Raw genomic sequence first — 54,249 nt, forward strand, 5'->3', positions numbered from 1 at the left:
TCGCTCGGCGCAAAGACCGCGGCGGCCTCGGCTTCGATGCGCTGCAGCGCCGGGACGTCACCGTGCCCGGCCAGCCGCACCGTGACGGCGAGCCGAGCCGCGGGAGGCGGGGGGTCCAGAGCGTCCGGCGTCATGCCGTGTCTCGCCGCGGCCTACAGCGAGTCGCCGCGCCGCGCCACCACCTCCCACAAGGCCTTCTGGCGCACGTACTTGCGCGTCGTCTGGTGCTCCATCGCCAGCAGCTGCCAGCCGCTGGCGAACAGCTCGGCGGTGGCACGTTCGTCGAAGAAGCGCTTGGGCTGGCCGTCGACGAGGTAGTAGTCCGGCTCGATCGCGGGGTGGCCCGTGGCGCCGAAGTGCTTGTCTTCGACGGAGTTCAGCCGGCACAGCAAGAGCCCGCCCGGCTGCAGGGTGTCGCGAACACGGCGCACCAGGTCCAGCGTCTCGGCCCAGGGGAAGTAGTGCAGCGAGAGACTCGCGATCACCGCGCCGGCTTCGCCGGTGCCCGGCGGGAAGGGCGCGCGGACGTCCTGGCAGCTCACCTGCGCGCCCGGAACGCGCGCCCGCGTGGCGGTGGCGGAAGCGGCCGACAGGTCGAACGCGACGACCGCGAAACCCGCTTCGGCCAGCGTGGCGGTGTCGGCGCCGGTGCCGCAGCCGATCTCCAGCACGGGCCGGGTGCCGGCGCAGTCCTTCAGCAGCGGCAGCCAGCGGGAGAGCCAGGGGTCGTGGAGCATGGTTTCGTGGGCCGGGCGCGGCGCCGTGACGGTGTGCCGGGCGGCATTGTCGACGTGACGGCGGCGTTGCCGCTGATGGCCGACATCCGGTGCGAGCGTTTCGCCCTCGACCCGCGGCTGCGCGGCCAGTGAATCGCCTCGCCTGCGCGCGAGCGACCGCCAAGCCGTCACCCGCCATGTCAAGCTTCGCCCTCGATGAAGACGTTCCTGGACCACGACGTGGCCGAGACGACGGAGACTTCCATCACGTCGTGACGCGCGCAGAGCCAGACAGACCCAATGGACAAACAGCAAGCAGACGCGATCGCGCAAGCCATCCTCCAGCCCGGCCTCGATGAGCGGGAGAAGATGCGTCAGAAGCGGGAAGCCCGGCAACGCAGCCTGGCCGACCGGCGCCTGGTCGCCTGGGTGACGATGCCCGGCTTCGCCATCGGCGCGCTGGTCGCCTACTGGACGGGGCACCGTTTCGCGGAGGGCGTCGTCTGGGGCGGGTTCGCAGGCAGCCTCGTCGGCTGGATGCTGGTCTGGTGGCGCCGCCGCCGTTCGGCGTCCTGAGTTCTGTTTCGGGTGGGCGTCGCGTCGTGGCACGCCACTCTGTTGCCGCCGCGACCGAAGTCGATGTCGCGGGGCCCCTGCGGCATCATCGGCCCATGCCCGCCCCCAGCTTCCGCCCCCCGCAGCTCCTGCTCCCGCGCGCCGATCTGGACCTCCAGCGCTGGAGCGTCATCGCCTGCGACCAGTACACCAGCGACCCCGGCTACTGGCAGCAGGTCGAGCAGGCCGTCGGTGACGCGCCCTCGGCTTTGCGCCTGATCTACCCCGAGGTCTTTCTCGCCAGCGCCGACAAGCCCGAGCGCATCGCCGCCATCCAGACGGCGATGCGGCGCTACGCCGCCAGCGGCCTGCTGCGCCCGCATGCCGGCACGGTGCTGGTGGAACGCACGCTGGCCGACGGCCGCGTGCGCCGCGGGCTGATGCTGGAGCTGGACCTGGAGCAGTACGACTACACGCCGGGCTCGGCCAGCGCGATCCGGCCGACCGAAGGCACGATCGTCGAGCGCATCGCGCCGCGGCTGGAGGTGCGCCGCGACGCCGAGCTGGAGCTGCCGCACATCCTCGTGCTGATCGACGACCCGGCGCGCACCGTCATCGAGCCGCTGGCCGCCGAGCGTGACCGTCTGGCGCCGCTGTACGACACGGCGCTGATGCTGGGCGGCGGCCGGGTCGCCGGCTTCGCGCCCGACGCCGCGCTGCAGGCCCAGGCGCTGGCTGCGCTGCAGGCGCTGGGCGACGCCGACGCCTTCGCGGCGCGCCACGGCCTGCCGGCGGGCACGGCGCCCATGCTGTTCGCGGTCGGCGACGGCAACCACTCGCTGGCCACCGCCAAGGCGAACTGGGCGCGCCTGAAGTCCACCGCCGGCCCCGAGCACCCGGCGCGCTGGGCGCTGGTGGAAGTGGAGAACATCCACGACCCGGCGATGGAGTTCGCGCCCATCCACCGCCTGCTGATCGGCGTGACGGCCGACCTGCGCGCCGCACTGGCGGCGCACTTCGGCACCCGCGTGCAGATCGTCGAGCAGCCCGACGCCGCGGCGATGCGTGCCGCGCTCGCTGCCCAGCCGCGCTCGCTGCACGCCGCCGGCCTGCTGCAGCCGGGCGGGCGCCACGCGCTCGTCGTCGTGCAGGGCGCGCCGGCGGCGCAGCTGGACGTCGCCAGCTTCCAGGGCTTCGTCGACGCGCTGCTGGCGCAGGGCGGAGCGCAGGAGGTCGACTACGTGCACGGCGACGAGGCGCTGGCGCGGCTGGCCGCCCAGCCCGGCCACGCCGGCCTGCACCTGGCGACGCTGGGCAAGAGCGAGCTGATCGCGCGCGTGGCGCAGCACGGGCCGCTGCCGCGCAAGAGCTTCTCGATGGGCGAGGCCGACGAAAAACGCTTCTATCTCGAGGCGCGCCGTATCCGGCCGTAGCGCCGCCCGGCGCTCAGCCGGCGCGGCGCCGCAGCAGGTAGATGTCCATGATCCAGCCGTGGCGCGCGCGCGCTTCGGCGCGTGCGGCCAGGATCTTCGGCGCCGCCTCGGCCAGCGGCCCGGCGACGGTGATCTGCTCGGGCATGCCGACGTAGGCGCCCCACCAGATCTCGACGCCCTGCGGGTCCAGCGCCTCGAAGGCGCCGCCGGCGTCGAGCATGACGACGACGGTGTCGACACCCGGCGGCCAGCCGTCTTCGCGCAGCCGGCGCCCGGTGGTGACGACGAAGGGCGCGCCGATCTCGTTGAGCGGGATCGCGTGCGCCGCGGTCAGCGCGTGCACCGAGGTGATGCCCGGCACCACCGTCACCTGCGGCGGCGGCTGCAGCCGCGCGGCGATGCGCAGCGTGCTGTCGTACAGCGAGGGGTCGCCCCAGACCAGCAGCGCGACGCGGCGTGCGCCGGGGTGCGCGGCGATCGTCTGCATCCAGACCTCGGCGATGGCGTCGTGCCAGTCGTCGACGCGGCGGCGGTAGTCGGCGGTGGCCGCATCGCGCACCGGCAGGTCGAACTCGGCGACGACGGTCCGGGCGTCGCGCAGCACCTCGGCGCAGATCGTGCGCCGCAGCTCGGCCAGGTCGGCCTTGTCCTCGCCTTTGCGCGGGATCAGCACCAGGTCGGCCGCGGCCAGCGTGCGCATGGCCTGCAGCGTCAGGTGTTCGGGGTTGCCGGTGCCGATGCCCACCAGCGCCAGTTCGATCATCGTCGTCGGTCCTCGTGCCGCCGCCCGCGGCGGCGCGCGCGAGTGTACGGCGCGCGCGGCGCGTGTCAGCCGGCCGCCGGCGGCTCGACCGGGTCCGGCGCGGCCGACTCGGGGTTGGCCGGGTAGCGCCGCGTCTGCGGCAGCCCGCGCCAGTGCACCGGGCGCTCCAGCCACTTCTGGATGAAGCCCCAGGACTGGCGGTAGCCGTCGTGCGGCAGCGTGCAGGCCGAGCAGTCCTTGCGTTTGACGCCGTTGGCGCTGACGAAGACCTGGTAGTTGCCCGGGCACTCCAGCGCGCTCAGCGGGCAGTAGCAGAACAGGCAGTTGAACTCGCGTTTGACGCCCGGGTGGCAGGGATAGAACGGGCAGTCGCTGTTCGTGAAGCCCTTGTAGGCCTCGTTCGTCGTCGTGTCCTTGGGTTCCATGGTGTCTCCTGGTCGGCTGGCGGGGGCCTTCCGGCCCCTCGGCGGGCTGCGGCGTCGCACGCTCGGCCCGGGCGGGGCAGGGCGAGCGTGCTGGGGGCGGGCGTCCGGGCCTGGGCGGGCGGACGGGTGTGCCGGGTGGTCGCGCGGCGCCGCTTCCCCGCGGTGTCGCGCCTCACGGCGCGCCGCTCGCGCGGCACGCCACCTCGTTGGCCGGTATCCGGGCTGGCGGACATCGTTCGCGACGCCTTCCCGGCCCACGCCGTGCAGGACGACGTGGTGCCAGTGGCCCTGTCGCGAGCCGGAACGCCAGGAGCCGTTCCGTCCGCTTACCGTTGCGGGGGCAGCTCGGGTTGGGCGTCCGCCCTGCCGGCGTCGGCCTCCCCGATTCCCGTTGAACCGTCTCGGCCGAACGCCTTGACGAGCACCAACGAAGGCCATCATAGCGTCGGCCTCAGGCCGACGCGTAAGGCTCGCGCGGGCGCATGTCTTCCTCGATGCGCAGGGCCCGGCCCAGCGCCGGGTAGGCGCGCTGGGCGCAGTCGTGGCGCTCGCAGACCTTGCAGCCCGGGCCGATCGGCAGCGCCGCGTCCGCGCGGTCCAGCGCCAGCCCGCGGCCGTAGACCAGCCGGCCGGCGTGGCGCAGGTCGCAGCCCAGCGCGACGGCGAACCGCCGTCCGGGCCGGCCCCAGCCGCCGTCGTGCTGCGTCACGCAGCGCGCGATCCACAGGTAGCGCCGGCCGTCGGGCATCTGCGCCAGCTGCGTGAGCACCTGGTCGGGCTGGGCGAAGGCCTCGTAGACCGTCCACAGCGGGCAGGTGCCGCCGGTGCGCGAGAAATGGAAGTCGGTCGCCGACTGGCGCTTGGAGATGTTGCCGGCGCGGTCCACGCGCACGAAGAAGAAGGGCACGCCGGGCGCGCCGGGCCGCTGCAGCGTCGACAGGCGGTGGCAGGCGGTCTCGAAGCTGACGCCGAAGCGCCGCGCCAGCAGCTCGATGTCGTAGCCCAGCGCCTCGGCCGCGCCGAGAAAGGCGCCGTAGGGCAGCAGCAGCGCGCCGGCGAAGTAGCTCGCCAGGCCGATGCGTGCCAGCGCCCGCGCCTCGTCGGAGGGCAGCGCCGGGTCGGCGACGAGCGCGGCCATCGGCGCGCCGGCCTCCAGCCGCGCCAGCTGCACCGCCATCTGGAAGCAGCGCTGCCCCGGCGCCAGGTCGGCGTGCAGCTGCAGCGTGCGGCTGGCCGGGTCGTAGCGGCGCAGCCCGCTGTCGGCGGCGCCGACCTGCACGCGCACGCCGTGCCGGCGCTCCAGCCGCTGCTGCAGCGCCGGCGCCAGGTCGGCGGCCGAGGGCGAGGCCGCGCCGAGTTCGGCGTGCAGCGCCTCGGCCAGCGCATCGAGCTCGGCGACGTGGTTGTGGCGGGCGTAGAAGAAGTCGCGCACGGCCTCGTGCGGCTGCGCCGGGCCGACACGCGCCAGCAGCTCGCGGTCGCCCACCTGGCCGGCCAGCGCCTCCAGCCGTTGGCGCGTGTCGTGCGCGTGGCGGTGCAGCTCGATCACGCGGCGCGCCAGCCCCGGCATCTGCCGCGCCAGCGCCTGCAGCTCGGCCTGGGCCACCGGCTCGGCGCCGCCGCTGCCGGCCACGGCCTCCTGCAGCTGCGCGAGCAGGCGCGCCTCGTCGTCCTCGCTGAACCACTGCAGGTCCACGCCCAGCGTGGCCTGCAGCTTCAGCAGCACCGGCACCGACAGCGGCCGCTGGTCGTGCTCGATCTGGTTCAGGTAGCTCGGCGACAGGCCCAGGCGCTGGGCCAGCGCCGCCTGCGTCAGGCCGCTGCGTTCGCGCAGCGTGCGCAGGCGCACGCCCATGAAGGTCTTGCGCATGGTTCGGGTGCTTCGCAATCTTCGCAAGATGGCGAAGACGGCTTTGCATTCATTCGCTATTTCAAGCGTTGCCGGAGGTGTGGAGCATAGCGAACATTGCGAACATTCCAGCCCCCCCGGGCGCCGACGCAAGCCGTCGAACACCAGGAGACACGATGAGCGACAACAGCTCCCCCGCGCCGACGATCAAGCCGAAGAAGTCGGTCGCGCTGTCCGGCGTGACCGCCGGCAACACCGCGCTGTGCACCGTCGGCCGCAGCGGCAACGACCTGCAGTACCGCGGCTACGACATCCTGGACATCGCCGAGGTCTGCGAGTTCGAGGAGATCGTCCACCTGCTGGTGCACGGCAAGCTGCCGACCGCGGCCGAGCTGCGCGCCTACAAGACGCGGCTGCGTGCGCTGCGCGGCCTGCCGGCCAGCGTGCGCGAGGCGCTGGAGCGCCTGCCCGCCAGCGCGCACCCGATGGACGTGCTGCGCACCGGGGTCTCGGCGCTGGGCTGCATCCTGCCCGAGAAGGACGACCACAACCTGCCCGGCGCGCGCGACATCGCCGACCGCCTGCTGGCCTCGCTGGGCTCGATGCTGCTGTACTGGCATCACTGGAGCGCGCAGGGCCGGCGCATCGTCGTCGAGACCGACGACGACTCGATCGGCGGCCACTTCCTGCACCTGCTGCACGGCGAGAAGCCGCAGGACAGCTGGGTGCGGGCGATGCACACCTCGCTGAACCTCTACGCCGAGCACGAGTTCAACGCCAGCACCTTCGCCGCGCGGGTCATCGCCGGCACCGGCAGCGACGTCTACTCGGCCGTCGCCGGCGCGATCGGGGCGCTGCGCGGGCCCAAGCACGGCGGCGCCAACGAGGTCGCCTTCGAGATCCAGAAGCGCTACGACGGCCCCGCCGAGGCCGAGGCCGACATCCGCCGCCGCGTCGAGGCGCGCGAGGTCGTGATCGGCTTCGGCCACCCGGTCTACACGATCGCCGACCCGCGCAACGAGGTCATCAAGGGTGTCGCGCGCCGCCTGTCCTACGAGGCCGGCTCGCACAAGATGTTCGACATCGCCGAGCGCATCGAGCGCGTGATGTGGGACGCCAAGCGCATGTTCCCCAACCTCGACTGGTTCAGCGCCGTCAGCTACCACATGATGGGCGTGCCGACGGCGATGTTCACGCCGCTGTTCGTCATCGCGCGCAGCAGCGGCTGGGCGGCGCACGTCATCGAGCAGCGCCAGGACAACAAGATCATCCGCCCCAGCGCCCACTACACCGGCCCCGGGCCCCAGGCCTTCGTGCCGCTGGCCGAGCGCCACTGAGCGGGGTGATGCAAGAGGACATGACTTCCGCCTTCCGCAAGCCGCTGCCCGGCACGACGCTGGACTACATCGACGCCCGCGCCGCCGTCGAGGCCCTGGTGCCCGGCGCCTGGGACACGCTGCCCTACACCGTGCGCGTGCACGCCGAGAACATCGTGCGCCGCGCCGAGCCGGCGATCGTCGGCGAGTGCCTGCGCCAGCTCGCCGAAGGCCGGCGCGACCGCGACTTCCCCTGGTACCCGGCGCGCGTGGTCTGCCACGACATCCTCGGCCAGACGGCATTCGTCGACCTGGCCGGGCTGCGCGAGGCCGTCGCCGCACGCGGCGGCGACCCGGCGCTGATCAACCCGGTGGTGCCGGTGCAACTGGTCGTCGACCATTCGCTGGCCGTCGAGTGCGGCGGTGACGACCCCGACGCGCTGCGCCGCAACCGCGAGATCGAGGACCGCCGCAACGAGGACCGCTTCGACTTCATCGAGTGGTGCCGGCAGGCCTTCGACCAGGTCGACGTGATCCCGGCGGGCAACGGCATCATGCACCAGCTCAACCTGGAGGCGATGTCGCCGGTGGTCCAGGTGCAAGGCGGCCTGGCCTTCGCCGACACCTGCGTCGGCACCGACTCGCACACGCCGCACGTCGACGCGCTGGGCGTCATCGGCGTCGGCGTCGGCGGGCTCGAAGCCGAGAACGTGATGCTCGGCCGCGCCTCGTGGATGCGGCTGCCCGAGATCGTCGGCGTGCGCCTGAGCGGCCGCCGCCGCCCGGGCATCACCGCCACCGACATCGTGCTGACGCTGACCGAGTTCCTGCGCCGCGAGAAGGTCGTCGGCGCCTACCTCGAGTTCCACGGCGAAGGCGCCGCGGCGCTGTCGGTCGGCGACCGCGCGACGATCGCCAACATGGCGCCCGAGTACGGCGCGACCGCGGCGATCTTCCCGATCGACGCCCAGACGCTGGCCTATCTGCGCCTGACCGGGCGCGAGCCGGCGCAGGTGGCGCGGGTCGAGGCCTACGCACGCGCCGCCGGGCTCTGGGCCCAGACGCTGGCGGCGGTGCATTACGAGCGCACGCTGAACTTCGACCTGGGCAGCGTCGAGCGCACGCTGGCCGGGCCCAGCCAGCCGCACCGGCGGCTGCCGCTGGCGGCGCTGAAGGCGCGCGGCATCGCCACCGGCCTGGACGCGGCGCGTGCCGACGAGGCTCAGGGGCGGCTGCCCGACGGCGCCGTCGTCATCGCCGCGATCACCAGCTGCACCAACACCAGCAACCCGCGCAACCTCGTCGCCGCCGGGCTGCTGGCGCGCAACGCGCGCCGGCTGGGGCTGGGGCGCAAGCCCTGGGTCAAGACTTCGCTGGCGCCGGGCTCGCGTGTCGCCGAGCTCTACCTGCGCGAGGCCGGGCTGCTGGCCGAGCTGCAGGCGCTGGGTTTCGGCATCGTCGGATTTGCCTGCACCACCTGCAACGGCATGTCGGGTGCGCTGGAGCCGGCGATCCGGCGCGAGATCGCCGAGCGCGACCTGTTCACCACCGCGGTGCTGTCGGGCAACCGCAACTTCGACGGCCGCATCCACCCGCAGGTGCGCCAGGCCTTCCTGGCCAGCCCGCCGCTGGTCGTCGCCTACGCGATCGCCGGCACCATCCGCTTCGACATCGAACACGACGTGCTCGGCGTCGTCGACGGCCGCGAGATCCGGCTGCAGGACCTCTGGCCCGACGACGAGGAGATCGACGCCCTGGTCGCACGCGCGGTGCGGCCCGAGCAGTTCGTGCAGGTCTACCGGCCGATGTTCGGCGCGCGCGAGCGGGCGAAGGTCGCCCCGCTGTACGCCTGGCGGCCGCGGTCGACCTACATCCGCCGCCCGCCGTACTGGGACGGCGCGCTGGCCGGCGAACGCAGGCTGGCGCGGCTGCGTGCACTGGCCGTGCTGCCCGACAACGTCACCACCGACCACCTGTCGCCGTCCAACGCGATCACGCCCGATTCGGCGGCCGGCGAGTACCTGGCACGCATGGGCCTGCCCGACGAAGACTTCAACTCCTACGCCACGCACCGCGGCGACCACCTGACGGCGCAGCGCGCCACCTTCGCCAACCCGACGCTGGCCAACGAGATGGTGCGCGCCGCCGACGGCAGCGTGCGCCGCGGCTCGCTGGCGCGGCTGGAGCCCGAAGGCCGCGTGATGCGCATGTGGGAGACCATCGAGACCTACCAGCAACGCCGCCAGCCGCTGATCGTCGTCGCCGGGGCCGACTACGGCCAGGGCAGCTCGCGCGACTGGGCCGCCAAGGGCGTGCGCCTGGCCGGTGTCGAGGTCGTGCTGGCCGAAGGTTTCGAGCGCATCCACCGCAGCAACCTCGTCGGCATGGGCGTGCTGCCGCTGGCCTTCGAGCCCGGCGACACGCGGCTGACGCTGGGCCTGGACGGCAGCGAGCTCTACACCGTGCTCGGCGAGCCGGCCCCGGGCGCGCGGCTCGAACTGCTGATCGAGCGCCGCGACGGCCGCAGCGAGCGGCTGGCGGTGCGCTGCCGCCTCGACTCCGACGAGGAGGCCTCGATCTACCGCGCCGGCGGCGTGCTGCAGCGCTTCGCGCAAGACTTCCTGGAGACCCAACGATGACGACCGCGGCACAGCTGCGAATTCCAGCCACCGTGATGCGCGGCGGCAGCAGCAAAGGCGTGTTCTTCCGCCTCGAAGACCTGCCCGAGGCCGCGCAGCGGCCCGGCGCCGCACGCGACCGGCTGCTGCAGCGTGTGATCGGCAGCCCCGACGCCTACGGCACGCAGATCGACGGCCTGGGCGGTGCCACGTCCAGCACCAGCAAGTGCGTGATCCTGGCGCCGTCGACGCGCCCCGGGCACGACGCCGACTACCTCTACGGCCAGGTCGCGATCGAGCGTGATCTCGTCGACTGGTCGGGCAACTGCGGCAACCTGTCGGCCGCGGCCGGCGCCTTCGCCGTGCACGCCGGCTACGTCGCGCCAGAGCGGGTGCCGCCCGACGGCGTCTGCAGCGTGCGCCTGTGGCAGGCCAACATCGGCAAGACCATCCTGGTGCAGGTGCCGGTGGCCGGCGGCCAGGTCCGCGAGAGCGGCGACTTCGTGCTCGACGGCGTCGCCTTCCCGGCGGCCGAGATCGTGCTCGAGTTCCTGGACCCGGCTGCCGACGACGGCGCGATGTTCCCGACCGGAAACCTCGTCGACGAACTCGAGGTGCCCGGCGTCGGCCGGCTGCAGGCGACGCTGATCAGCGCCGGCATCCCGACCGTCTTCGTCGAGGCGCAGGCCGTAGCTTGCAACGGCACCGAACTGCGCGAGGCGATCAACGCCGACCCGGCGGCGCTGGCGCGTTTCGAGGCCATCCGCGTCGCCGGCGCGCTGCGCATGGGGCTGATCGACTCGCCCGAGGACGCGCTGCTGCGCCAGCACACGCCCAAGATCGTCTTCGTCGCGCCGCCGGCCGACTACACGACGTCCAGCGGGCGCCGCGTGCAGGCCGCCGAGATCGACCTGCTGGCGCGTGCGCTGTCGATGGGCCGGCTGCACCACGCGATGATGGGCACCGCCGCGGTGGCCATCGCCACCGCCGCCGCGGTGCCAGGCACGCTGGTCAGCCGCGCCACCGGCGGCGGCCCGCGCGAGCGCCTGTGTTTCGGTCACCCGGCGGGTCTGCTGCGTGTCGGCGCGCAGGTGCGCGCCGAGGCCGGCCGCTGGCTCGTCACGCGCGCGGTGATGAGCCGCAGCGCCCGCATCCTGATGGAAGGCTGGGTCCGCGTGCCCGCCGACAGCTTCTGAGGTCCACCATGTCCACCCGCAGCCGCCTTCGGGCGCTGGCCGAGGCCCGCCGCGGCGTGCTCGTCCCCGGCGCCTTCAACGCCTTGTCCGCCCGCATCGTCGCCGACCTCGGTTTCGAGGCCGTCTACGTCACCGGGGCCGGCGTCACCAACATGTGGTTCGGCCTGCCCGACCAGGGCTTCATGGGCCTGGCCGAGATCGCCGAGCACACCGCACGCATCCGCGACGCCGTGGAACTGCCGCTGATCGTCGACGCCGACACCGGCTTCGGCAACGCGCTGAACGTGCGCCACGCGGTGCGCACGCTCGAGCGTGCCGGAGCCGATTGCATCCAGCTCGAAGACCAGGTGGCGCCCAAACGCTGCGGCCACTTCGCCGGCAAGGAGGTGATCCCGCTGGACGAGGCGCTCGGCAAGATCAAGGCCGCCGTCGACGCGCGCCGCGACCCCGAGCTGCTGATCCTGGCGCGCACCGACGCCGCCGCGACCCAGGGTTTCGAGGCCGCGGTCGAACGGGCGCAGGCGTTTGCCGAAGCCGGCGCCGACCTGCTGTTCGTCGAGGCGGTGACCCGGGCCGACGAGGTGCGTGCGCTGCCGCAGCGCCTGGCCCGGCCGCAGCTGATGAACATGGTGATCGGCGGGCGCACGCCGATCTTCGGCGCCGACGAGCTGGCCGGGCTGGGCTACGGCCTGGTGCTCTACGCCAACGCGGCGCTGCAGGGCGCGGTGCATGGCATGCAGCGTGCGCTGACGGCGCTGCGCGATGCGGGCGAGCTGCACGAGGCGAGCGGCCTGGTGACGCCGTTCGCCGAGCGCCAGCGCCTGGTCGGCAAGCCCGAGTGGGACGCGCTGGAGCGGCGTTATGTCTGAGGCCGTTCCCCCGCTGGACGACACCCGGGCCGACGTGCCGCGCCTGCCCCGGGCGGCGCTCTGCGACGCCATCGCCGAGAGCCTGCGCGCGCGTGTGCTGGCGCTGGAGTGGGCGCCCGGCGAGGCGCTGGACGAACTCGCGATCGCCCGCGACTACGGCGTCAGCCGCACGCCGGTGCGCGAGGCGATGAAGGTGCTGCAGCACGAAGGTCTGCTGCAGGCCTGGGTGCGCCGTGGCGTCGCCGTGGCGGTCGTCGAGCCGCAGGAGCTCCAGGAGGCGGCCGAACTGCGCCGGCTGCTGCTGGCGCACGCCGCGGCGCGCGGGGCGTCGGCCGGTTCGCCGCTGCTGCAGCGCATGCTGAGCCTGGCCGAGCAGCGGCTGCGCCTGGGGCAGGCTGGCCTGCCGCCGGCGGCGCCTGGCGCGCTGCCGCCGTAGCGACGGCCGGCAGCCGGGCGATCAGCCGATCAGCCGCCCGCCGCCGCCCGCGACTGATCGACGAAACCGCGCAGGTAGCCGATGTCGGCATCGGCCTCGCGCACGCCGAGGTGGATCTGCTTGTGCACGCCCTGGTCGCCCAGGCGCAGCGCCACCAGCGGCAGCTGCGGCGCCGCCTCGGGCAGCAGCCAGCGCGGCAGCGCCGTCACGCCGCGGCCGCTGGCCACCATCTGCAGCAGGATGTCGGTGGTCTCGATCGTCTTGTGCTGGCGCGGCGCGACGCCGGCCGGCGTGAGGAAACGCGTGAACACGTCCAGGCGCTCGGGCGCGACGGGGTAGGTGATCAGCACCTCCTGCGCCAGGTCGCCGGGCTGCACCTGGCGCGCGCCGGCCAGGCGGTGGCCGCGCTGCACGACCAGCACCTGTTCGTAGTCGAACACCGGCTCGAAACGCAGCCCGGGCTTGTACAGCGGGTCGGGCGTCACCAGCACGTCGATCTCGTAGCCGAAGAGCGCGCCGATGCCGCCGAACTGGAACTTCTGCTTGACGTCGACATCGACCTCCGGCCACGCCGCCAGGTAGGGCTCGACGACCTTCAGCAGCCACTGGTAGCAGGGGTGGCACTCCATGCCGATGCGCAGCGTGCCGCGTTCGCCGCGTGCGATGCGGCCCAGCTGCGCCTCGGCCTGCTCCAGCTGCGGCAGCACGCGCCGCGCCAGCGCCAGCACCTGCTGGCCGGCCGGTGTCAGGCGCAGGCTGCGGTGTTCGCGCCGCCAGATGTCGGTGCCCAGCTGCTGTTCGAGCTTGCGCATGCTGTGGCTGAGCGCCGACTGCGTCAGGCACAGCCGCTCGGCGGCGGCCGTCAGCGAGCCCTGGCGCTCGACCTCCAGCACGACGGCGAGGTGGATGCGCTCGATCATGATCGGTGAATGTTGCTCATGGATCGGTGAGGAATGACCATTTTACGTAATGGATGGCGCTGCCTAGGATGCGCCCGCTCCATCACGACCTCCCGACTTCCATGACCACGCTGCACAACCTCGGTTTCCCCCGCATCGGCGCCCGGCGCGAGCTCAAGTTCGCGCTCGAGGCCTACTGGAAGGGCGACTCCTCGCCCGAGACCCTGCAGGCGCTGGGCGCCGAACTGCGCCAGCGCCACTGGGCGCAGCAGGCCGGCCTGGACCTGGTGCCGGTGGGCGACTTCTCGTTCTACGACCAGGTGCTGGACACGAGCTTCATGCTCGGCAACGTGCCCGAGCGCGCACGCGGACACGGCGGCGATGCGCTGGACGTCTACTTCCGCGTCGCGCGCGGGCGTTCGGCACCGGCGGCCGAAGCCGGCTGCTGCGCCGGCGGTGTCGCTGCCGGCGAGATGACCAAGTGGTTCGACACCAACTACCACTACATCGTGCCCGAGTTCCACGCCGGCACGCGCTTCGTGCTCGACGCCTCGCGGCTGCTGGCCCAGCTCGCCGAGGCCCGCGCCCAGGGCGTGGCCGCCAAGCCGGTGCTGCTGGGGCCGGTCAGCTACCTCGCGCTGGGCAAGTCCAAGGACGGCTCGGACCGGCTGGCGCTGCTGCCGGCGCTGCTGCCCGTCTACGCCGAGCTGCTGCGCCGCCTGGCCGCCGAGGGCGTGGACTGGGTGCAGATCGACGAGCCGGTGCTGGCCACCGACCTGGACGCGCCGTGGCGAGACGCTTTGCGCACGGCTTACGCGGCCTTCGCCGACGGCGGCGTGCGCCTGCTGCTGGCCAGCTACTTCGGCCCGCTGCAGGACAACGCCGAGCTCGCGCTGGGCCTGCCGGTGGCCGGGCTGCACGTCGACGCCGTCGCCGCGCGCGACGAGGCCGAGGCCCTGGCGGCGCGTCTGCCCGCCGGCCGCGTGCTGTCGCTGGGCGTGATCAGCGGCCGCAACATCTGGAAGACCGACCTGACGGCGCTGCTGGACTGGCTGGAGCCGCTGGCGGCGCGGCTGGGCGAGCGGCTGTGGCTGGCGCCGTCGTGCTCGCTGCTGCACGTGCCGGTGGACCTGTCGATCGAAGACGGGCTGGACGCCGAGCTGAAATCCTGGCTCGCCTTCGCGCTGCAGAAGCTCGACGAACTGCGGCTGCTGGGCCGCGCGCTGCGCGAAGGCCGCGCCGCCGTGCATGCGGAGCTGCAGGCCAACCGCGACGCGCTGGCCACGCGCCGCGCCTCGGCACGCGTGCACCGGCCCGAGGTGCGCGCGGCCGTGGCCACGATCGACGCCGGGATGGGCCGCCGCCGCAGCGTGTATCCGGTGCGGGCCGAGCATCAGGCCGAGTGGCTGCAGCTGCCGCCGTACCCGACGACAACCATCGGCTCGTTCCCGCAGACCGCCGAGATCCGCCGCGTGCGCGCCGAGTTCAAGGCCGGGCGGCTGGAGCAGGGCGCCTACCGCGACGCGATGCGCGCCGAGATCGCGCACGCCGTGCAGGTGCAGGAGGCGCTGGGCCTGGACGTGCTGGTGCACGGCGAGGCCGAACGCAACGACATGGTCGAGTACTTCGGCGAGCAGCTCGAGGGTTATGCCTTCAGCCGCTTCGGCTGGGTGCAGAGCTACGGCTCGCGCTGCGTCAAGCCGCCGATCCTGTTCGGCGACATCGCCCGGCCGCAGCCGATGACGGTGGACTGGAGCCGCTACGCCCAGTCGCTGACGGCCAGGCCGATGAAGGGCATGCTGACCGGCCCGGTGACGATCCTGAACTGGTCCTTCGTGCGCGACGACCAGCCGCGTGCCGACACCTGCCGCCAGCTGGCGCTGGCGATGCGTGCCGAGGTGCTGGACCTGGAGCGCGCCGGCGTGCGCGTGATCCAGATCGACGAGGCCGCGCTGCGCGAGGGCCTGCCGCTGCGGCGTTCGGCCTGGCCGGCGTACCTGGACTGGGCGGTGGAGTGTTTCCGCATCACCGCCAACGGCGTGCGCGACGAGACGCAGATCCACACCCACATGTGCTACTCGGAGTTCAACGACATCATCGCGGCGATCGCGGCGATGGACGCCGACGTCATCACGATCGAGACCTCGCGTTCGGACATGGAGCTGCTCGACGCCTTCGAGCACTTCCATTACCCCAACGAGATCGGCCCCGGCGTCTACGACATCCACTCGCCCAACATCCCGAGCTGCGAGCACATCGTCGCGCTGATGGAGAAGGCGGCGCGGCGCATCCCGCCGCAGCGGCTCTGGGTCAACCCCGACTGCGGGCTGAAGACGCGCCAGTGGGCCGAGGTGATCCCGGCGCTGGAGCAGATGGTGGCGGCGGCCAGGCGGCTGCGCGAGCGTCAAGGCCGGCCGGCCGCAGCCGCCTGAGTGAGCCCAGGGCCCGGCGCCTCTGCGATCATCGGCCGTCTCGACCGCCTTCCTGCCGCCCCACGATGCAGACCCCGCCGGGGCCGACTGAACCCCTGCACATCGCGCCACTCGCCGCCGCCGACGTGCCCGCCGTGCGCGCCCTGCTCGTCGCCGGCCTGACCGAACGCTGGGGCGGCTACGAGCCGCGCTTCAACCCCGACATCGAGGCCCTGGGCCGCGCCTTCGACGGCCGGCTGACGCTGGTCGCGCGCCAGGGCGCGGTCATCGTCGCCACCGGGGCGCTGCGCCCGGCCGGCGCCGGGCGCTTCGAGATCGTGCGCATGTCGGTCGCACGCGGGCAGCGCCGCCGCGGCGTCGGCGCGCGCGTGCTGGCGGCACTGGTGGACGCGGCGCGCGAGCGCGGCGCCCGCGAGCTGGTGCTCGAAACCACGCTCGGCTGGCAATCGGCCATCGACTTCTACGAGCGGCACGGCTTCCGGCGCACGCACGTGCAAGGCGAGGACCTGTGGTTCGTGCGGCCGCTGGCGGCCGGCTGAGCGGCTTCAGCCGGGCTGGAAACCGCGCGCCGCGACGCAGCGGTTGCGGCCCTGGCCCTTGGCTTCGTACAGCGCCAGGTCGGCCTGCTGCAGCGCGGCGCTGACCGGCACCGCGCTGCCGTCGGCCCAGGCGCAGCCGGCGCTCACCGTCACCTCGCCGATGCCGCCGAAGTCGTGATGCTGGATCGTCTCGCGGATCTTCTCGGCCACGCGCATCGTGTCGGCGCGTTCGCCCAGCTCGGGCAGCAGCACCGCGAACTCCTCGCCGCCCAGGCGCGCGGCCAGGTCGGTCTCGCGGATCGAGCTTTCCAGCAGCCGCGCGATCTGCTGCAGCACGCGGTCGCCGGTGGCGTGGCCGAAGCGGTCGTTGACGTTCTTGAAGTGGTCGATGTCCAGCAGCAGCAGGCCGAAGCCGCTGCCCGAGCGCCGGCTGCGCGCCTGCTCCTCGGCGGCGCGCTGCTCGAACGCACGCCGGTTGGCCAGGCCGGTGAGCGCGTCCTGCGCGGCCAGCCGGGCGAGCTCGTCGTTGGCACGCGAGAGCTGGCGCGTGCGTTCGGCCACCGTCTCCTCCAGGTGGGCGTTGGCCTGTTCCAGCCGCGCCTCGCGGTCGAGCAGGGTCTCGGTCATCACGCGCACCGCGTCGGACAGCGCGGTGATCTCCGGCGAACCGCCGTCGCGCGGGAAGGCCGCCGCGCCGCCGCGCCCTTCGCGCACCGCCTTCACCGCGGTCACCAGGCGCTCCAGCGGCCGGCTGATGCGCGCGGCCAGCACGTAGGCCAGCGCGGCGACGATCAGCGAGGCCGCCAGCCCGATCATGAACAGCCGGTCGCGCAGCTGCAGCACCGGCGCGGTGGCGGCAGCCGAGGGCTGGCGCAGCACGACGCTCCAGCCCAGGTCGGAGTGCTGGGTGGCCGGAACGCGTGCACGGGCCACCAGGAAGGTGCTGCCGCCCGGGTCGGCCTGCATGCCGAAGCGGTCCAGCCCCGGAGCGCCGGGCAGCGGCGTGCCGGGTGGGCGCAGCGGATACAGCACCGAGCCGTCGCGCCCGAGGATCAGGACCTCGGTCTGCGCGGCCGTCGGATCCTCGTGCACGGCGCGGCGCAGCGCGGCGGCGATCCAGTCCCAGTGCACGTGGGCGGCCAGCACGCCGCGCACCTCGCCGGCCGGGCCGATCACCGGCGTGGCCAGGTCGATGAAACGCGGCGGCTCGCCGCCGGGCGCGCGCTCGCCCATCAGCTCGGCCAGCAGCGCGGCCTCGTGCACGTCGCCGGTGTGGAAGCCCACGAGCCCGGCGCTGAACCAGGGGCGCGCGCGCACGTCGGCGCCCAGCAGCAGACCGCCGGTCGCGTTGAGCACCCGGCCGTCCAGGCTGGCCACGCCCATCCAGGCGTACTCGGCGTTGGTCTCCTTGCGCAGGGCCAGCGAACGTGCCACGCGCTCGGAATCCAGCGGGTTCTCGGCCAGCGAGGGCACGCGGCCGAGGATCTCGATCTCCTTCTCGCGCTCCTGCAGCCGCGACGCGAGCCCGAAAGCCGCCGAGCGCGCCGCGCTCAACAGCTGGTAGCCGCCGAAACGTTCGCGCTCCAGCGTCGCCAGGCGCGCCGCGTACAGGCCCACGCCGAGCAGCGTGCACAGCGCCAGGCCGCCGGCCCCCAGCGTGAGCCGCAGGCGAAACGAGCCCCAGGCCCGCGGCGAGGTCTCGGGCGAGCCGCTCACGCGGCCGCCCGGCAGTCGGCCGGCCATTGCCGTGGGGCGGGAACGGTGCCCGGACGAGGCCTCATGACGGCTGGCCGTGGCCGGCGCTGGCGGACGGCTTGCGCTTGCACATGGCCGCGACTGTGACCGAGCGCGGCGGCGGTGTCACCTGTCGTCATGTCGCGCCCGGGGCCGGCGTTTCGCCCACGCCCGGCCGGCCTTACATTCGGGCGGCCCGGCGCGGGCCCTGCCCTGCGCCGTCCGCGGCTTGCGTGGCGGCCGCTCCCCTGGATCGGGGGCGTCCCCGTGCGGCAGGCGGCCGGTGCGGCGATGCTCGGCGCGCATCTGTCCGACCGTTCCACGCCAACGAGCTTTTTCGCCCCGACGCCCATGGATTTCGTGCTCGCCTATCTCGCCCGGCAGGAGATCCTGCTGCTGTTCCTGCTCGTCGGCTTCGGCGCGCTGGCCGGCCATGTCAGGTTCTCCGGCGTCTCGCTGGGGGCCGCCGCGGTGCTGTTCCTGGCGATCGCGGCCAGCGCCTGGGCCAAGTCGCGCGGCCACGAGTTCGTCGTGCCCGAGGCGCTGGGCACGCTGGGGCTGACGCTGTTCACCTTCGCCATCGGCGTGATGTCGGGGCCGGGCTTCTTCGCATCGCTGCGGCGCGGCATCTGGCCGATCCTGGCCACCGTCGCGGTGCTGTCCAGCGCGGCGCTGGTGGCGGTGCTCGGCGGCCGGCTGCTGGGGCTGGACCCGGCGCTGGTGTCCGGCGCCTTCGCCGGTGCGGTGACCAACACGCCGGCGCTGGCGGCCGCGCGCGAGGCCTCGGGCAACAGCCCGCTGCCGACGATCGGCTACGCCGTGACCTACGTCTTCGGCGTCATCGGCATGCTGCTGGCGGCGCAGCTGGCGCTGCGCGGCCGCGCCAACGACCGCGACGCGCCGGCGCCGCTGGTCAACCGCACGGTGCGCGTGGAGACCAGCGACGAACCGCGCATCGGCGAGATCGAACGCCGCCACGAGGGCCGCGTGCGTTTCTCTCGCGTCAAGCACGGCGGCAGCCGTTTCCCGACCCAGGCCCCGGGCGACGAGAACGTGCTGCGCCGCAACGACCTGGTCACCGTCGTCGGCCCCGAGGACATCGTCGCGCGCGTGGCCAACGAGCTGGGCCACGCCTCCTCGCACACGCTGCACGCCGACCGCAGCGAACTCGACTTCCGCCGCATCACGCTGTCCAACACCCAGCTCGCCGGCAACACGATCTCCGGGCTGGGGCTGATGCGGCGTTTCGGCGCCACCGTCACGCGTGTGCGCCGCGGCGACGTCGACATGCTGGCCAACGACGACCTGGTGCTGCAGCCCGGCGACCGCGTGCGTGTCATCGCGCCGCGCACGCAGATGGCGGCGGTGTCGGCCTTCCTCGGCGACTCCGAGCGCGGGCTGTCGGACATCAACCCGATCGCGCTCGGCCTGGGCATGGCCGCCGGCATCCTGCTGGGCAAGTTCGTCTTCCCGGTGCCGGGTGCCGAGTTCTCGATCGGCTCGGCCGCCGGCACGCTGGTGCTGGGGCTGGTCTTCGGCCAGCTCTGCCGCATCGGGCCGATCGTCACGACGCTGCCGCATTCGGCGGCCCAGGCGCTGGCCGAGCTGGGGCTGCTGATCTTCCTCGCCCAGGCCGGCACCAAGGCCGGCGGCCAGCTCGGTGCGGCCTTCGCGTCCGGGGCCTGGATCGACCTGCTGCTGCTCGGGCTGATGGTCACGGCGACCACCGCCCTGGGCATCACGATCCTGATGCGGCGTGTCTTCGGCATGGGCAGCACGCGGCTGGCCGGGGTGCTGGCCGGCACGCAGACGCAGCCGGCGGTGCTGGCGTTCGCCAACGGCCGCACCGGCCACGACAGCCGCGTCGCCCAGGGTTACGCGCTGGTCTACCCGGCGGCGATGATCACCAAGATCCTGCTCGGCCAGCTGCTGGGCGGTCTGTAGCGGCGGCGCCGTCGCCCGCGTGTCCCCGCGGCGCGCGGGCCGGCGCGGTGCGCGCCCATAATCGCGCCCGTTCCGACACCGCCCCCCGCCGCCGCCATGAGCGTCCACGTCACCGACTCCCCCGCGGGGGCCTCGCGCCCGCGCATGAACCTCGTGCGCCTGCGCGAGATGGCCGCACGCGACGAGCCGATCGCGATGCTGACCTGCTACGAGGCCACGCTCGCCCGCCTCGTGGACGCCGCCGGCGTCGACGTCGTGCTCGTCGGCGACTCGCTGGGCAACGTCGTGCAGGGGCGCTCGAGCACGCTGCCGGTGGACCTGGGCCACATGGCCTACCACACCGAATGCGTCGCGCGCGGCCTGTGCTCGGCCTGGCTGATCGGCGACCTGCCGTTCGGCAGCTACGAGGCCTCGCCGCAGCAGGCGCTGGAGTCGGCGATCACGCTGATGCGTGCCGGCGCCCAGATGGTCAAGCTCGAAGGCGGCGGGCCGATGGTCGAGACGGTGCGTTTCCTCGCCGACCGCGGCATCCCGGTCTGCGCCCACCTCGGGCTGACGCCGCAGCGGGTGCACGCGCTGGGCGGCTTTCGCGTCCAGGGGCGTGACGCCGCGGGCGCCGAGACGCTGGTCGCCGAAGCCCAGGCCATGGCCCAGGCCGGCGCGGCGATGCTGGTGCTGGAGCTGGTGCCCTCGGCCGTCGCGCGCCAGGTGCGCGCCGCGGCGCCCGGGCTGATCACGATCGGCATCGGCGCCGGCCCGGACACCCACGGCCAGGTGCTGGTGCTGCACGACATGCTGGGCTGGACGCCGGGCCGGCGGCCGCGTTTCGTGCACGACTTCAGCCGCCACGGCGAACACACGCGCAGCGTGCAGGACGCCGCCGCCGCCTACGTCGCCGAGGTCAAGGCCCGGCGTTTCCCCGACCCCGTGCAGCACGGCTACTGAGTCCACGATGAAGACGATCCACACCATCGCCGAGCTGCGCGCCGCGCTCGCCGGCTGCACGCGCACGGCCTTCGTGCCGACGATGGGCAACCTGCACGACGGCCACCTGGCGCTGGTGCGCCAGGCGGCGACGCTGGGCGGCCCGGTCGTCGCCAGCGTCTTCGTCAACCGGCTGCAGTTCCTGCCGCACGAGGACTTCGACCGTTATCCGCGCACGCTGGCGCGCGACGCCGAGCTGCTGGCCGGCGCCGGCTGCGACCTCCTGTTCGCGCCCGACGAGGCCGAGCTCTACCCCGAGCCGCAGGTCTTCCGCGTGGCGCCGCCGTCGGCGCTGGCCGACATCCTCGAAGGCGAGTTCCGGCCGGGTTTCTTCGGCGGCGTCTGCACCGTCGTGATGAAGCTCTTCGGCATCGTGCAGCCGGCGATCGCGGTCTTCGGCCGCAAGGACTACCAGCAGTGGCGCGTGATCGACGCGATGGCGCGCCAGTTCGCGCTGCCCACGCAGGTGGTGGCCGGCGAGACGGTGCGTGCCGCCGACGGCCTGGCGCTGAGTTCGCGCAACGGCTACCTGAGCGAGGCCGAGCGCGCCGAGGCGCCGGCGCTGGCGGCGGCGCTGCGTTCGCTGGCCGAGGCCACGCGTGCTGCGGCCGACCCGGCGGCACTGGCCGCCGCCGAAGCCGAGGCCACCGCGGCGCTGCGCGAGCGCGGCTGGGCGCCGGACTATCTGACGGTGCGCTGTCGTGAGTCGCTGCTGCCGCCCGACGCCCAGGCGCTGGCCGAAGGCCGGCCGCTGGTGGCGCTGGCCGCCGCGCGGCTGGGCGCGACGCGCCTGATCGACAACTTCGAGTTCTGAGGCTGGACGTGCAGGGCCGGAAGGCCCAGCACGCCTGCCGAAGGCCGGAGCGCGACTTCACGCGCGACGGCTGAGGCGGCCAGCCGAAGCGGCACGAACTGTCAACGCTTGTGGGTTCGTCGAGCGGACCCGAGGGTTTTTTCGGAGATAATACGTGTGCGTCGCGGCCTTCAAGTCGTCGACGTTCGTCTATTTCTCTTCATGACCTTCAATATCCCGCGGGCTTGCCCGCGGGATACTTTTTTGAAGAGTTACCGACGAGTTTCACGCGCCGATCGGCAGGATACTCCGGCCATATTGCGCGTGGAGCACCTCGGCCATCGCCAGGTAGATCGCCGAGAGACCGCAGACGATGCCCTCGAAGCCGGCGATCACGCCGATCGTCGCCGAGCCGCTGAAGTCGCGCGCCGCGAGCAGCGCGAACAGCAGCGTCAGGCTGCCGAAGACGAACTGGATCGCGCGGTTGCTGCGCCAGGTGCCGACCCACATCCAGGCCGTGAACACGCCCCACATCACCAGGTACCAGCCCATGTAGCCTTCGGGCGTGGCGTCGGCCCAGCCGATCTTGGGCAGCACGATCAGCGCCACCAGCGAGAGCCAGAAGAAGCCGTAGCTGACGAAGGCGGTGAGGCCGAAGGTGTTGCCCTTGCGGAACTCCAGGATGCCCGCGAGGATCTGCGCGGCGCCGCCGTAGCACAGGCCCATGGCGAGCACCATGGCGCTCATCGGGAAGAATCCTGCGTTGTGGATGTTGAGCAGGACGGTGGTCATGCCGAACCCCATCAGGCCGAGCGGCGCAGGGTTGGCGAAATGATCGGTGGAAGCTGACATGCGAGCCCTCGCGGAGGCTGGATAAAAAGGCTCGCGACTGTATCAGGGTATACCCTAAATTCTGATATCCGATGGTTTTTCTGTGGATTTCCGCGGGAATTAACGGGATATTCGATGGCGTGATCGCCGGTGCCGCTCGGTGGCCTGGTGCTTCATTCGAATTTTTGCAATCGAGGCGTCGAGACGAGCGAACGCCAGGCCCCTGCGGCGCGCCCAGAATCGTCGCTGTACCGAAAGCGCCCTCGGTGACGCCGCCCCAGGTGGCGTGTGCAAACCGATCGAACGGCGCCACCGGCCCGACTTCCTACAGGACTGCACGATGAAGATCCTCCAGATCAATGCCAGCGCCCGCCGCGAAGGCGCCAACTCGACCCGCGTCGCCCAGGACATCGTCGCCCGCCTGCGCGCCGAGCATCCCGATGCCGAGCTGACCGTTCGCGACCTCGCCGCCGACCCGCTGCCGGTGCTCGACGAAGCCGCACTCGCGGCGCTGTTCACCCCGGCGGCGATGCGCACGCCGGAGCAGGCCGCGCGTGTGGCCGTCGCCGACGCCGCGGTGGCCGAGCTGCAGGCCCACGACCTCATCGTGCTCGGCGTGCCGATGTACAACTTCGGCGTGCCGGTGCAGTTCAAGAACTGGATCGACGCCGTGGCCCGCGCCGGCCTCACCTTCCGCTACACCGCCAACGGCCCCGAGGGCCTGGTGACGGGCAAGAAGGTCATCGTCGGCCTGGCGCGCGGCGGCATCTACCGCGACACGCCGGCGGACTCGCAGGTGCCCTACCTGAAGTCGGTGCTCGGTTTCCTCGGCATGACCGACCTGCGTTTCGTCTACGCCGAAGGCCTGAACATGGGCCCCGAGGCCGCGGCGCGCGGCTTCGATCAGGCGCAAGCCGACATCGCGGCCGCCCTGGCATGATCGTCCGCGGCGGCGGCTGCCGCCGCAGACTTTCACCGAGGACCCCGTGACGATCGCCTTGCCCGCCCACGAACTGCAGATGACGGTGCTGATGACACCGGACACCGCCAACTTCTCGGGCAAGGTGCACGGCGGGGTCATCCTGCGCCACCTCGACCAGGTGGCCTACGCCTGTGCCGCGCGCTACGCCGGGCGCTACGTCGTCACGCTGAGCGTCGACCAGGTGATGTTCCGCCAGCCGATCCAGGTCGGCGAGCTGGTCACCTTCCTCGCCTCGGTCAACCACACCGGGCGCTCGTCGATGGAGATCGGCATCAAGGTGCTGGCCGAGGACATCCGCGCCGGCGTCGTGCGCCACGTCAACAGCTGCTTCTTCACGATGGTCGCGGTCGACGACGGTGGCCAGCCGGTGGCCGTGCCGGCGCTGGAGCCGCGCACGCCCGACCAGAAGCGCCGCCACGCCGCCGCCGAGATGCGCCGCGCGATGCGCCGCGAGATGGAGGCCAAGGCCGCCGCGATCCACGAGGCGCACGCGCGCGGCGAGTGAGCGCCGCCGCGGCGGCGCTCAGCCGCCGGCCACGGCGTCGGCCGGTGCACGCCAGGGGCTGGGCGGCGGCGGCTCGGGCGAGAGCTCCAGCGGCTGGCCGTGCGGCGTGGCCAGCGCGCGGTCGACCAGCGCGCGCGACAGCGGCGAGGCGAAGGTCTGGATGAAGTCGTAGGCGTAGTCGCGCAGGTAGCTGCCGCGGCGCACCGCCAGCCGCGTCGTGTTCACCTCGAACAGATGGCGCACGTCGATCGCGTGCAGGCCGTGGTCGCGCGCCGGGTCGTAGGCGATGGAGGCGACGATGCCCACGCCCAGGCCGAGCTCGACGTAGGTCTTCACGGCGTCGGCGTCCATCGCCGCGAGCACGATCTCGCGCTCCAGGTGCTCGCGCTCGAAGGCCTCGTCGATGTGGCGCCGGCCGGTGTAGCCGGGTTCGTAGGTCACCAGCGGGAACTGCGCCAGGCGCTCCAGCGTCAGGCGCTCGCCGCGCCGGTCCTCGTCGGCCAGCGGATGCGTCTGCGGCACGACGACCACGTGGCTCCAGCGGTAGCAGGGCAGGGCGACGAGCTCGTCGAAGTCGGCCAGCGCCTCGGTGGCCACGCCGATGTCGGCCTCGCCGTCGATCAGCCAGCGCGCGATCTGGCGCGGCGAACCCTGGTTCAGGTGCAGCGTGACCTGTGGGTTGGCGGCGAGGAAGTCGCGCACCACCGGCGGCAGCGCGTAACGCGCCTGCGAGTGCGTCGCCGCCACCGTCAGCGTGCCGCTGCCGGCACGCGCGAAGTCGGCGCCGGCGCGCTTCAGGTTGTCGGCCTCGGCGAGCAGGCGCTCGATGATCGGCAGCGCCACCTTGCCGGGTTCGGTGAGCCCGGTCAGGCGCTTGCCGACCCGCACGAAGAGGTCGACGCCGAGTTCGTCCTCGAGCTCGCGGACCTGGCGGCTGACACCCGGCTGCGAGGTGTGCAGCACCTCGGCGACCGAGGTGAGGTTGAAGCGTTGCCGGACGGCTTCGCGGGCGGCGCGCAGTTGCTGGAAGTTCACGCCGGCGATGTTGGCGGCGCAGCTTGCGCGCACGAACGAATCGATTCGCCGACCCTCATGCGCTGGCCGCATATGGACGGGTGCCTGGGCCGGTGCCTGCCGGCGGTTTAAGAAATTCCGCGCGCCGTCGCCCTGTGTGGACGAGACCGAGGCGCAACGTTCTCGGACCACCACCCCACCGGAGCACCGTCATGCTGAGCCTTCACACCAACGCCGCCTCCCTGTCCACGCAGAACTCCGTCGGCAACACCCAGCGTTCGCTGTCCTCGTCGATGAGCAAGCTGGGCACCGGCTACCGCGTCAATTCCGCGATGGACGACGCCGCCGGCCTGCAGATCGCCACCCGCCTGGACGCCCAGACGCGCGGCATGGCCGTCGCCCAGAAGAACACCCAGAACGGCATCTCGATGATGCAGACCGCCGAAGGCGCGCTGAGCGAGGTGACCTCGATCGTCCAGCGCATGAAGGACCTGGCCACCGAGTCGGCCACGGCCTCGACCTCGGAAGACGACCGCACCGCGCTGCAGTCCGAGTACGACGCGCTGGGCACCGAACTCGGCAACATCCTGAAGAACACCTCGTTCGGCGGCGCCAAGCTGTTCAGCGACGGCACGACGACCGACGGCACGGGCGGCCTGCTCGACGCGACCGAGCTGACCTTCCAGATCGGCGCCTCCTCGGGCGAGACGATGAAGGTCGACACCCAGACCGGCCTGGGCGCGCTGGCCACCGCGCTGGACGCGATCAGCTCCAACTACGCCGCCAGCGGCACCGCCGGCACCGAGCTCGGCACGACCGACCCGGCGACGGCCAACGGCATGATCGACAAGCTCGAGGACGCGCTCGACGCCATCGGCACCTACCGTTCGACGCTGGGCGCGGCCTCCAACCGCCTCGACCACGTCTACAACAACCTGGCGAACATGAGCACCAACACCTCGGCCGCCAAGAGCCGGATCATGGACGTCGACTACGCCAGCGAGACGGCCAACATGACCTCGCAGCAGCTGCTGCTGCAGGCCGGCACCTCGATGCTCAAGCAAAGCGGCAGCATGTCGCAGCTGGCCCTGTCGCTGCTCAGCTGATCCCCCGGACGCGGCGCATCGGCGCCGCGCGGCGCGGGCCAGATCCGCGCCCCCCAGGCCGACCGGCGAGCGCCGGCCGGCCTTCGTGCCGTGTGCAGCGGCAGCCGAGCGAGGAAGACACGATGGGAAGTCCGGCAGTGCAGGCCCGCAGCGGGCGCGATTCGTCCTGGCAGGCCGGGGTGGCCGCCGCCGAGCGTGGGCGCTGGGATGAAGCCGAGCGTGCGTTCCAGCGCGTGCTGCGCACCGAGCCGCGAGCGTCCGAGGTCTGGCTGGCGCTGTCGCGCGCGCGGCTGCACCTGGGGCGGGCGGAGGCGGCCGCCGCCGACGCGCGCCGCGCCCTGGAGCTGCAGCCTTCCGTGCTCGGCGGCCTGCAGCTCGCCGCCTGCCTGGGCCGGCTGCACCGCCATGCCGAGCTCGCCCAGGCGCTGCAGCCGCTGGCCGAGCGCCTGCCGCCTTCGGCCGATCTGCTGTCGGCGCTGGGCGGCGCGCTGCTGCTGGCCGATCGCCCGCAGGAAGCGCTGCAGCCGCTGATCCGCGCCAACACGATGCGCATCGACGACGCGCTGTCGCACTACCGCCTGGGGCTGGTGTTGAAGCGCCTGGGCGCCGAGGCCCAGGCGGCGATCTGCTTTCGCACCGCGCTGGCCGTCGACCGCGAGCGTGCGGTGGCGCCGCTGGTGCTGCCGCTGCTGGTGCACTCGGCGCAGCAGAGCTGCGACTGGAGCGAGCTGGACAGCGACGCCGCGGCGCTGCTGGCGCTGGTCGAGCGTGGCGGTGTCGCCGATGCCGGCCAGGTCTCGCCGTTCACGCTGCTGCCGCTGGCCAGCACGCGCGCGCAGCAGCGCCGCGCCGGCGAGCTGAGCCTCGCCCACCAGCTGCGCGGCCTGCGCCCGGTGCTGCCGCCGCCGGGGCGCCGCCGCGAGGGCCGGGTGCGCGTGGGCTACCTGTCCAACGACTTGCACGACCACGCCACCGCGGCGCTGATCGTCGGCCTGCTCGAACATCACGACCGCGAGCGTTTCGAGGTCTTCGTCTACGACCACGGCCCCGGCGGCGCCGGCGCGCTGCGCCGGCGCGTGCTGGCGGCCTGCGAACACATCGTCGACGTCGGTTCTATGGACGACGCCGCCGCCGCGCGCCGCATGCGCGCCGACGGCCTGGACATCGGCATCGACCTGAAGGGCCACACCAAGGGCTCGCGCATGGCGGTGTTCGCGCAGCGACCGGCGCCGGTGCAGCTGTCCTTCCTGGGTTATCCGGCGAGCACCGGTGCCGACTTCCTCGACTACGTGATCGGCGACACCGTCGTCACGCCGCTGGCCCACGCTGCCGACTACAGCGAGTGCATCGCCCAGATGCCGCACAGCTACCAGCCCAACGACGACCGGCGCGTGCTGCCGCCGGCGCCGTCGCGCGCCGCGCTCGGCCTGCCCGAAGAGGCGACCGTGCTGTGCTGCTTCAACCAGAGCTACAAGATCACGCCCGAGCTGGTGTCGCTGTGGGCGCGCATCCTCGGCGAACTGCCCGGCGCCGTGCTCTGGCTGCTGGCCTGGAACCCCGACGGCCAGCGCCGGCTGCAGGCCGAGCTGGAGGCGCGCGGCGTCGCGCCGGGGCGCGTCGTCTTCGCCGCGCGCCTGCCCGTCGAGCAGCATCTGGCGCGGCTGCGCTGCGCCGACCTGTTCCTCGACACCTGGCCCTGCAACGCGCACACCACCGCCAGCGAGGCCCTGTGGGCCGCGGTGCCGGTGCTCACCGTGCCCGGCGAGACCTTCGCCTCGCGCGTGGCCGCCAGCCTGGTGGCCGCCTGCGGCCTGCCCGAGCTGGCCTGCGCCGACGCCGAGGCCTACGTGCGCAGCGCCGTCGAACTCGGCCGCTCGCCCGAACGCCTGCAGGCCCTGCGCCGCCATCTGGACGAGCAGCGCCCGCTTCTGCCCTTGTTCGACACGCAGCGCTACACGCGCGACTTCGAGGCGCTGCTGCTGCGCATGCACGAGCGCCGGCTGCAGGGCCTGGCCCCGGCGGCGCTGCCCGCGGCCTGAGGAGCACGCCGACGGTGCTCAAGGAGATCGCGGTCGCCGATCTGCGGATCGGCATGTTCGTGCACAAGATCTGCGGCTCGTGGATCGAACACCCGTTCTGGCGCACGCGTTTCGCGCTGCGCGAGGCGCAGGACCTGGACAAGCTGCGCGCCAGCGGTGTCGAACGCGTGCTGATCGACCTGGAGCGCGGCGTCGACGTGCTGCCGGCGCTGGTGCCGGTCGACGAGCCGCTGCCCGACGCCGCGCCCGAGCCGGCGCCGCAGCCCGAGCCGCCGCGCGTCGGCCGCAGCTACGTGCAGGCCGCGGCGCTGTGCCGGCGCAGCCTGGCGCCGCTGCGCTCGCTGCACGACAGCGTGCGCCTGGGGCGCGCGGTGGCCACCGAAGCCTGCGAGCACCTGGTCGACGAGATCGTCGATTCGGTCGAGTACGAGCCGACGCTGCTCGTCGCCGTCGCCCGGCTCAAGGCCGCCGACGAGTACCTGTACCTGCACGCGCTGGCGGTGTCGGCGCTGATGGTGGCGCTGGCGCGCCAGATGGGGATGGCGACGCCGCAGCTGCGCGAGGCCGCGCTCGCCGGGCTGCTGCTGGACATCGGCAAGGCACGGCTGCCGGCCGAGCTGCTGACGCGCCCGGCGCGGCTGCAGGGCGACGAGCTGGCGCTGATGCGCCGCCACGCCGAGATCGGCCATGCGCTGCTCGCGCGCCTGGAGGGCGTGCCGGCTTGCGTGCTCGACGCCGTGCGCCACCACCACGAGCGCCTGGACGGCAGCGGCTACCCCGACCGGCTGCGCGGCGAGGCCATCCCGGCCTTCGCGCGCATGGCCGCGGTCTGCGACGCCTATGACGCCGTGACCTCGCGCCGCCCCTATCGCGCGCCCTGGGACCCGGGGCTGGCGATGCGCCATCTGGCGCAGTCGCCGCGCGAGTTCGACGCCGTCGTCGTGCAGCACTTCGTCAAGGCGGTCGGCATCTACCCGACCGGCACGCTGCTGCGGCTGAAGTCCGAGCGCCTGGCCGTCGTCATCGGCCGCGGCGGCTCGCTGCTGACGCCGCGGGTGCGGGTCTTCTACTCGGTGGCCGAACGCCATGCCATCGAGCCCTTCGAGCTCGACCTGTCCGACCCGCGCTGCGACGACGCGGTGGCCGGCATCGAGCCGCCGGAGGCCTGGCGTTTCACGGGGCTGGAGCAGCTCTGGCTGCGTGGGTGATCGGCGTTTGGCGGGCAGGCGGCTCTAGCGCTGCTGCTCGCGGACGGGCTCTGCCTTGCTTCGTTCGTGAACTTTGGCTGTGAGGGAAGGCCGGCGTGCTGGGGCCGCAGCGAGCCACGGTCGCCGGGTGGCCGGTTCCGTTCATGTCCCCCGGCCCGGCAAGCCGGGCCTCCTCCTAATACTTCACTCCTCCGGCCACCCGGCGCCCGCGGCAGGGCGGTACTGGGGCTGTTCGCTCGGGGGTGGTGGGCCTCCCCCCGAAGACGGGCGGTGGGCTTGGCGGCGGACGCGGGGCGGCTCAGAATCATCTGTAACCGACGCCGCTTTCGGCGTCATTTTTACGCCTGCACCGCGGGTCGCTCGGCGACGGAAATCTCAAGCGCGACAAGAACTTGAGCCTTCGTCCGAGGTGCTTGTTACGCGAGCGTTGGATTTGTTATGCGGCGTCTGGTTGCTGCATATAACAACAGTTAGGCCATCACCTTGCCACGCTGTCGTTTTCTTCGGGTTCCCTCTCAAACTTATCAATCACCAGTTCCAAAATGAATTCAAAAATCTCGTATGCATTGCTTCTCCTTTTGACCGGTTGTGCTTCAACCGGAATCATGAAGGCCGGCGAAGATCGATTCCTTGTATCCAAGACGAGCCTCCAGGTAGGGTTTGGCGCGCCAACCGCTGTTTACGCGGAAATCACCCAAGAGGCAGAAGCGTTTTGCAAAAATCAGAGCAAAGAGATGGATGTAGTCCGCACCGACATCCAGCATCCGGCACTAGGCAAGCCTGGCTCAGCCACGCTAGAGTTCCGTTGCAAGCAAAAGTCGCAGTAAGCACATCGTCTCACTGTGCCTTCGCTCCATAGCCTAACTGGTCTTTGCACACGGACGCCCATGCTTTGCATGGTCGCCGGTGAAATTGGGCGTTAGGCCTCATACAAATGACCGTCGCTCTACGTCTGCGCATTGAACACGATACCGATGGCACAGCCGAGCTATTCGTTGAGCTTCAACACAGATCCTATGCCGGTACAGGTTCCGCGTGGTTCGATGCAGAGCAACTGGCCGAAATTGGAAGGCGCCTTGCTACAACGTACCCGTTGAAGCGAGAGCATCCCATCGAGCTCAGTGGAGGCTACTGGAGTCGAAGCGGTAGCACCATCGATCAACTACACGTCGGGTTCAAGTTCTATCCAATCGGCGGCACTGGCACCATCGGTGTTCATGTCCAGCTGGCTACAGACCGCCAAGCTGACGAGCGCCCCGAAAGCCAATGCAAAGTCGCGGCCGAGATCAAGACGAACTACGAGGAACTTCGGCGCTTCGGCCTGGCGTTGAGTTCTCTCGCGGAGGGCTCAACATCACTTGCCGAGCTTCGCGCCGATGAGGCCTCTCAAGAAACTCCTCCCAAGTGATTGATGCAGGCGGAGTTTTCTAGGCGGTGGCTGAGTCAGGCGTGACCGGAACGAGCGACATGCCGAGCCGCTGCGCCTTGCGCTGCAGGTTGTGCAGCACACGCTGGCGGTATCGCTCCTCGTAGTAGGCCTGACCTTGATCGGGTGTACTCCTGGCCCTTGCTCAGCAGGCTGTAGATCAGCCGGGCGAGTTTGTGTGCGGCCGCCGTGACGGCTTTGGCCTTATCCATGCGGGCACACAGCCGCCGGTAGTACGCGCCCAGCGCCGACTGGCTGGTGCGCAGCGCCGCAGCAGCCAGCCGCAGCGCTTGGGCGGCGCGGTTGGCCGTAGGGTGGGTCCTGCCGCTCATGACCTTGCCGCCGGTGATCTTGGTGCCCGGGCACAGGCCCATCCAGGATGCGACTTCCCCTTTCCAGCGTCGGATTGCTGACTTGCACCTTCAATCCTGACGTCTCGACGTCGTGCTGGGTTGTGGGAAGTCCCTTCGTATTCCCTCCACCGGCCACCCGACGCCCGCGGCAGCCACCGGCGGTGGCGTGCGCGTGGTGTGCCACCAAAGCCTCGGAGCCGGACGTCGGGGCGTGTCCCGGAGTGAAGTATTAGGAGGAGGGCGGGCGCAGCCCGCCCGGGGGACATGAACGCAGGGACACGCCCCGGCGGCCGGCTCTTGCGCTGCTGCTCGCGGACGTGCTGCCTTGCTTGGTTCGTGAGCTTTGGCTGTGATGGAAGGCTGGCGTGCGGAGGCCTCAGCGAGCCACGGCCGCCGGGCGGCAGGAGACGCCGCAAGGGGTTTAAGCCGCATAGCCGGCAGGTCGCCCTCAATCGGTGCGCGGGGCAGACCCGCAGCTTGCAGAGGTGGATATGTCCTGGTCCCGGCTGAGCGCCGTCGCTCCGATCGTTTTCGACGCCGCCGCCGCGAGGGGCCGCGAAGCGCCGGCTGCTGCTGCGGCGCTGGCCGGCGCGCTGACGCCGCCGTTGCCCACGGCCGCCGCCGCGCCGTCCGTGCAGCCGGCCATCGTCGAGCTGCCTCCGGGTGTCGCCGTCGGCGACGTGCTGAGCTTCGAGGTCGTCGAGACCGGCGCGCGGCTGCGCCTGGCCGCACGCGGCGCGGCCGGCGCGGCGACGCCGCCGGGCTGGCAGCTCGACCCGCTGGCGCTGCGCCAGGTGCGTGGTGCCGCGCCCGACGACGCCGCGGCGCTGGCCGTGGCCTGGCGCGCCGGCATCTCGCAGCGCCTGCGTGTCGCCGCCGGCGAGCCCGGCGCGCTGGCCGCGCCGCAGACGCCGCTGCCGCCCTGGCCGGCGTCGTGGCTGGGGCTGCCGCTGGCGCTGACGATCCCGCTGCCCGACGACGGCGAAGAGGCAGCACCGCCGCCGCCGGGGCTGCGGCGCGCGCCGGCGCTGCTGCTCGTCGTCGACCTGCCGCGGCTGGGGCGTGTCGCGGCGCATCTGCAGCTGGGTGTGGGCGGGCTGTGGCTGGGCCTGGCCTGCGTGCGCCGCGAGACGCTGCCGGCACTCAAGCGTCTGCTGCCGGCGCTGGCCACGGGTTTGCGCGACGCCGGCCTGGCGCTGCTGCGCTGCCGCGTGCAGGTCGGCAGCCTGGCCGCCGGCGCGGTGCCGCTGGGCGTGCTGCCGGTGGGCTCGCTGCTGCCGCCGTCGCTGTTCGCCGCCGCGACCGAGGTCGTGCTGGCGCTGGTGCAGGCCGATGCCGGGGGAGACGACGGCGTGGACCGCCTTACCCGAGCGTCCCGATGACGCTGACCTCGCGCGACTCCGGGATCTCGTTGTACGACAGCACCGCCAGCCCCGGCGCGAACAGCCGCGCGTAACGCGCCAGCAGCGGCCGGATCTGCGGCATCACCAGCAGCACCGGGGCGGCGGCGAGCTGCTTCATCTGCTCCAGCACCATCGGCATGTGCGTCTGCAGCTGCGACAGCAGCTGGGGGTCGACCGGGAAGTTGTCCAGCGCGACCTTGGCGCCGCCCTGGCGCGCGCTGTTCAGCGCGCCCAGCAGCAGGTTCTCCAGCTCGGCGCCGAGGCTGAAGGCGCGCATCGTCGGCCCCGGGCCGGCGATGGTGTTGACGATCTGGCGGCGCAGCGTGCAGCGCACCTCGGCGGCCAGCAGCACCGGGTCCTTGGTCGTCTCGGCGTTCTCCAGCAGCGTCGTGGCGATCGGCACGATGTCCTTGATCGACACGTTCTCGGCCAGCAGCAGGCGCAGCACCTTCAGCAGCTGGCTGTGCGTGTAGGCCTTGTCCAGCGCCGCGGCGAGCTTCGGCGCCAGCGCGCCGCAGCGTTCGACCAGCGCCGGCACGTCCTCGTGGCGCAGCAGCTCGCCGAGATGCTCGCGCACGAGCTTGGAGACGTGCGTGGCGACGACGCCCGCGGGCTCGACGACCTGGTAGCCCAGCCCCAGCGCGTGCGCCTTGTGCTGCGGCTCGATCCAGGTCACCGGCAGCTGGTAGGCCGGCTCGATGCCGGGCACGCCGTCGAGCTCACCGTAGGTCTGCGGCGAGGGCAGGGCCATCAGCCGGTCGGGGAAGACCTCGGCCATCGCGATCGGCGTGCCGCCCAGCAGCACCGCGTACTGCGTCGGCCGCAGCGACAGGTCGTCGCGTGCGCCCAGGCGCGGCAGCACCAGGCCGAGCTGCTCGCTCATCGTCTGGCGCACGCCCTTGAGCCGCTTGGCCAGCGGCGCGCCCTGCGCCGGATCGACGAGCGCCGCCAGGCGGTAGCCCACGGTCACCGCCACCGGCTCGACGACCGGCAGCGAAGGCCAGTCGATCTCGGCCTCGCGTTCGGCGACCAGCGCCTGCTCGACGGCCTTGGTGGTGTCGTCGGCCGGGGCCACCACCGGGCGGCGCGCCATGCGCCAGGCGACGAAACCCAGCACCGCGGCGAAGCCGACGAAGGTCGGCCAGGGCATGCCGGGGATCGCGGCCAGCGCCAGCATCACGCCGGCGGCGCCGTAGAGCACCGGCGGCGAGGCCAGCAGCTGGCGGCCGATCTGCTGCTCGACGTCGCCCGAGTCGCTGACGCGGGTGACGATGATCGCCGCCGCCGCCGACAGCAGCAGCGCCGGGATCTGGGCCACGAGGCCGTCGCCGATCGTCAGCAGCGCGTAGGTGCGGAAGGCCTCGCCCAGCGGCAGGCCGTGCATCCAGGCGCCGATCGCGACGCCGCCGATCATGTTGATCAGCAGGATCAGGATGCCGGCGATGGCGTCGCCGCGCACGAACTTCGACGCGCCGTCCATCGCGCCGTAGAAGTCGGCCTCGGAGCCGACCTCGCGCCGCCGCGCCTGCGCCTTCTCCTGGTTGATCAGGCCGGCGTTCAGGTCGGCGTCGATCGCCATCTGCTTGCCCGGCAGCGCGTCCAGCGTGAACCGTGCCGAGACCTCGGAGATGCGCTCGGCGCCCTTCGTCACGACGACGAAGTTGATGATCATCAGGATCACGAAGACGACGATGCCGACGACGAAGTTGCCGCCGATGACGACGTTGCCGAAGCTCTCGATGACGCGGCCGGCGGCGTGCGTGCCCTCGTGGCCGTTGAGCAGCACGACGCGGGTGGACGCGACGTTGAGCGTCAGCCGCATCAGCGTCGTCGTCAGGATGATGGTCGGGAAGACCGCGAAGTCCAGCGGCCGCTGCGTCGTCACCGCGACCAGCACGACGATCACCGCGAGCACGATGTTGAACGTGAACAGCACGTCCAGCAGCAGCGGCGGCAGCGGCAGCACGACCATCGCCAGGATGGCCAGCAGGAAGACCGGGGCGGCGAGGCGGTTGCGCTTGAGCGCGGCCAGCAGGGTCTGGGTGGGGGTGGTGCTCATCGGGGCGGGTTCTCGGCCAGGTGCGCGGGCACCGGCAGGTCGTCGGGCAGTTCGGGGCGGCGCGCGCGGCGGCCGTCGCGGAAGGCCTGCAGCTGCATCACGTAGCCCAGCACCAGCGCCACGGCGCGGTACAGCGCCGCCGGCACCTGCTGGTTGACCTGGCTGGTGTGGTAGATCGCGCGGGCCAGCGGCGGCGCCTCGACGACCTGCACGCCGTGCTCGGCGGCGACGCGGCGGATGTACAGCGCCATCTCGTCGACGCCCTTGGCGACGACGAAGGGCGCCTGCGCGCGGCGTTCGTCGTATTTCAGCGCCACGGCGTAGTGCTCGGGGTTGACGATCACCGCGTCGGCGCCGGGCACGGCCTTCCTGACGCCGCGCTGGGCCATCTGGCGCTGCAGCTGGCGGATGCGCTGGCGCACCTCGGGGCGGCCTTCGGTGGTCTTGTGCTCTTCCTTGACCTCTTGCTTGCTCATGCGCTGCTGGCGGCGAAAGAGGAAGGTCTGCAGCGGCAGGTCGATGAGCGCGAAGAGCACGAACACCGCGACCATCGCCAGGATGCCGCCGCGTGCCAGCGCCAGGCCGTCGGCGAGCGCGCGGTCCAGCGTCATGCCCTGCAGCCGCAGGTAGTCCTGAGGCGCGCTGCTGGCCACGTGCCAGAGCACGGCCACCAGCGCCAGCGTCTTCAGCAGCGAGCCGGCGAACTCGGCCCAGTGGCGCGCGCCGAACAGCCGGCCCAGGTTGCTTGCCGGGTTCAGGCGCTCGGGCTTGGGCTCCAGGTTCTTCGTGCTCGCCACCCAGCCGCCGGGCATCAGGCCGGCCGCCACGGCCAGCAGCGGCACGGCCAGCAGCGGCAGCACCATCTTCAGCAGCAGCAGGACGGAGGTGCTGAACAGCGTGGACCAGGTCTCGGCGAGCGCGGCGTCACCGTCCAGCGGCACGAAGGCGGCGCCGAACAGCAGGCGGAAGTCGGCCAGGTAACCCGGCAGCAGCATCACGAAGACCTGCAGCCCGACGACGATGCCGGCGGCCGTCGCCCAGTCGCGCGAGCGCGGCACCTGGCCCTGCTCGCGCGCCTTGCGCAGCTTCTGCGGCGTGGCCTTCTCGGTCTTGTCGCCGGTGCTGTTGTCAGCCATGGCGCGTCCTCAGGCCGTGTTCGATCAGGTCGAGCACACGCTGCATCATCGCCAGGTAGTGCTCGGGCAGGTGGCGCACCAGCGCCACCAGCATCAAGAGGCCGAAGCAGGTGACGACGGCGAAACCCAGCGAGTACAGGTTCAGCGCCGGCGAGACGCGGTTGAGCAGCCCCAGGCCGATCTGCACCACCAGCGCCGACAGCACCAGCGGCAGCGCCAGCAGCATCGCCGCCGAGAACACCCAGGCCACGGCCAGCGGCAGCGCCTGCAGCGACAGCCCGGCGAGCCCGCCGCCCACCGGCCAGGCCTTGAAGCTGGCGCCGGCGACCCCGGCGACGACGAGGTGGCCGTCGACGGCGAAGAACACCAGGATGCCCAGCACCTGCAGCAGGCTGGAGACGACGTCGGAGGACTCGCCGTTCATCGGGTCGTTCATCACCGCCATCGACAGCCCGATCTGCGACGAGGCCAGGAAGCCCAGCGTGCCCAGCACGGCGTTGACGAGGTGGAAGGCCAGGCCCAGCACCAGGCCGATCAGCGCCTGTTCGACGGTGGCGGCGACGCCGGCCAGCGAGAACGGGTCTATCGGCTGCGCCGGCTGCGCGATGGGCAGCAGCACGACGGCCAGCACCAGCGCGAGCAGCACGCGCAGCGTCACCGGCAGCATCGCGTCGCCGAGGATCGCGGTGGCCGCCAGGAAGGCGAGCACGCGGCAGAAGGGCCACCACAGCTGGCCGATCAGTCCCAGCCACTGGCCGTAGATCGCTTCCATCGCCGTCAGCCCACGAGCGTCGCCGCGCGCTGGAACACCGAGATGCAGAAGTCCATCATCGAGCCGACCAGCCAGCGCCCGGCCAGCGCGACGACGAGCAGCGTCGCCAGCAGCCGCGGCAGGAAGCTCAGCGTCTGCTCGTTGATCTGCGTGGCGGCCTGGAACAGCGCCACCAGCAGCCCGACCAGCAGCCCGGGCACGACCAGCACCGCCACCATGCGCGTCACCAGGCCCAGCGCCTCGCTGACGAGGTCGGCGGCGATCTCCGGGGTCATCATCGCCGCGGCCCCTAGAACTTCTGCACGCTGGTGACCAGCGTGTCCACGGTCAGCGTCCAGCCGTCGACGAGCACGAACAGCAGCAGCTTCAGCGGCAGCGAGATGACCAGCGGCGACAGCATCATCATGCCCATCGCCATCAGCAGCGAGGCCACGACGAGGTCGATGACCAGGAAGGGGATGAACAGCATGCAGCCGATCTGGAACGCGGTCTTCAGCTCGCTGAGCACGAAGGCCGCGAGCTTGACGGTGAAGGCGTGCTCCTCGGGCTTGGCCACCGGCGGCTCGCCGGCCAGCCGCGAGATCTGCGCCAGCGCGGTCTTGCTGGTCTGGGCGAGCATGAAGGCCGAGATCGGCTTCTCGGCGCGTTCCAGCGCCTCGCTCATCACGATGCGCTCCTCGTCGTAGGGCACGAGGGCGTCGGTCCAGACGCGCTCGCCCACCGGGCGCATCACCAGGCAGGTGAGGATCAGCGCGACGCCGGTGATGATGCGGTTGGGCAGCCCCTGCTGCAGCCCCAGCGCCTGGCGCAGCAGCGCCAGCACGATGACGAAGCGCGTGAAGCTGGTCATCATCAGCACGAGCGCGGGCAGCAGGCCCAGCAGCGTCATCAGGATGACGATCTGGGTCTTCACCGTGAAGTCGGTGGTCGCGCCGCGCGTCGTCGTGCTGAGGACGGGCACGCCGTTGGCGGCCAGCGCCGAGGCGCCGGCCACCAGCAGCCCGGCGGCCAGCGCCCAGCGCGCCGCACGCGTCCAGCGCGGGGTGCCCGGGGCGAGACTCATGCCTCGGGCAGCCCGAGGTCCAGGTCCGAGACCTCGACGACCTTCAGCCCGTACTTGTCGCCGGTGACGACGACCTCGGCACGGCCGACGGTCGTGCCGTTGACCTTGATCGTCAGCGGCTCGCCGGCCAGCGTGTCCAGCGGCACGACGCTGTCGGGGCGGATGCGGCTCAGGTCGTCCAGCGAGATGCGCGCCGAGCCGACTTCCAGCGTCAGCGTCACCGGGATCTTGCGCATCAGCTGCGCCAGCTTGCGCCGCGGCCCGGGCGCCTCGGGCACCACTTCGGCGGTGTCCAGGTCCAGCGTGTCCAGCGGGTCGAGTTGGATCGGTTCGCTCATCGTCGTGGCTTTCAATCGGAGTCGGAGAAACAGGTGAGGCACAGCCGGCCGTCGTGTTCGGCGACGCGGGCCTTGAACAGGCGCAGGCCGTCGACCAGGGCGTCGGCTTCGCCCAGCGTGATCGGGAGCACGTCGCCGACCTTCAGCGCGGCGACGTCGGACAGCGGCAGCTGCTTCTCGAGCAGCTGCGCGACGAGGCGGAACTCGAGCCGCGTGGCCAGCGGCGCGACGGTGGCCTGGGCGCTGGAGGGCAGGCGCTCGGTGGCCAGCCGGGTCCACAGCCGCTCCAGCCACGAGGGCGCGAGCGCGATGCGCAGCCGCGCGGGTTCGGCCATGCCGGCTTCGACGACCGTCGCGTCCAGCACCCAGGTGCCGCGTGCCGGCGCGGCGGCCGCAACGCCGCCGGCGGGCGCCGCCACCGTGGCCGGCTCGGGCGCCAGCCCGGCTTCCAGCCGGCGGGCGGCCAGGCCGGCCCAGGTCGCGCCCAGCTGGGCCGCCAGCCGTTCCTCGGTCGTCGTGGCCATCGTGTCCTCGGCCGGCGCCTCGGTGCCGAAGCGCCTGGCCATCAGCGCCAGCAGCAGCCGGCGGTCGGCGCCGCAGACCAGGCTGCCGCGCTCGAGCGTGTAGGCGTGCCATCCGCTGCCCTCGGCCTCGTGCTCCAGGCGCGCGAGCGAGGCGCCCCGCACCTCGAAGCCGGCGCGGTGGCGCTGGTTGACCTGGCGCCTGAGCCAGCCGGCGAGGTCGGCCTGCCAGCGCCGCGCGAAGGCGTCGAGCAGGTGCACGGGGCGCCCGAGCGAGGTCGGGTCGATCGGACGGTGAGACGGAGCGGCGGTTGCGGTCATTGAGATCCTGGGCGACGTCGAGGCAATTCTAGAAACGTCATCGCGGACCGGGCTCGACAATTGAACCGGAAGTCGGCCGCTTTCTTGAATTACTCACGCTGCGCTCTCATCGACCGTCGCGTGCGGATGTTGAGTTCTTTCTCCCGTCTTTTCCAGCTGACGATCCCGATCGAAAGAAAACGCGCCATTCGCGCAAAATGTCGGTCACGCCAGCGATGTCATATGTATCAACGCGCGGTTTCAATTCGATCATATTGCCGGCGGGTTGCGGATCTTCGAGCGAATTAGTTCACGTGAGCGAACATCTGCGAGCGTTACTTCATGCAACCGGCGGACGCATCCATTAGCATGGTCCGCATCAGGGCACACCCGTGCGAAAGCCGGGGTCGCAAAGCTTCCGGCCTACCCGTCCCCCGAAGAGGGACGCAGGGCAGCGGGGCCGCCGGGCGAAGCCGCCTCGTCACACCTCCTTCCCCGGGGTGTGCTCGGCTTGGTCCGTCCGTGGCGCGGTGCGCCATGGAGACCTCCTGCGACCGCGCGTGGCGTGCCATTGCATGACTGCGCCGATGTCCACACCACCGCCATCCCTCGTCGATCCACCTGCCTCGCGTGGCATGCCTGGCGCTGCGCGCCGGCATCGTGATGGCCACGGAAGATGCGGGTTTGACGGCTCAAAACAGGCCAGTTCATTCGCTCTCGAATCTCGTCGGCCGTTAGCATCGGCTGCAATTCAGGTGTTTTCAGAGTCGTCGAGCATTCGTTTTGATCGGCGGCTTCGCGGTGTAAGAAATCTGTAATGCGCGAAGGACTTCAGGATTCCTGAAGTCCTGCCGATAAGCGCACATCCCCGTTCTTTTGCATGAATGAGGTCCATGCGGCCAAGGCTGCCGCATGGTCAAAAATAACGTCAGATGCCGGCAGCGGAGCCGGCAAACAAAGGGAGTACGGATGTCCCAGATGTTGTTGTCGGTGCTGGCCCAGGCGCAGCGCATCGCCGGCAGCGGCGACGAGCTCGCCGCCGGCGTCGGCATCGCCCCCGCTCTCGAGGTCGGGGCCGAGGGTGGCGGCGCGGCGGGCTTCGCCTCGAGCCTCAAGGACGTCATCCATGCCGTCGACGCCCAGGCCCACGCCGCCTCGGAGCAGCTCGCCGCGGTCGACTCCGGCCGTTCCAGCGACCTCGTCGGCGCGATGCTCGCCAGCCAGCAGGCCGACCTGTCGTTCTCGATGCTGCTGCAGGTGCGCAACAAGGTGGCCGGCGCGGTCGACGAGCTGATCAAGCTGCAGCTCTGAGGACGACGCCGTGGCCAACCTGATCGCCTCCACCCTGCGTCCCGCGCTCGCCCGGCTGCGTGCCGGCGGCCTGCCGGCGCTGCCCGCCGGCCTGCTGCGTGGCCTGACGCCGCTGCTGCTGGCTGCCGCCGCGGTCACCGCGCTGCTGCTGGCCTTCCAGTGGCGCGACCAGTCCAGCTACAAGCCGCTGTTCGGCGCCCGCGAGAAGGTGGCCGCCGCCGACATGATGGCCGTGCTCGACGCCGAGCACGTGCCCTACCGCGTGCACCCCGACAGCGGCCAGGTGCTGGTGCCCGAGGCCGAGCTGGGCCGCGTGCGCATGCTGCTGGCGGCCAAGGGGGTCACCGCGCGGCTGCCCGCCGGCCTGGAGCTGATGGACCGCGACGACCCGCTGGGCGTCAGCCAGTTCGTGCAGGACGTGCGTTTTCGCCGCGGCCTCGAAGGCGAGCTGGCGCAGAGCATCATGACGATGGATGCGGTCGAGGCCGCGCGTGTCCACCTGGCGATCGCGCGCAGCTCGTCCTTCGTCACCGCCGCCGACGACCGCAGCTCGGCCTCGGTCGTCGTCACCACCCGGCCGGGCCGCACGCTCAACGCCGAGCAGATCGCCGCGACGATCAAGCTCGTCGCCGGCAGCGTCGCCAACCTCGACGCCTCGCGCGTGAGCGTCGTCGACCAGGCCGGCAACCTGCTGTCCGCGCGTGTCGACCTGGAGGACGGCCTCGAAGGCCTGGCCTCCGGCGGCATGGACGCGCGCCACCGCTACGAGGCCGACACGCGCCGCGGCGTCGACGACCTGCTGGGCCCGGTGCTCGGCGCCGGCAACTACCGCGTCAGCGTCACCGCCGAGGTCGACAACGACCGCGTGCAGGAGACGCGCGAGGTCTACGGTGCCGACCCCAAGGTCACCAGCGAGGCGCTGCGCCAGGAGATGGACCGCCAGGGCCTGGCGCTGGGCGTGCCCGGTTCGCTGAGCAACCGCCCGGTGGCGGTGGCCGCCGCGGCCTCGGGTGCCGATGCCGCCGGCCAGGCGCAGCGCAACGCCAGCACGCGCCAGTACGCCTACGACCGCAACATCACGCAGATCAAGCGCAGCCGCGGCCGGCTCGAACGCCTGAACGTCGCCGTCGTGCTCGCCAGCGCTGCCGCGCCCGGCGGTGCCGGCGCCTGGACACCGCAGCAGATCGCCGACGTCGAACGCACCCTGGCCAGCGGTCTGGGCATCAGCCAGCAACGCGGTGACCGCCTCGTCGTCTCGGCGATGCCGTTCCCGGCGCCGCCGGCGCCGACGCCCTGGTACGGCGAACGCAATCTCTGGGTGGACGTCGGCGGCTGGCTGCTGTACGCGGTGGGCGGCCTGCTGCTGTTCTTCGGCGTCGTGCGTCCCGGCATGCGCCTGCTGCAGCAGCGTGCCGGCGCCGCGCCCACGCCGCTGGTGCCGCTGGACGGCACCGGCCCCGACCTCGGCGCCGCCGCGGCGCTGGCCGGCTCCGGGGCCATGGCCGCGCTGCCCGGGCGTTCGCCGGTGGCGCCGCTGCTCGCCAACTACGACCTGCCGCCGCCGGGTTCCGCCGTCGACGTGCTGGTCGATCACCTGAAGGTGCTCGCCTCCAAGGAGCCCGAGCGCGTCGCCGAGGTCGTCAAACAGTGGGTTCAGAAGCATGACCGAGCCGAGTAACGCCGTCGCCGATGCGTCGGTCGCGCCGCCGACGCCGATCGAACGCGCCGCCATCGTGCTGCTGAGCATGGGCGAGGAGCCCGCCGCGGCGGTGCTGCGCTGCCTGTCGCGCGAGGAGCTGCTCGAGGTCACGCAGGTGATGTCGCGCCTGAGCGGCATCAAGGTCGAGACCGTGCGCCTGTCGCTGCAGCACTTCTTCGACGACTACCGCGAGCAAAGCGGGGTGCACGGCGCGTCGCGCTCGTACCTGCAGCGTTCGCTGGACCTGGCGCTGGGCCGCGAGGTCGCCGGCAGCGTGCTCGACACGCTCTACGGCGACGCGATCCGGCCGAAGATGGCGCGCCTGCAATGGGCCGCGCCGCGCTGGCTGGCCGACCAGATCGCCCACGAGCACGTGCGCATGCAGGCCGTGTTCCTGGCCTTCCTGCCGTCGGCGCTGGCCGGCCAGGTGGTCGAGGCGCTGCCGGCCGAGGGCCGCGACCGCGTGCTGCTCAACGTCGCGAGGCTCAAGGAGATCGACCGCGAGCTGCTGGCCGACCTGGACGCCCTGGTCGAACGCTGCCTGGCGAGCTTCAGCACCCAGGCCACCGCCGTCGAGGGCCTGCGCCAGGCCGCCGAGATCCTGAACCGCCTGCCCGGCGAGCGCCAGACGCTGGTCGAGCAGCTGCGCGCGCACGATCCCGGCGTCGTCGCCGAGATGGAGGTCAGCCTCTACGACTTCGGCATCCTGGCGCGCCAGACCGAGGCCAACATCACCCGCATCATCGAGGCCGTGCCGCTGGAGCAGTGGGCCGTGGCGCTCAAGGGCGCCGAGCCCGCGGTGCGCGACGCCGTGCTGCAGTCGATGCCGCGCCGCCAGGCCCAGGCCTTCGAGGACACGATGCGCCGCAGCGGCCCGGTGCCGCTGTCGCGTGTCGAGCAGACGCGCCAGCAGATCATGGCGCAGGTGAAGGCGCTCGCCGAGGCCGGCGAGATCGAGGTCCAGCTCTTCGCCGAGGCCGTCGTCGAATGAGCAGGACCCGGCCCTACCGCTTCCCGCCGCTGGCGGGCCTGAGTGCCGGCACGGCGCTGCCGGCCGTCGCCGGGGCCGACGCCCAGGCGGCCGCGGCACGCGGTTACGCCGAAGGCCAGCAGCGCGGCTGGCGCGAGGGCTACGACGCCGGCGCCGCCCAGGGCCGCGAGGACGGCTGGGCCGCCGGGCTGGCGCAGGCCAACGAACAGGCCGAAGCCGAGCTGCGCCGGCGCGTCCAGGAGCGCCTGGCCGAGAGCGCGCGCCCGCTGGAGGCGGCGCTCGCGGCGCTGCAGAGCGCGCAGGCCGAGGCCCAGGCGGCGATGCGGCGCGAGCTCGTCGACCTCGTCGGCCGTGTCGCGCGCCAGGTCGTGCGCTGCGAACTGGCGCTGCAGCCGCAGCAGATCCTCAAGCTCGTCGACGAAACGCTGGCGACGATGCCGCCGCCGCACGAGACGGTGGACGTGCGACTGAACCCCGAGGACCTGCGCCGCATCGAGGAGATCGACTCCGAGGCCACCAGCCGCTGGCAGCTGCTGGCCGACCCGCGGCTGGCGCCCGGCGAATGCCGCGTGCGCAGCGGCCGGCGCGAAGCCGACGCCGGCTGCCGTCAGCGCCTGGACGCGGTGATGGAGCAGGTCGGCGCGCAGCTGCTGGAAGCGCCGGCCGAGCCGGTCGCCCAGGCTCCGGCCGTCGAGGAGGCCGGCGCATGATCGGCCGCGCCCTGAAGAGCGTTCGCCTGGCCGAGGTGCCGGTGGCCACGCCCACCGGGCGCCTGGTCGGCGCCAGCGGGCTGCTGCTGGAGAGTGTCGGCTGCGCCTTGCGCACCGGCCACCGCTGCAGCATCGAGACCGTCGGCGGCGAGTGGATCGACGCCCAGGTCGTGGGTTTTCGCGACGAGGTCAGCTACCTGATGCCGTTCCGGCCCGCGACCGGGCTGTGCACCGGCGCACGCGTGCTGCCCGGCGCCGAGGACACGACGCAGCTGATCGGCCCGTCGTGGCTGGGCCGCATCGTCGACGGCCTGGGCGAGCCGGTGGACGGCCGCGGCCGGCTCGGCGGCGAGCACGTGCTGGCGGCGCACCCGCCGCGCATCAATCCGCTCAAGCGCCGCCCGGTCGACGCGCCGCTGGACGTCGGCGTGCGTGCGATCAACGGCGTGCTGACGCTCGGCAAGGGCCAGCGCGTGGGCCTGATGGCCGGCTCGGGCGTGGGCAAGAGCGTGCTGCTGGGCCTCATCACGCGCCAGACGGTGGCCGACGTCGTCGTCGTCGGGCTGATCGGCGAACGCGGCCGCGAGGTGCGCGAGTTCATCGACCTGTCGCTCGGCGAGGCCGGGCTGCGCCGCGCGGTGGTCGTCGTCGCGCCGGCCGACGAGTCGCCGCTGATGCGGCTGCGCGCCACCGAGCTGTGCCACACGATCGCCGCGCACTTCCGCGACCAGGGCCAGGACGTGCTGCTGCTCGTGGACTCGCTGACGCGCTACGCGATGGCGCGGCGCGAGGTCGCGCTGGCGCTGGGCGAGCCGCCGGCCACGCGCGGCTACCCGCCGTCGGTCTTCGGGCGCCTGCCGCAGCTCGTCGAGAGCGCCGGCAACGGCGAGAACCCGGCCGGCAGCATGAGCGCCATCTACACCGTGCTCGCCGAGGGCGACGACCAGCAGGACCCGGTCGTCGACACCGCGCGCGCCATCCTCGACGGCCACATCGTGCTGTCGCGCGAGCTGGCCGAACGCGGCCACTACCCGGCGATCGACATCGCCCAGTCGATCAGCCGCTGCATGGGCCTGGTCACCAGCCACGCCCACCAGGCCGCGGCGCGCCAGTTGAAGGCCATGGCCGCGCGCCACGCCCAGGTGCGCGACCTGCTGCCGCTGGGCGCCTACGTGCCCGGCGCCGACCCCGCCACCGACCGCGCGGTGCAGACCTATCCGCGCATCGAGGCCTATCTGCAGCAGGGCACGCGTGAAGCCGCCCCGCTGGCCGACAGCGTGCAACGTCTCGAGGAGCTGACCCGATGAACCGTGCCCAGGCTTCGTTGCAGGCCGTGCGCCGGCTGGCCGAGCTGCGCGCTCGCGACGCCGAGCGGCTGCAGACCGAACTCGCCGAACGCCAGGCGCAGCGCCGCCGCCAGGCCGAGGCCGTCGAGCGGCTGGGCGCCTTGTGCGCCGGCGTCGGCGCCAGCGCCGTGCAGGCCGTGGCGCTGGCCGCCAACTGCGCCGCCTACAAGGAGTCGCTGATCGAGCTGGGCCGGCGCCAGCAGGACGTGCTGGCGCGCCACGACGCCGATGTCGACGCCGCCCGCCTGGCGCTGATCGCCGCCTCGACGCGCCGCATGGCGCTGGAGCAGGCCGTCGACGGCCGCCAGCAGCGCCTGGACCGCGACGCCGCCGGGCGCGAGCAGAAGCGCCAGGACGACATCGCCACCCAGGTCTGGCTGCGGGGGCAGCGATGAACACGCCGCTTCAGGAAGCGCGCGCCGCGGTCGCCTTGTCCTCTGGAACAAGGGCCTGACGCCCGGGAGCCGCGACCATGTCCACCACGATCGACCCGACCACGATGGCCACCCAGCTGGCCACCGCCTACACGCAGAACGCGTACACGCTGCTGTCCACGCAGAGCACGGCCGCGCAGACGACCTCGGCCGCGCTGAGCAAGCTGAAGACCGCGCTGACGACCTTCGACAGCGCGCTGTCCTCGCTGTCGACGTCCAAGGGCGTCAAGGTGCTGTCGGCGAGCTTCGACGACACCACCTACGCCAGCGCCACGGCGACCAACAAGGCCGCCGCCGGCACCTACTCGTTCTTCGTCGAGCAGATCGCCACCAGGCACCAGACCAGCTTCGCCGCGCTGCCCTCCGCCGCCGCCGCGAGCGCCGGCACGCTGGGCCTGACGATCGGCGGCTCCAGCTTCGACGTCGACCTGGGCGCCGCCGACAGCGACGGCGACGGCGCGGTCAGCGCCGCCGAGATCGCGCGCGCGGTCAACGCCAGCGGCGACAACGACGGCCGCATCGTCGCCAGCGTGCTCACCGTCAACGGCGCCAGCACGCTGGTGCTGACCGCCGCCGAGACCGGCGCCGACGGCGCGATCACGCTGGACACCAGCGGCGTCGGCGACAGCGCGCTGGCCGGCGCGCTGGGCACCGAGAAGCTGCTGGTGCAGGGCCGCGACGCCGTCGTCTGGCTCGGCGAGCAGGGCAGCGGCGTCAAGGTCCAGCAGGCCAGCAACACCTTCACCGGCATCACCGGCGTCACCGTCAGCCTGAGCAAGGCGATGGACAGCGGCGACACCCCGGTGACGCTGACCGTGGCCGACGACCTCAGCGCCACGGCCGACAAGATCAAGAGCTTCGTCAGCGCCTACAACACGCTGGAGAGCCTGCTCGACAGCCTGACGGCCAACGCCGACGCCAGCAGCGGCAGCGCCGCCGCCGCCTTCGCCAGCGACTCCGGCGTGCTCGCGCTGAAGAGCCGCCTGGGCACGCTGGCGCGCCAGAGCATCGGCGGCGTGCGCCTGGCCGACTACGGCGTGTCGATCGCACGCGACGGCCAGATGTCGCTGGACAACGACAAGCTCGAGACGGGGCTGGAGACCAACCCCGACGGCCTGAGCGCGCTGTTCGGCAGCGCCCGCACCGGCTCGACCAGCGGCGTGCTCGGGACCATGGCCGAACTGGCGCGCAGCTGGAAGTCGGCCGACGGCCTGATCGCCAACCGCCAGGCCTCGGTCGAGCGCACGCAAAAGAGCATCAGCACGCGCCAGACGGCGCTCGATGCGCGCTACGAGAGCCTCTACCAGATCTACCTGAAGCAGTTCAGCAAGCTGCAGGAGCTGCAGAGCTCGATCAGCAACACGACCAGTCTCTTCGACTGAGCGCCCATCCGGAAGACCCGCCCGTGATCCAAGACGCCTACCACAGCTACCACGCCGTCGACCTCGGGGCCCGCACCGCGCAGGCCTCGCCGGTGCAGCTCGTGCTGATCCTCACCGACGGCCTGATCGAGGAGCTGGCGCGCGCCCGCGCCCACATCGTCGCGCGCCGCTACGAGGCCAAGGCGCAGAGCCTGGACAAGTGCGTCGCCATCCTCAACGGGCTGTCCAGCGCGCTCGACCTGGAGCAGGGCGGCGAAGTGGTGCAGAACCTCGAACGCCTGTACGACTTCTGCGCGCGCCAGCTCTACAAGGCCGGGCAGCAGCTCGAACCCGGCCACGTCGACGAGGTCACCGCGCTGCTGCAGACGCTTCGCAACGGCTGGCAGGGCCTGCAGGCGCGCCATGGCTGAGGCGCAGGCGATGGACCGTCTGGGCGCGGCGCTGCGCCAGGCCGCCGAACGCGGCGACTGGGACGCGCTGGCCGCCGCCGACGCCGCCACGGCGGCGCTGCTGCGCGAGCGCCAGGCCCGCGGCGCGGAGGCCGGCGACGCCGCCGCGCTGGCCCGGCTGCGCGCCGCGCACGCCCATGCGCAGCGCCGCTGCGCCGAGGCCGCTGCCGACGCCGGCCGGCGCCTGCTCGAACTCTCCCGCCGGCAGGACGCCGTGCGTGGCTACGCCGCCGCCGGGGAGGGCGCATGATCGCCGACACCCTGCCGTCCACGCCGACACGCGCTGCAGGCGACGCCCCGGTGCGCCCGGCCGCCGCGCCGGTGCCCGCGGCGCCAGCAGCCCCGGCCAGCGTGCCGCTGCCGGCCTGGAACGATGCCGTGCTGGCCGCGGCGCTGCTGGCGCCGGCCGCCCCGGCCGCCACCGCCGATACGCCGGCCCTTCCCGACGGCGACCAGACCGCTGCCGGCGACACGACCGAGGCTGACGCGCCGGCCGACTGGCCCGGCGCGCTGCAGGTCGACGTGCTGGCGACGCTGTGGCGTGCGGTGCAGGCGCCCGAGGCGGCCGCCGTCGCCGCCGGAGCCCAGGCGGGCGCCACGGTCGACGCTGACGGCAGCCCGCCGGTCGGCGCCGCCGGCGCCGCCGGCGCCGCCGGCGCAGCGATGGCGACCTCGCCGACGCTGCCCGCGCCGCTGCCCCTGGCCACCGCCGTGGCGGCGCCTGCGACTCCGGCCGAGCCGGCCGCGCCGGGCGTGCCGGCCGCCCAGGCGACGCCCACGCTGCCCGAAGCCGTGCGCACGATGCCGGCGGCGACGCCGGCTGCGCTGGCGGCCGAGTCCATGCCTGCCGACGATCCGGCGCCGTCTACGGCCCCGACCCCGGCCGGCAGCGCCGCGGCCGAGCTGCCGGGGGCCGCCCGCACGCCGGCGGCCACCGACGCCGCCCCGGCGCTGAAGCTGCCCGCCGCGCGCGACGCCTGGAACCAGCCGCTGGTGCAGGCGCTGGGGGACCGCCTGCGGCTGCAGCTCGGCCAGGGTGTCGAGCAGGCGACGATCCGCCTCGATCCGCCCGAACTGGGCTCGATCGAGATCGTCGTGCGCCGCGAGGCCGGCGCCGTGCACGTGCAGCTCAGCGCCAGCCACCCCGACGTGCAGCGCCAGCTGCAGCAGCTCGGCGAGCCGCTGCGCCAGGAACTCGCGCAGCGCCAGGGCGCCGAGGCGAGTGTCGAGGTCGCGCGCCATGGTGCCGACGCCGACGGCCGCGGCACGCGCGAGCAGGAGCAGGAGCAGGCCGAGGCCGAGGTCGGCCGGGCACTGGCCGAAGCCGGCGACGACGCCGCCGCCCCGTTCACCTTCCCGACCCGGACCGCCGCATGAAGAAGTCCCTCGTCATCGCGCTGGCCGCTGCCGGTGCCGTGCTGATCGCCGCCGGCGGCGGCGCCTGGTGGTGGCATTCGCGCCAGGCCCCGGCCCCGGCCGACGGCAGCGCCGCGCCGGCGCCGCGCCACGACGTCGAGTACCGCTACGTCACGCTGGACAAGACCATCGTGATGCTGCGCCCCGACACCGGCGGCAACCACTATCTCGCGCTCGACCTGGTGTTCAAGACGCCGGTGAAGAAGGAGCGCGAGACCAAGGATCACCTGCCGCTGCTGCGCACCATCGTCGTCAAGGCGATGTCGGCGCACACGATGGAAAGCGCCAACAAGCTGGGCATCGAGGACTTCACGCGCGAGATCAACGACGCCTTCCGCAAGAGCTACGCCGCCGAGCAGGCCGAGCCGCCGTTCGACGAGGCGCTGATCGCCAAGCTGATCATCGAATGAGCGCGCTGCCCCAACTCCGCTACGACGCGTACGGCGAGCCGCCCGCGGCCGCCGGCGCGCTCGACGAGCAGCGCCTGCTGCTGGCGCACGCGGCCATCGTCAAGCGCGTGGTGCGCCAGTTGCACGCCCAGGTCGGCGGCGTGATGGGCCGCGAGGACATGGAGCAGGTCGGCCTGATGGGCCTGCTGGAGGCGCTGCGCCGCTACGGCCCGCCCGACGAACGTTTCCCGGCCTTCGCCGCGGCGCGGGTGCGTGGCGCGGTGCTCGACGAGCTGCGCCGCCAGGACTGGCGCCCGCGCAGCGTGCGCCAGGAGAGCCACCGCGTGCGCGACGGCGTGCGCGAGCTGCGCCGCCGCCTGGGCCGCGAGCCCAGCGACACCGAGGTCGCCGCGGCGCTGGGGCTGACGCTGCAGGCGCTGCAGGAGGCGCAGCGCGCCGAGAACGCCGAGGAGCTGGCGAGCTTCGACGAACTCGTCGCCGAGATGGCCGAGATCCCGTCGGACCAGCGTTCGCCCGAGGACGCCTACGTCGCGCGGCGCAGCCTGGAGCAGGCGCTGCGCTGCCTGGACGAGCGCGAGCAGCGGGTCGTGCAGCTGTACTACGAGTTCGACCTCGGCCTGCGCGAGATCGCCGCGGTGCTCGGCCTGACCGAGGCGCGCGTGTGCCAGATCAACAAGGGGGCGCTGCGGAAGATGAAGGTCTTCCTGCAGGGCGCCTGACAACGAAGGACCGCCATGCAATCGATCGTCGGCGTCATCATCATCCTCGGCTGCGTGTTCGGCGGCTTCATGCTGCACGGCGGGCGCTTCGAGGTCATCTGGCAGCCGGTGGAGCTGCTGATCATCGTCGGCGCCGGCGTCGGTGCGATCGTGCTCGGCAACCAGCGCCATGTGCTGGCCGAGATGTGGCTGCAGCTGCGCAAGGTGATGCTGCGCAAGAAGCAGGGCGACGAGTTCCACCGCCAGCTGCTGCTGCTGCTGTACGAGCTGCTGCAGACCGCCGCCGGCGGCCTGAAGGCGCTGGACGCGCACGTCGAGGCACCGCAGGAGAGCGAGCTCTTCAAGCGCTACCCGCTGGTGCTGCACGAGCCCAAGCTGCTGCACTTCATCGTCGACAACTTCCGCCTGATGGCGATGGGCAAGATCAACGCCCACGAGCTCGAGGGCGTGCTCGACCAGGAGCTCGAGGCGATCCACGAGGAGCTGTCGCAGCCGGCGCGCTCGCTGGCCAAGATCGGCGAGGCGATGCCGGGCTTCGGCATCCTGGCCGCGGTGCTGGGCATCGTGATGGCGATGAACGTCGTCGCCGACGGCGCCTCGACCGGCGAGATCGCGGTGCGCGTGGCCTCGGCGATGGTCGGCACCTTCATCGGCATCTTCTTCTGCTACGGCGTGCTCGACCCGATCAGCAACATGATGAAGCAGCTGGTCGACGAGGAGCTGAGCGCGCTGGAGTCGGTGAAGGTGGTGCTGGTCACGCACGTCTCGGGCAAGCCGCCGCTGCTGGCCATCGATGCCGGCCGCCGCCTGGTGCAGCTCAACGCCAAGCCCAGCTTCGCGCGTCTGGAAGGCTGGATCGACAAGATGCAGGACGCCGGTGACCCCGACGCCGTGCCGCAACGCCGTGCGGGGGACAAACGTGCCCAGCAAGCTTGAAGCCCTGGCCGCCAAGGGCGGCGGCCACGGCGAGACCATCGTCAAGCGTGCCTCGCGCAAGGGGCACGAGGGCGGCCACGGCGGCGCCTGGAAGGTCGCGTTCGCCGACTTCTGCCTCGCGCTGCTGTGCCTGTTCCTCGTGCTCTGGCTGCTGGCCGCACGCGACAAGGAGAAGGCCGAGGACGCGCTGCGCGCCAGCGGCGCCGGGCTGCTGGCCGACGGTGCCGGCGCACGCCCGGTGGGCATCGGCGACCGGCCCTCGGGCAGCCTGATCGACCGCACGCCGGTGCCCTGGCAGAGCAGCGCCGAGCGGCGCAGCCAGGAGCCGGGCGACGAGGAGCCGCTGATCGGCAAGACGCGCCTGGAGTCGCCCGAAGACCTGCGCGAGCTGCAGCAGGTGCTGGCCAGGCTGGGCGAGAAGGCCGGGCTGTCGAACAACCTGCAGAGCGTCATCACGCCGGCCGGGCTGCGCATCCTGCTGCACGACACCGAGCGCCTGGGCCTGTTCGAGCTCGGCAGCGCGCGCCCCGGCGCGCGGCTGCAGCAGCTGCTGCGCGACATGGGGCCGTTGTTCGCGCAGCTGGACAACCAGCTGCTGATCATCGGCCACACCGACGCCGTGCCCTATTCCGGCGACGGCCTGGGCTCGCTGTCCAACTGGGGCCTGTCCAGCGGCCGGGCGATGGCCGCGCGCACCTGGCTGCGCATCGGCGGCATGCCCGACCGCAGCGTGCTGCAGGTCGTCGGCATGGCCGACAGCGCGCCGCTGGAGCCCGAACAGCCGCGTGCCGCGGTCAACCGCCGCATCGAGATGCTGCTGCTGACCGCCGCCCAGGCGAAAGCGATCGAGACCATGTTCGGCGCCCCCGTCTCGCGCGTGCCGCTGACCGAAGGCTCGGACGCCGCCGGCGGCCCGGCCGAGAACTCGCTGCTGCGCCAGCTGCTGCCGGCGCGGCTGGGCGCGCGCTGAACCGGACCCCGGCGATGAGAACCAGAACGAGAGGAAGCACCATGAGGATCGTCAGCAACGGCGCCGGCCCGGTGGCCGCCACCACCGCCCCCGGCGCCAGCGAACGCGTCGAGACCACGACCGCCGCCGCGCCGGCCGCCGCGGCCGTCGTCGCCCCGGCCGCGGCGCTGGAGTCCGCCGTGCTCAAGCCGGCCGCCGCGGCGCTGGCGGCGATGCCCGAGATCGACGAGGCGCGGGTCGCCGAGCTGCGCGACGCGATCGCCCGCGGCGAGATCGGCTTCGACGCCTCCAAGCTCGCCGGCCTCATCCTGCGTTACCACGGGGGCCGCGGGTGAACCGTCGCGAGGCCTACCGCCGCCTGCTGGCCGGCATCAGCGCCGACCTGGGCGCCTACGCCGGGCTCGCGGAGCTGCTGGAAAAGCAGTTCCACGCGCTGCTGGCGCATGACGCCAAGACGCTGCAGGCGCTGGGCGAACGCATCGAGGCCCTGGTCGCCGACCTGGACCTGCGCCGCAGCGAACGCGTGGAGCTGGTCGCCGCACTCGGCGCCGGCGACGTGCCGCGGCCGGTCGAGCGTGTGCTCGAACCGCTGCCGGCGGCCACGCGCGAAGCCACGCTGCAGGCCTGGCGCACGCTCGAGACGCGGCTGCACGTCTGCCAGCGCAAGAACACACGCAACTGCGAGCTGCTGATGGGCCAGCACGCGCGCCTGGTGCAGGCCAACGGCGGGGAGTCGGACACCTATGCTCCGCGCTGACGCCTTCTTCGCCACCCCGGCCAGCCCGGCCCTGCCGTCGGGCGTCGCGCCGGCCGGCGGCGCCGCGCCGTCGGCCGAGTTCCGCACGCTGCACGAGGAGATCGTGCGTTACGTGCGCGACGGCGAAGGCGCCGGCCTCGAACCGATGGCCGGCGGCGCCGCGACCACCCTGGGGGCCGAGGCGCGTGCGCTGCTGCTGCGCAGCGGCGGCGACGCCGGCGCGACCGACGACGGCGCCGACGCCGAGCAGCGCCGGCGTTTCGTCGAGCAGGTCGCGCCGCTGGCGCGTGAAGCCGGCGCGCGCCTGGGTGTCGCGCCCGAGATCCTGACGGCGCAGGCGGCGCTGGAGTCCGGCTGGGGCCAGCGGCCGCTGCGCGGGGCCGACGGCAGCGACAGCCACAACCTCTTCGGCATCAAGGCCGGCACCGGCTACGGCGGCGAGCGCATCGCCGCGGCGACCACCGAGGTCGGCGCGCAGGGCGCCTACGCCACGGTCGAGAGCTTCCGCCGTTACGACAGTGCCGCCGAGTCGTTCCGCGACGTCACGCGGCTGCTGCAGACCCCGCGCTACCGCGCCGTGCAGGGCACCGGCAGCGACGTCGGCGCCTACGCCGCCGGCCTGGTGCAGGGCGGCTACGCCACCGATCCACGCTACGCCGACAAGCTGCAGGCCGTCGTGCGCAGCCTGCCGCGGCCTTAACGGGGGGACGACAGCATGGACTCCGGCTCCACCTGCCCCGCCTCGACGACGCGCGCGCGGATCACCGTGCCGTTGCCCGTGTTGCGCACGCGGATCGTCTGCCCGCGCCGGCCGGCCTCCAGCGCCTGCCCGGGCACGACGACCTCGACCGCGTCGCGCCGGGCGCGGATCTGCACCGCCTCGCCGCGGCGCACGAGCAGCGGCTCGTCGAGCAGCCGTGCCGTCAGCATCTGGCCGGCGCCGATCGAGCGCCGCGCGACGCGGCCCACCGCGTCCTCGGCCGCGGCCAGCGGCGGTGGCGAGCCGGCGACGGCATGCCGTTGGAGCACGACGTCGTCTTCGGCGAGCACGCGCCCGGCGGGCAAGGCCGCGGCCGCCACCGGCACCTCGGCGCTGAGCCGTGCGCGCACCATGAAGGCGCGCGTGGAGCCGTCGGCGCAGCGCAGCTCGAAGCGCATGCGCGTCGGGTTCGTGGTCTCCGCCGCCCTGACCTCGGGCTGCGCGCAGCGCGCCGCCGCGCCGCTGCCGGCGGCCCGCACGTCCAGCGACACCTGCGGCTCGCGCCAGCCCTCGCGCTCGGCCTGCTGCAGCAGCAGCTCGCGCGCCGCCTCGGCGACGCGGGCCTCGTCTTTCGGCGGCTCGGCCGCCAGCGCGCCCAGCGCGCAGCAACCGATCAACACCGTATTCGTTACGCGGAGGACATGCATGGCAATCGATTTCACGAAGGCGCTCGGGGTGCACCCGCAGGCGCTGGCCCTGCGGGCCCGGCGCACCGAGGTGCTGGCCTCGAACATCGCCAACGAGAGCACCCCGGGATTCCAGGCGCGCGACATCGACTTCGCGCAGGCGCTCTCGCAGGCCACGGGCGAGGCCGGCGGCCCGGCATTAGACACCGACGGCGCGCTGCAGTACCGCGTGCCCTACCACGCACGCCTGGACGGCGGCACCGTCGAACTCGGTGTCGAGCAGGCCGCGTTCTCGCAGAACGTCTCGGACTTCCAGACCAGCCTGACGTTCGTGAACATGAAACTCAGAGGCCTCGCGAAGGCCATCGAGGGGCAGTGATGAGCTTTCGTCAGATCAGCGAGATCGCCGGCTCGGCGATGGCGGCGCAGACCGTGCGCCTGAACACCATCGCCAGCAACCTGGCCAACGCCCAGTCGGCCGCCGGTACCGAGGCCGAGGCCTACCACGCGCGCAAGCCGGTGTTCGCCGCGCTGGCCGCGCGCGGCGGCGACGGCAACGGCATGCGCGTGCAGGTGCTCGACGTGGTGCAGAGCACCGAGCCGCTGCGCAAGGTCCACGAACCCGACAACCCGCTCGCCGACGAGGAAGGCATGGTCTATTACCCGAACGTCAGCCCGGTCGCCGAGATGACCGACATGATGGCCGCGTCGCGCGCCTTCGAGACCAACGTCGAAGTCATGACGCGCGTGCGCGGCATGCAGCAGTCGCTGCTGCG

General features: G+C 72.6%; 57 protein-coding genes and 2 riboswitches (2 of these 59 only partly in view). Of the genes, 39 read left to right on the plus strand and 18 right to left on the minus strand.

The window, feature by feature from the left end:
* Both EV684_RS08320 and EV684_RS08325 read right to left on the minus strand, forming a co-directional pair.
* Positions 1-134 carry the 5' end (the start) of a GNAT family N-acetyltransferase gene (locus EV684_RS08320; protein WP_132646072.1) on the minus strand. Its footprint begins 418 nt before the window's first position, so the window shows 134 of its 552 coding nt (coding positions 1-134); it begins with the start codon at positions 132-134; its stop codon lies off the left edge, out of view.
* 18 nt (positions 135-152) lie between these two features.
* Positions 153-737: a class I SAM-dependent methyltransferase gene (locus EV684_RS08325; protein ID WP_132646074.1), complete on the minus strand. Its 585-nt coding sequence runs from the start codon at positions 735-737 to the stop codon at positions 153-155.
* On the opposite strand from EV684_RS08325, the gene EV684_RS23970 reads away from it, so the two are divergent.
* The 3 genes from EV684_RS23970 (at position 729) to EV684_RS08335 (ending at position 2,704) form a co-directional block, all read left to right on the plus strand.
* Positions 729-869, plus strand: coding sequence for a hypothetical protein (locus tag EV684_RS23970; protein WP_165908435.1), 141 nt, complete (start codon positions 729-731; stop codon positions 867-869). The genes EV684_RS08325 and EV684_RS23970 overlap by 9 nt on opposite strands.
* 147 nt (positions 870-1,016) lie before the next feature.
* On the plus strand, positions 1,017-1,292 hold the full coding sequence (locus EV684_RS08330; protein ID WP_132646076.1) for a hypothetical protein: 276 nt from the start codon (positions 1,017-1,019) through the stop codon (positions 1,290-1,292).
* A gap of 95 nt (positions 1,293-1,387) precedes the next feature.
* Positions 1,388-2,704, plus strand: coding sequence for a DUF1015 domain-containing protein (locus EV684_RS08335; protein ID WP_132646078.1), 1,317 nt, complete (start codon positions 1,388-1,390; stop codon positions 2,702-2,704).
* 13 nt (positions 2,705-2,717) lie between these two features.
* Here EV684_RS08335 and cobF read toward each other — a convergent pair whose 3' ends face one another.
* From cobF to EV684_RS08350, 3 genes are all read right to left on the minus strand, one after another.
* The gene (gene cobF / locus EV684_RS08340; RefSeq protein ID WP_132646079.1) at positions 2,718-3,467 is read right to left on the minus strand and encodes a precorrin-6A synthase (deacetylating); all 750 of its coding nucleotides are present in this window, start codon (positions 3,465-3,467) and stop codon (positions 2,718-2,720) included.
* 65 nt (positions 3,468-3,532) lie between these two features.
* A complete protein-coding gene (locus EV684_RS08345; RefSeq protein ID WP_132646081.1) occupies positions 3,533-3,892 on the minus strand; it encodes a cysteine-rich small domain-containing protein in 360 nt (119 codons plus the stop codon).
* Positions 3,893-4,083: 191 nt separating this feature from the next.
* A riboswitch (cobalamin riboswitch) is annotated at positions 4,084-4,336 on the minus strand.
* Positions 4,337-4,343: 7 nt separating this feature from the next.
* A complete protein-coding gene (locus tag EV684_RS08350; protein ID WP_132646083.1) occupies positions 4,344-5,762 on the minus strand; it encodes a short-chain fatty acyl-CoA regulator family protein in 1,419 nt (472 codons plus the stop codon).
* Between the two features lie 155 nt (positions 5,763-5,917).
* Between EV684_RS08350 and prpC the strand changes: the two genes are divergently transcribed.
* Genes prpC through EV684_RS08375 form a run of 5 tightly spaced genes read left to right on the plus strand, consistent with a single transcriptional unit; the run spans position 5,918 to position 12,176 of the window.
* Complete coding sequence (prpC, locus tag EV684_RS08355) at positions 5,918-7,078, plus strand: bifunctional 2-methylcitrate synthase/citrate synthase (protein WP_132646085.1); 1,161 nt, start codon at positions 5,918-5,920, stop codon at positions 7,076-7,078.
* Between the two features lie 20 nt (positions 7,079-7,098).
* Complete coding sequence (acnD, locus tag EV684_RS08360) at positions 7,099-9,696, plus strand: Fe/S-dependent 2-methylisocitrate dehydratase AcnD (RefSeq protein WP_132646087.1); 2,598 nt, start codon at positions 7,099-7,101, stop codon at positions 9,694-9,696.
* Positions 9,693-10,871: a 2-methylaconitate cis-trans isomerase PrpF gene (prpF, locus tag EV684_RS08365; RefSeq protein WP_132646089.1), complete on the plus strand. Its 1,179-nt coding sequence runs from the start codon at positions 9,693-9,695 to the stop codon at positions 10,869-10,871. Before acnD ends, prpF begins: the two co-directional genes overlap by 4 nt.
* Positions 10,872-10,879: 8 nt before the next feature.
* Positions 10,880-11,740, plus strand: coding sequence for an isocitrate lyase/PEP mutase family protein (locus tag EV684_RS08370; RefSeq protein ID WP_132646091.1), 861 nt, complete (start codon positions 10,880-10,882; stop codon positions 11,738-11,740).
* Positions 11,733-12,176 carry a GntR family transcriptional regulator gene (locus EV684_RS08375; RefSeq protein ID WP_132646093.1) on the plus strand — a complete coding sequence of 148 codons (444 nt, stop codon included), beginning with the start codon at positions 11,733-11,735 and terminating at the stop codon, positions 12,174-12,176. Before EV684_RS08370 ends, EV684_RS08375 begins: the two co-directional genes overlap by 8 nt.
* A 29-nt stretch (positions 12,177-12,205) precedes the next feature.
* Here the strand turns inward: EV684_RS08375 and EV684_RS08380 are convergent, their stop codons facing one another.
* The gene (locus tag EV684_RS08380) at positions 12,206-13,096 is read right to left on the minus strand and encodes a LysR substrate-binding domain-containing protein (protein WP_132646095.1); all 891 of its coding nucleotides are present in this window, start codon (positions 13,094-13,096) and stop codon (positions 12,206-12,208) included.
* A 101-nt stretch (positions 13,097-13,197) separates the two neighbouring features.
* On the opposite strand from EV684_RS08380, the gene metE reads away from it, so the two are divergent.
* Both metE and EV684_RS08390 read left to right on the plus strand, forming a co-directional pair.
* Positions 13,198-15,507, plus strand: coding sequence for a 5-methyltetrahydropteroyltriglutamate--homocysteine S-methyltransferase (gene metE / locus EV684_RS08385; RefSeq protein WP_132646097.1), 2,310 nt, complete (start codon positions 13,198-13,200; stop codon positions 15,505-15,507).
* Between the two features lie 65 nt (positions 15,508-15,572).
* Positions 15,573-16,046 carry a GNAT family N-acetyltransferase gene (locus EV684_RS08390; RefSeq protein WP_132646099.1) on the plus strand — a complete coding sequence of 158 codons (474 nt, stop codon included), beginning with the start codon at positions 15,573-15,575 and terminating at the stop codon, positions 16,044-16,046.
* Between the two features lie 6 nt (positions 16,047-16,052).
* On the opposite strand, the gene EV684_RS08395 is transcribed toward EV684_RS08390, so the two are convergent.
* Complete coding sequence (locus tag EV684_RS08395; RefSeq protein WP_132646101.1) at positions 16,053-17,789, minus strand: sensor domain-containing diguanylate cyclase; 1,737 nt, start codon at positions 17,787-17,789, stop codon at positions 16,053-16,055.
* 342 nt (positions 17,790-18,131) lie between these two features.
* On the opposite strand from EV684_RS08395, the gene EV684_RS08400 reads away from it, so the two are divergent.
* From EV684_RS08400 to panC, 3 genes are all read left to right on the plus strand, one after another.
* Complete coding sequence (locus tag EV684_RS08400) at positions 18,132-19,724, plus strand: aspartate:alanine exchanger family transporter (RefSeq protein WP_132646103.1); 1,593 nt, start codon at positions 18,132-18,134, stop codon at positions 19,722-19,724.
* A 96-nt stretch (positions 19,725-19,820) separates the two neighbouring features.
* Positions 19,821-20,669 (plus strand): 3-methyl-2-oxobutanoate hydroxymethyltransferase, encoded by an 849-nt coding sequence (panB, locus tag EV684_RS08405; protein WP_132646105.1) that lies wholly within the window; start codon positions 19,821-19,823, stop codon positions 20,667-20,669.
* Positions 20,670-20,676: 7 nt separating this feature from the next.
* Positions 20,677-21,522 (plus strand): pantoate--beta-alanine ligase, encoded by an 846-nt coding sequence (gene panC, locus EV684_RS08410; RefSeq protein ID WP_132646107.1) that lies wholly within the window; start codon positions 20,677-20,679, stop codon positions 21,520-21,522.
* Positions 21,523-21,786: 264 nt separating this feature from the next.
* Here the strand turns inward: panC and EV684_RS08415 are convergent, their stop codons facing one another.
* Positions 21,787-22,353, minus strand: a complete 567-nt coding sequence (locus tag EV684_RS08415) for an acetate uptake transporter (protein ID WP_132646109.1) — start codon at positions 22,351-22,353, stop codon at positions 21,787-21,789.
* Between the two features lie 319 nt (positions 22,354-22,672).
* Between EV684_RS08415 and EV684_RS08420 the strand changes: the two genes are divergently transcribed.
* Both EV684_RS08420 and EV684_RS08425 read left to right on the plus strand, forming a co-directional pair.
* A complete protein-coding gene (locus EV684_RS08420) occupies positions 22,673-23,272 on the plus strand; it encodes an FMN-dependent NADH-azoreductase (protein WP_132646111.1) in 600 nt (199 codons plus the stop codon).
* Between the two features lie 52 nt (positions 23,273-23,324).
* Positions 23,325-23,819: an acyl-CoA thioesterase gene (locus EV684_RS08425; protein ID WP_029718892.1), complete on the plus strand. Its 495-nt coding sequence runs from the start codon at positions 23,325-23,327 to the stop codon at positions 23,817-23,819.
* An 18-nt stretch (positions 23,820-23,837) separates the two neighbouring features.
* Here the strand turns inward: EV684_RS08425 and EV684_RS08430 are convergent, their stop codons facing one another.
* Complete coding sequence (locus EV684_RS08430; protein ID WP_132646325.1) at positions 23,838-24,854, minus strand: CysB family HTH-type transcriptional regulator; 1,017 nt, start codon at positions 24,852-24,854, stop codon at positions 23,838-23,840.
* 191 nt (positions 24,855-25,045) lie between these two features.
* On the opposite strand from EV684_RS08430, the gene EV684_RS08435 reads away from it, so the two are divergent.
* The 3 genes from EV684_RS08435 (at position 25,046) to EV684_RS08445 (ending at position 29,186) form a co-directional block, all read left to right on the plus strand.
* On the plus strand, positions 25,046-25,939 hold the full coding sequence (locus EV684_RS08435) for a flagellin N-terminal helical domain-containing protein (protein WP_132646113.1): 894 nt from the start codon (positions 25,046-25,048) through the stop codon (positions 25,937-25,939).
* Between the two features lie 122 nt (positions 25,940-26,061).
* A complete protein-coding gene (locus EV684_RS08440; RefSeq protein WP_132646115.1) occupies positions 26,062-27,978 on the plus strand; it encodes an O-linked N-acetylglucosamine transferase, SPINDLY family protein in 1,917 nt (638 codons plus the stop codon).
* A 14-nt stretch (positions 27,979-27,992) separates the two neighbouring features.
* On the plus strand, positions 27,993-29,186 hold the full coding sequence (locus tag EV684_RS08445) for an HD-GYP domain-containing protein (RefSeq protein ID WP_132646117.1): 1,194 nt from the start codon (positions 27,993-27,995) through the stop codon (positions 29,184-29,186).
* 593 nt (positions 29,187-29,779) lie between these two features.
* Here EV684_RS08445 and EV684_RS23975 read toward each other — a convergent pair.
* Positions 29,780-29,950: a hypothetical protein gene (locus EV684_RS23975; protein ID WP_165908436.1), complete on the minus strand. Its 171-nt coding sequence runs from the start codon at positions 29,948-29,950 to the stop codon at positions 29,780-29,782.
* Positions 29,951-30,120: 170 nt separating this feature from the next.
* Here EV684_RS23975 and EV684_RS08450 point away from each other — a divergent pair, with 170 nt between their 5' ends.
* Together EV684_RS08450 and EV684_RS08455 are read left to right on the plus strand one after the other, a co-directional pair.
* Positions 30,121-30,594: a hypothetical protein gene (locus tag EV684_RS08450; RefSeq protein ID WP_132646119.1), complete on the plus strand. Its 474-nt coding sequence runs from the start codon at positions 30,121-30,123 to the stop codon at positions 30,592-30,594.
* 862 nt (positions 30,595-31,456) lie between these two features.
* Positions 31,457-32,347, plus strand: coding sequence for a hypothetical protein (locus EV684_RS08455; protein ID WP_132646121.1), 891 nt, complete (start codon positions 31,457-31,459; stop codon positions 32,345-32,347).
* On the opposite strand, the gene EV684_RS08460 is transcribed toward EV684_RS08455, so the two are convergent.
* The 7 genes from EV684_RS08460 to EV684_RS08490 are packed head-to-tail and all read right to left on the minus strand — an operon-like array spanning position 32,328 to position 38,578.
* A complete protein-coding gene (locus EV684_RS08460; protein WP_132646123.1) occupies positions 32,328-34,427 on the minus strand; it encodes a flagellar biosynthesis protein FlhA in 2,100 nt (699 codons plus the stop codon). The genes EV684_RS08455 and EV684_RS08460 overlap by 20 nt on opposite strands.
* On the minus strand, positions 34,424-35,563 hold the full coding sequence (locus EV684_RS08465; protein ID WP_132646125.1) for an EscU/YscU/HrcU family type III secretion system export apparatus switch protein: 1,140 nt from the start codon (positions 35,561-35,563) through the stop codon (positions 34,424-34,426). Before EV684_RS08465 ends, EV684_RS08460 begins: the two co-directional genes overlap by 4 nt.
* The gene (locus EV684_RS08470) at positions 35,556-36,335 is read right to left on the minus strand and encodes a flagellar biosynthetic protein FliR (RefSeq protein ID WP_132646127.1); all 780 of its coding nucleotides are present in this window, start codon (positions 36,333-36,335) and stop codon (positions 35,556-35,558) included. Before EV684_RS08470 ends, EV684_RS08465 begins: the two co-directional genes overlap by 8 nt.
* A 5-nt stretch (positions 36,336-36,340) precedes the next feature.
* Positions 36,341-36,613, minus strand: a complete 273-nt coding sequence (fliQ, locus tag EV684_RS08475; RefSeq protein WP_132646129.1) for a flagellar biosynthesis protein FliQ — start codon at positions 36,611-36,613, stop codon at positions 36,341-36,343.
* Positions 36,614-36,624: 11 nt separating this feature from the next.
* Positions 36,625-37,398 carry a flagellar type III secretion system pore protein FliP gene (fliP, locus tag EV684_RS08480; protein WP_132646131.1) on the minus strand — a complete coding sequence of 258 codons (774 nt, stop codon included), beginning with the start codon at positions 37,396-37,398 and terminating at the stop codon, positions 36,625-36,627.
* On the minus strand, positions 37,395-37,736 hold the full coding sequence (locus EV684_RS08485) for a FliM/FliN family flagellar motor switch protein (protein ID WP_132646133.1): 342 nt from the start codon (positions 37,734-37,736) through the stop codon (positions 37,395-37,397). Before EV684_RS08485 ends, fliP begins: the two co-directional genes overlap by 4 nt.
* Before the next feature lie 11 nt (positions 37,737-37,747).
* Entirely contained in the window at positions 37,748-38,578 is an 831-nt protein-coding gene (locus tag EV684_RS08490; RefSeq protein WP_132646135.1) for a FliM/FliN family flagellar motor switch protein, read from the minus strand.
* Between the two features lie 352 nt (positions 38,579-38,930).
* Positions 38,931-39,025: riboswitch (cyclic di-GMP riboswitch) on the plus strand.
* A 501-nt stretch (positions 39,026-39,526) separates the two neighbouring features.
* On the opposite strand from EV684_RS08490, the gene EV684_RS08495 reads away from it, so the two are divergent.
* From EV684_RS08495 to EV684_RS08575, 17 genes are all read left to right on the plus strand, one after another.
* Entirely contained in the window at positions 39,527-39,868 is a 342-nt protein-coding gene (locus EV684_RS08495) for a flagellar hook-basal body complex protein FliE (protein ID WP_242478743.1), read from the plus strand.
* A 10-nt stretch (positions 39,869-39,878) separates the two neighbouring features.
* Complete coding sequence (gene fliF / locus EV684_RS08500; RefSeq protein WP_200222475.1) at positions 39,879-41,546, plus strand: flagellar basal-body MS-ring/collar protein FliF; 1,668 nt, start codon at positions 39,879-39,881, stop codon at positions 41,544-41,546.
* Complete coding sequence (locus tag EV684_RS08505) at positions 41,530-42,558, plus strand: flagellar motor switch protein FliG (protein WP_132646137.1); 1,029 nt, start codon at positions 41,530-41,532, stop codon at positions 42,556-42,558. The genes fliF and EV684_RS08505 overlap by 17 nt, the downstream gene beginning before the upstream one ends.
* Positions 42,555-43,268, plus strand: coding sequence for a flagellar assembly protein FliH (fliH, locus tag EV684_RS08510; RefSeq protein ID WP_132646139.1), 714 nt, complete (start codon positions 42,555-42,557; stop codon positions 43,266-43,268). The genes EV684_RS08505 and fliH overlap by 4 nt, the downstream gene beginning before the upstream one ends.
* Entirely contained in the window at positions 43,265-44,575 is a 1,311-nt protein-coding gene (gene fliI, locus EV684_RS08515) for a flagellar protein export ATPase FliI (RefSeq protein ID WP_132646141.1), read from the plus strand. The genes fliH and fliI overlap by 4 nt, the downstream gene beginning before the upstream one ends.
* The gene (locus EV684_RS08520; RefSeq protein WP_132646143.1) at positions 44,572-45,009 is read left to right on the plus strand and encodes a flagellar FliJ family protein; all 438 of its coding nucleotides are present in this window, start codon (positions 44,572-44,574) and stop codon (positions 45,007-45,009) included. The genes fliI and EV684_RS08520 overlap by 4 nt, the downstream gene beginning before the upstream one ends.
* A 77-nt stretch (positions 45,010-45,086) precedes the next feature.
* Complete coding sequence (fliD, locus tag EV684_RS08525) at positions 45,087-46,430, plus strand: flagellar filament capping protein FliD (RefSeq protein WP_132646145.1); 1,344 nt, start codon at positions 45,087-45,089, stop codon at positions 46,428-46,430.
* Between the two features lie 23 nt (positions 46,431-46,453).
* Positions 46,454-46,840 carry a flagellar export chaperone FliS gene (gene fliS, locus EV684_RS08530; protein ID WP_132646147.1) on the plus strand — a complete coding sequence of 129 codons (387 nt, stop codon included), beginning with the start codon at positions 46,454-46,456 and terminating at the stop codon, positions 46,838-46,840.
* Positions 46,833-47,129 (plus strand): hypothetical protein, encoded by a 297-nt coding sequence (locus EV684_RS08535; protein WP_132646149.1) that lies wholly within the window; start codon positions 46,833-46,835, stop codon positions 47,127-47,129. The genes fliS and EV684_RS08535 overlap by 8 nt, the downstream gene beginning before the upstream one ends.
* Entirely contained in the window at positions 47,126-48,256 is a 1,131-nt protein-coding gene (locus tag EV684_RS08540; protein WP_132646151.1) for a flagellar hook-length control protein FliK, read from the plus strand. Before EV684_RS08535 ends, EV684_RS08540 begins: the two co-directional genes overlap by 4 nt.
* Positions 48,253-48,705 (plus strand): flagellar basal body-associated FliL family protein, encoded by a 453-nt coding sequence (locus tag EV684_RS08545; protein ID WP_132646153.1) that lies wholly within the window; start codon positions 48,253-48,255, stop codon positions 48,703-48,705. Before EV684_RS08540 ends, EV684_RS08545 begins: the two co-directional genes overlap by 4 nt.
* The gene (fliA, locus tag EV684_RS08550; protein WP_132646155.1) at positions 48,702-49,424 is read left to right on the plus strand and encodes an RNA polymerase sigma factor FliA; all 723 of its coding nucleotides are present in this window, start codon (positions 48,702-48,704) and stop codon (positions 49,422-49,424) included. Before EV684_RS08545 ends, fliA begins: the two co-directional genes overlap by 4 nt.
* Before the next feature lie 15 nt (positions 49,425-49,439).
* Positions 49,440-50,360: a flagellar motor stator protein MotA gene (motA, locus tag EV684_RS08555; RefSeq protein ID WP_132646157.1), complete on the plus strand. Its 921-nt coding sequence runs from the start codon at positions 49,440-49,442 to the stop codon at positions 50,358-50,360.
* Entirely contained in the window at positions 50,344-51,330 is a 987-nt protein-coding gene (locus EV684_RS08560; RefSeq protein WP_132646159.1) for a flagellar motor protein MotB, read from the plus strand. Before motA ends, EV684_RS08560 begins: the two co-directional genes overlap by 17 nt.
* A gap of 41 nt (positions 51,331-51,371) precedes the next feature.
* Entirely contained in the window at positions 51,372-51,665 is a 294-nt protein-coding gene (gene flgM / locus EV684_RS08565) for a flagellar biosynthesis anti-sigma factor FlgM (protein ID WP_132646161.1), read from the plus strand.
* Entirely contained in the window at positions 51,662-52,087 is a 426-nt protein-coding gene (locus tag EV684_RS08570) for a flagellar protein FlgN (protein WP_132646163.1), read from the plus strand. The genes flgM and EV684_RS08570 overlap by 4 nt, the downstream gene beginning before the upstream one ends.
* Positions 52,074-52,787, plus strand: a complete 714-nt coding sequence (locus EV684_RS08575) for a glycoside hydrolase family 73 protein (protein WP_132646165.1) — start codon at positions 52,074-52,076, stop codon at positions 52,785-52,787. The genes EV684_RS08570 and EV684_RS08575 overlap by 14 nt, the downstream gene beginning before the upstream one ends.
* Here the strand turns inward: EV684_RS08575 and flgA are convergent.
* On the minus strand, positions 52,784-53,467 hold the full coding sequence (flgA, locus tag EV684_RS08580) for a flagellar basal body P-ring formation chaperone FlgA (protein ID WP_207896850.1): 684 nt from the start codon (positions 53,465-53,467) through the stop codon (positions 52,784-52,786). The genes EV684_RS08575 and flgA overlap by 4 nt on opposite strands.
* Before the next feature lie 25 nt (positions 53,468-53,492).
* On the opposite strand from flgA, the gene EV684_RS08585 reads away from it, so the two are divergent.
* A complete protein-coding gene (locus tag EV684_RS08585; protein ID WP_132646169.1) occupies positions 53,493-53,852 on the plus strand; it encodes a flagellar basal body protein in 360 nt (119 codons plus the stop codon).
* Positions 53,852-54,249 carry the 5' portion of a flagellar basal body rod protein FlgC gene (flgC, locus tag EV684_RS08590; RefSeq protein ID WP_132646171.1) on the plus strand. It continues 19 nt past the right edge of the window, so the window shows 398 of its 417 coding nt (coding positions 1-398); its start codon is at positions 53,852-53,854; the stop codon falls past the right edge of the window. Before EV684_RS08585 ends, flgC begins: the two co-directional genes overlap by 1 nt.

Origin of the sequence: Rubrivivax gelatinosus (assembly GCF_004340905.1) — a bacterium.
In the GTDB taxonomy this organism is placed as follows: domain Bacteria; phylum Pseudomonadota; class Gammaproteobacteria; order Burkholderiales; family Burkholderiaceae_C; genus Rubrivivax; species Rubrivivax gelatinosus.

Bases quoted from the DNA above. Each gene is read 5' to 3' on its own strand.
- EV684_RS08325 (WP_132646074.1), bottom strand. From the start codon at position 737: ATGCTCCACGACCCCTGGCTCTCCCGCTGGCTGCCGCTGCTGAAGGAC.
- EV684_RS08330 (WP_132646076.1), top strand. From the start codon at position 1,017: ATGGACAAACAGCAAGCAGACGCGATCGCGCAAGCCATCCTCCAGCCC.
- EV684_RS08335 (WP_132646078.1), top strand. From the start codon at position 1,388: ATGCCCGCCCCCAGCTTCCGCCCCCCGCAGCTCCTGCTCCCGCGCGCC.
- cobF (WP_132646079.1), bottom strand. From the start codon at position 3,467: ATGATCGAACTGGCGCTGGTGGGCATCGGCACCGGCAACCCCGAACAC.
- EV684_RS08345 (WP_132646081.1), bottom strand. From the start codon at position 3,892: ATGGAACCCAAGGACACGACGACGAACGAGGCCTACAAGGGCTTCACG.
- EV684_RS08350 (WP_132646083.1), bottom strand. From the start codon at position 5,762: ATGCGCAAGACCTTCATGGGCGTGCGCCTGCGCACGCTGCGCGAACGC.
- prpC (WP_132646085.1), top strand. From the start codon at position 5,918: ATGAGCGACAACAGCTCCCCCGCGCCGACGATCAAGCCGAAGAAGTCG.
- acnD (WP_132646087.1), top strand. From the start codon at position 7,099: ATGACTTCCGCCTTCCGCAAGCCGCTGCCCGGCACGACGCTGGACTAC.
- prpF (WP_132646089.1), top strand. From the start codon at position 9,693: ATGACGACCGCGGCACAGCTGCGAATTCCAGCCACCGTGATGCGCGGC.
- EV684_RS08370 (WP_132646091.1), top strand. From the start codon at position 10,880: ATGTCCACCCGCAGCCGCCTTCGGGCGCTGGCCGAGGCCCGCCGCGGC.
- EV684_RS08375 (WP_132646093.1), top strand. From the start codon at position 11,733: ATGTCTGAGGCCGTTCCCCCGCTGGACGACACCCGGGCCGACGTGCCG.
- EV684_RS08380 (WP_132646095.1), bottom strand. From the start codon at position 13,096: ATGATCGAGCGCATCCACCTCGCCGTCGTGCTGGAGGTCGAGCGCCAG.
- metE (WP_132646097.1), top strand. From the start codon at position 13,198: ATGACCACGCTGCACAACCTCGGTTTCCCCCGCATCGGCGCCCGGCGC.
- EV684_RS08390 (WP_132646099.1), top strand. From the start codon at position 15,573: ATGCAGACCCCGCCGGGGCCGACTGAACCCCTGCACATCGCGCCACTC.
- EV684_RS08395 (WP_132646101.1), bottom strand. From the start codon at position 17,789: ATGGCCGGCCGACTGCCGGGCGGCCGCGTGAGCGGCTCGCCCGAGACC.
- EV684_RS08400 (WP_132646103.1), top strand. From the start codon at position 18,132: ATGGATTTCGTGCTCGCCTATCTCGCCCGGCAGGAGATCCTGCTGCTG.
- panB (WP_132646105.1), top strand. From the start codon at position 19,821: ATGAGCGTCCACGTCACCGACTCCCCCGCGGGGGCCTCGCGCCCGCGC.
- panC (WP_132646107.1), top strand. From the start codon at position 20,677: ATGAAGACGATCCACACCATCGCCGAGCTGCGCGCCGCGCTCGCCGGC.
- EV684_RS08415 (WP_132646109.1), bottom strand. From the start codon at position 22,353: ATGTCAGCTTCCACCGATCATTTCGCCAACCCTGCGCCGCTCGGCCTG.
- EV684_RS08420 (WP_132646111.1), top strand. From the start codon at position 22,673: ATGAAGATCCTCCAGATCAATGCCAGCGCCCGCCGCGAAGGCGCCAAC.
- EV684_RS08435 (WP_132646113.1), top strand. From the start codon at position 25,046: ATGCTGAGCCTTCACACCAACGCCGCCTCCCTGTCCACGCAGAACTCC.
- EV684_RS08440 (WP_132646115.1), top strand. From the start codon at position 26,062: ATGGGAAGTCCGGCAGTGCAGGCCCGCAGCGGGCGCGATTCGTCCTGG.
- EV684_RS23975 (WP_165908436.1), bottom strand. From the start codon at position 29,950: ATGCTGGATGTCGGTGCGGACTACATCCATCTCTTTGCTCTGATTTTT.
- EV684_RS08450 (WP_132646119.1), top strand. From the start codon at position 30,121: ATGACCGTCGCTCTACGTCTGCGCATTGAACACGATACCGATGGCACA.
- EV684_RS08455 (WP_132646121.1), top strand. From the start codon at position 31,457: ATGTCCTGGTCCCGGCTGAGCGCCGTCGCTCCGATCGTTTTCGACGCC.
- EV684_RS08460 (WP_132646123.1), bottom strand. From the start codon at position 34,427: ATGAGCACCACCCCCACCCAGACCCTGCTGGCCGCGCTCAAGCGCAAC.
- EV684_RS08465 (WP_132646125.1), bottom strand. From the start codon at position 35,563: ATGGCTGACAACAGCACCGGCGACAAGACCGAGAAGGCCACGCCGCAG.
- EV684_RS08470 (WP_132646127.1), bottom strand. From the start codon at position 36,335: ATGGAAGCGATCTACGGCCAGTGGCTGGGACTGATCGGCCAGCTGTGG.
- fliQ (WP_132646129.1), bottom strand. From the start codon at position 36,613: ATGATGACCCCGGAGATCGCCGCCGACCTCGTCAGCGAGGCGCTGGGC.
- fliP (WP_132646131.1), bottom strand. From the start codon at position 37,398: ATGAGTCTCGCCCCGGGCACCCCGCGCTGGACGCGTGCGGCGCGCTGG.
- EV684_RS08485 (WP_132646133.1), bottom strand. From the start codon at position 37,736: ATGAGCGAACCGATCCAACTCGACCCGCTGGACACGCTGGACCTGGAC.
- EV684_RS08490 (WP_132646135.1), bottom strand. From the start codon at position 38,578: ATGACCGCAACCGCCGCTCCGTCTCACCGTCCGATCGACCCGACCTCG.
- EV684_RS08495 (WP_242478743.1), top strand. From the start codon at position 39,527: ATGTCCCAGATGTTGTTGTCGGTGCTGGCCCAGGCGCAGCGCATCGCC.
- EV684_RS08505 (WP_132646137.1), top strand. From the start codon at position 41,530: ATGACCGAGCCGAGTAACGCCGTCGCCGATGCGTCGGTCGCGCCGCCG.
- fliH (WP_132646139.1), top strand. From the start codon at position 42,555: ATGAGCAGGACCCGGCCCTACCGCTTCCCGCCGCTGGCGGGCCTGAGT.
- fliI (WP_132646141.1), top strand. From the start codon at position 43,265: ATGATCGGCCGCGCCCTGAAGAGCGTTCGCCTGGCCGAGGTGCCGGTG.
- EV684_RS08520 (WP_132646143.1), top strand. From the start codon at position 44,572: ATGAACCGTGCCCAGGCTTCGTTGCAGGCCGTGCGCCGGCTGGCCGAG.
- fliD (WP_132646145.1), top strand. From the start codon at position 45,087: ATGTCCACCACGATCGACCCGACCACGATGGCCACCCAGCTGGCCACC.
- EV684_RS08535 (WP_132646149.1), top strand. From the start codon at position 46,833: ATGGCTGAGGCGCAGGCGATGGACCGTCTGGGCGCGGCGCTGCGCCAG.
- EV684_RS08540 (WP_132646151.1), top strand. From the start codon at position 47,126: ATGATCGCCGACACCCTGCCGTCCACGCCGACACGCGCTGCAGGCGAC.
- EV684_RS08545 (WP_132646153.1), top strand. From the start codon at position 48,253: ATGAAGAAGTCCCTCGTCATCGCGCTGGCCGCTGCCGGTGCCGTGCTG.
- fliA (WP_132646155.1), top strand. From the start codon at position 48,702: ATGAGCGCGCTGCCCCAACTCCGCTACGACGCGTACGGCGAGCCGCCC.
- motA (WP_132646157.1), top strand. From the start codon at position 49,440: ATGCAATCGATCGTCGGCGTCATCATCATCCTCGGCTGCGTGTTCGGC.
- flgM (WP_132646161.1), top strand. From the start codon at position 51,372: ATGAGGATCGTCAGCAACGGCGCCGGCCCGGTGGCCGCCACCACCGCC.
- EV684_RS08575 (WP_132646165.1), top strand. From the start codon at position 52,074: ATGCTCCGCGCTGACGCCTTCTTCGCCACCCCGGCCAGCCCGGCCCTG.
- EV684_RS08585 (WP_132646169.1), top strand. From the start codon at position 53,493: ATGGCAATCGATTTCACGAAGGCGCTCGGGGTGCACCCGCAGGCGCTG.